Raw genomic sequence first — 56,005 nt, 5'->3', positions numbered from 1 at the left:
CCGGGTACGTCGTCTCGATCCGTTCGGCCAGCCGGGTCAGCTCGACGGCGTTCGCGGCGCCGTCGTCCCAGCCGGTGAACAGCAGGACGGTGTGGTGCGTGCCGCGGAGCACGTCGTACATGCGTCCCTCGCCCAGCGTCACCTCGCGGGCGCGCTCCCCCGGTGCGACCGCGTCACCCCAATGGCCTCCGGTCTCCGCGTTGAGTGGGCTCTCCGGGTACGAGAGGTGGAGCTCGGACAGCAGCCCGGCCAGGAAGCGACGACTCGACTTCGCTTGCAGCACACGGCTCCCGACCCCCGGCAGCACGTGCTCGCGGATGAACTTCATCGGCGACTGCTGGCCGGAGATCACCGAGAACATCCGGTCGGTGGTCTTCAGCAGCCGCCGGCCGATCGGATGCCGGTCGGCCTGGTAGCTGTCCAGCAGGCGATCGGCCGCCGCACCGGTTGCCACGCCACGCTCGATCAGGGCGAGCTTCCAGGCCAGGTTGTAAGCATCCTGGAGCCCGGTGTTCATACCTTGCGCGCCGGCCGGACTGTGCACATGTGCCGCGTCACCGGCGAGGAAGACCCGGCCGTCCCGGTAGCGCGGCACTCCACGGCGGTGGATCCGGTACCGGCTGACCCAGTACTCCTTGACCACTCGCGTCGGGTACGGGATCCGGGCGTCGATCATCGCCTGGAACTCCTCGTGGGTCGGCTCGCTGTACTCCGCGCTGGGCCCGTCCTCCTTCGCCTTGACGTTGCCGAAGATACGGAACCGATGCTCACCGGGCATGTTGAACGCGGCGAAGATCCCAGCCTTGGAGATGAAGACATAGAGCTCGTCGTCCGGCAGCTCCCAGTCGAGCTCGGCGTCGGCCATGATGAATTCTTCGTGGTACGTCGCACCCTCGAACGGGATCCCGGTTGCCTCGCGCACCTTGCTGTGGGCACCGTCGGCACCAATGACCCAACCGGCCCGGATCTGCTCGGTACCACTGTCGATCCGATGGACAGTGACCGTGACGCCGTCGTCGTCCTGGACCACATCGGTGACGGCCATCCCGCGGTCGACCTTGACACCCAGCTCCGACAGATGGTCGGTCAGGATGCGCTCGGTGTCGTGCTGGGAGATGGTGAAGCCGTACGGATACTCGCTGTGCGTCTCCGGACCGTCGAGCAAGCCCAGGAGCTCGATGCGGACGTGATTCTCCTGGCTGTAAACGGCATTCAGCGCCTTGACGATGCGACCGGTCTGCAGGACCGGCTCGGTCAGACCGATGTCGTCGTACAGCTCGAGCGTCCTGGACCAGGTGATCAGAGCGCGGGAGGTCGTCGCCGGCGCCTCGGCCCGGTCGATGATCCGCACCTGCGTCCCATGTCTGGCCAGCTCACCCGCGGCCATCAGCCCGGTCGGTCCGGCGCCGACCACTAGTACCGGTACGTCCCAGTCAGTCATTCCGACCCTCCTGAATTCATCGGTTGATGAATTCATCCTACGCTGCGTGATCCGGCCAGACAACTTCGGTGACGAGAACCACCTCGGGTGGAGGCCAGGACCTGTCCTCTACTGCTGGAAAGGTCGTGCCCATCAACCTCACTGAAGGAGACATCGTGATCAGCACACGAGAGCTCACCCGGGACTTCGTGGTGAGCCGGACCGAGACCGTGCATGCGGTCCGCGGCATCAGCCTCGACGTCGAACCAGGTGAACTGGTCGCCGTCCTCGGCCCGAACGGCGCCGGCAAGACCACGACCCTGCGGATGCTCACCACCCTGATCACCCCGACGTCGGGGACCGCGACGGTCGCCGGGTACGACGTGACCGCGCATCCCAGCCAGGTTCGTCGTCGGATCGGGTATGTCGGTCAGGGCAACGGCGCCGGTCACCAGCATCGGGTCGGGGACGAGCTCGTCGGCCAAGGCGTGATCTACGGACTCGATCGGCGAGCGGCCAAGCGTCGTACGGCCGAGCTGGTCGAGGCGCTCGAGTTGACCGACCTGGTCAACCGCAAGGTGTCGGAGCTGTCCGGCGGTCAGCGGCGGCGGCTGGATGTCGCGATGGGACTCGTGCACGCGCCGTCGCTGCTCTTCCTCGACGAGCCGTCGACCGGGCTCGACCCGCAGAACCGGGCGAACCTGTGGGACCACATCCTGCGGATGCGCGAGCAGTACGCGATGACGATCGTGCTGACCACCCACTACCTCGACGAAGCCGACTCGATGGCCGAGCGGGTGGTTGTCGTGGACAACGGTCGGGTGATCGCGGACGACACCGCCGACGCCCTGAAGGCCAAGCTGGCGGGAGATCGGATCGCGCTGACCGTTGCTCCGGCCAATCTTTCACGGCTTGCGATCTTCGCCGAGAAGTTGCCTGGGGCTCGTGAAGTGGTTGCCGTTGGCGACGAGCTCAGCGTGCGGGTCGCGGACGGCCCGGCGGCACTGCCCGAACTGATCACGATCGCCCAGCAGAACGGCGTACCGGTGGCTGCGGCGCAGGTCCACCGGCCGACGCTCGACGACGTGTTCCTCAACCTCACCGGACGCACCCTGCGCGAAGACGGAAAGGCAGCCTGATGACCACCCTCACACTTCCGACGACTCCTACCACCACTGCCCAGCAGCAGTCGTCGCGGAACCTGATCCGCGACATCCGGATCGTGATGACGCGTGAGCTGAAACCGGTGCTCCGTGACCCGTTCTCCTTGCTGTTCGGGATGATCCAGCCACTGGTGTTCCTCGGCCTCTTCGGTCCGCTGCTCTCCGGATCGATGGGTGGCGCACTGGGCGGCAACGTCTGGCAGTGGTTCGTGCCGGCGATCCTGGTCATGACCACGCTCTTCGGTACGTCGACCACCGGCTCGAACCTGCTGTTCGAGTTACAGACCGGCGCGCACGAACGGATGCTGGTCACCCCGCTGTCCAGGTCGTCGCTGCTGATCGGCCGGGCACTGAAGGAGATGGTGCCGCTGTTCGGGCAGGCGGTGATCGTGATCGCCGTGATGACGCCGTTCGCGTTCGATCTGCATCTCGGTGGTGCATTGGTCGGTCTGGCGTTGCTCGCGGTGTTCGGGATCGGCTTGGGCTCGTTCAGCTACGCGCTCGCGATCGCGGTGCGCAAGCAGGACTGGATGTTCTGGGTCGTGCAGCAGACCTTCCTGTTCCCGCTGATGATCCTGTCCGGCATGCTGCTCCCGCTCGAGAGCGGTCCGGGCTGGATGAAGGTCGCCGCCCATTTCAACCCGCTCTCGTACGTCGTCAACGCCGAGCGGACCCTGTTCTCCGGCGATGTGCTGACCAGCTCGGTGGCCTGGGGTTGGCTGGCCGCGATCGTCACCGCCATCCTCGGCCTGGCCGTCGGCATCCGAATGATGCTCCGCTCAGCCGCTTGACCCCTGCCGACAAGCAGACGAAACCCTCGCACCTTAAAGGTGGGCGCGAGGGCTTCTGTCTCTTTCCTACCGGCTACTCCGTCCAGACTCCGGTGGTGGCGGTTTCGCGGGACCAGTCGGCGAAGCTGCGGGGGGCTCGGCCGAGGACCTTCTCGACGCCGTCGGAGACGTACTCGGAGCGGTGGTTGCGGATGACGGCGAAGAGGTCGCGGACGGCCTCGGCGTCTTCCTGGGTGAGGCCTTGCTCGATCAGCTCGCGGACGTGGGCCTCCGGTTCGAGGTCGACGTACCCGATCGGTCGGCCGGTCGCGGTGGAGAGGAGTTCGGCGACCTCGGTCATCGTCAGCGGGCGTGGGCCGGACAGAGCGAGGATCTGGCCGGTGTACGCCTCGTTGAGGAGGGCCTCGGTCATCACGTCGCCGACGTCGTTGGTGTCGATCCAGGCTTCGGCGCCGGTGCCGGCCGACAGCCGGATCTCGCCCGCCAACACGTGGTACCGCAGGAAGTCCTCACTGAAGCCCTGGGCGAACCACGCCGGTTGCACGATGGTCCAGTCCGCGCCACTCGCCTGGACCGCGTGCTCCAGATCGAGCTGGCCGTCGTACACGGCGAAGTCGCGTCCCGGACTGCCGACGCCGCGGCCGGACAGCAGCACCACGCGGCGGAGCCCTTCGGCTGCGGCCTGCTTGACGAAGCGGCCGGCCTGGGCGAGTCCGGTCGGGCCGACCGGAGGCGCGAGGTACGCCGTGTCCGCGCCGGCGATCGTGGGTGACCAGGTGCTCTCGTCATACCAGTCGAAGCGCTGCGCGCTGGAGCGGGACGCGAGCCGGTACGGGATGCCGCGGGCGTCGAGCTGCGCGGCGACGCGGCGGCCGGTCTTGCCTTTACCACTGAGGATGAGGATCGGTGTCGTTGTCATGGGACTAGTTCATCGGGATTCGATGAGACAAACCATGGCTGTTCGTCCCAGTTCGATGTTCGTGACGCTCATCTGGGGTTAGGGTTGGGGCATGGACGTACTCGACGATCTCCTGGCCGGGACCCGCGCACGGGACGGGGTCTTCAACCTGACGATCATGGAGCTGCCGTGGGCGATCGAGATCCGCGACGAGGCGCCGCTCGCGCTGGCCACCCTGGTCCGCGGGTCGGGCTGGGTGACGCGCGACGGCTCCGAGCCGGTCTGGATGGGCCAAGGCGATGTCGCGATCTTCACCGGGCCTTCGCCGTACGTCGTCGGAGACAGTGTCGAGACCGCGCCACAGTTGCGGATCCATCCGGGTGGCGCGTGCGAACCGTTGCCCGGGGCACCGGCCGACTACTCGGCACGCCTTGGGGTGCGGACGTTCGGCAGTCGCGCGTCGGGTGAGGTGATGGTTGCCAGCGGCACCTATCAGCTCGCCGGTGATGTCGGCCGGCGGCTCGTCACCGCGCTCCCGTCGGTGCTCGTCGTACCGGCCGAGGATGTCGCGGGGCCGGTGATGGACATGATCATCGGCGAGATCCAGCGGGATGCGCAGGGGCAGCAGACGGTGCTGGACCGGTGGCTCGATCTTGCCCTGATCACCACGTTGCGCGCGTGGTTCGAGCGGCCCGAATCAGTGGCGCCGGGGTGGTACCAGGCGCAGACGGATCCGATCGCCGGCTCCGCCTTGCGACTGCTGCACGAGGATCCGGCGTACCCGTGGAACGTCAGCGAGCTCGCCGACCGGGTCGGGGCGTCGCGCGCATCGCTGGCTCGTCGGTTCACCGCACTCGTGGGTGAGGCGCCGATGAGCTACCTCACCGGCTGGCGGATCACCCTCGCGGCCGATCAGTTGCGCTCGACCAAGGACACCGTCGAGACCATCGCGCGGCGGGTCGGGTACGCGAACGCGTTTGCACTGAGCGTTGCCTTCAAACGCGTTCGCGGTACGACGCCGACCGCGCATCGACGGGCTGCTTAGCCAAGAGTCGCCTGCAGGAACGCGAGCGCCTGCGGCCACGCCAACCGATAGGCGGCGGCGTTCACCTCGTCCTCCTGACGAGACTTGTGGGTGAAACCGTGCGCCGCGCCGGGGAAGTAGTGGGTGAACGTCGCGCCCGTCGTCCGTGCCTGCAGGACAGTCTGCAGCGTCTCGAAGTCGGCATTCGGTACGGCGGCGTCCGCGCCCGGGTAGCTCACCAGCACCGGCGCGGTGATCCCGGCCGACTCGGCGATCGCGTCGTACGTGTGATGCGGCGGCAGGTTCGACGGAACGGTCGGGTGGAACGCGGTGACGTTCGCGACCCGCTGATCCCGCGCCGCGAGCAGGAACGCGAACCGTCCGCCGAGGCACCACCCGATCACACCGACCTTGTCGCATCCCAGCTCGCCGGTCAGGTGGTCGAGCAACTCGACCTGCTGACCCAACGCGGTGTCGTCGTTCATCTGCCCCAGCTGCGCACTGAGCTCGTCCCGCGTCGAGTTGTCCAGGCTGTTCCCGTCGAACGGATCCCACACCAGGGCTGTGATCCCCTCCCCCGCCAACTCATCGGCCCACTCCCGCAGCTGCGCGCCGATCCCGGTGATCATCGGCAACAACAACATCCCGGCCTTACCCGCTCGAGCCAGGTACGCCTTCTGCTCGCCAACCTCCACAGTCACACCCATGCGCGCATCGTAGCCCCGCCCCAACCCCCGCCTCCGTCCCCGCCCCGCGGCTCCGACGCCCCTTCCCAAGGCCGACTTTGTGCACGAGATCCGTACGCCGCGAGCCGCAGAACACGGATCTGGTGCACAAAGTCGAACCTACTTCCGGTATCTGGGTCGGGTGTGGGTGGGCGGGGGTTTGGGGTGGGCGGGGGTTGGGGTGGGGCGGGCGTTGGGTTGGGGTGGGGTGGGTGTTAGTTGGTGGGGTTTCCGAACCAGGTGCTGAGGTGGGGGGTCAGGTCGGATTGGGTGGTGCCCAGCCAGGCGACGTAGCCGTCGGGGCGGAGGAGGACGGCGGGGGTGTCGAGGTCTTCGCTGGTGTCGACGACGTGGTCGACGCGGTCGGACCAGCCTGCGTTTGAGAGCTGGCCGGTTTGGTCCAGGAGGAGGCCGCGGCCTTGGTGCATCAGGCCGTAGAGGTGTCCGCTCTTGAGCTCGATGTCGCGCAGCCGCCGGCCGAGAAGTTCCGGACCTTCGCCGAAGTCGTAGCGGATGCCGAGGCCGGTGATCATCTCGATCAGGAACTTGTGCACGTCCTCGAAGTCCATCAGCTTTGAGACCAGACGTCGTACCGACTGCGCGGACCGCTCCGGCGACATGAGCACGGACTGGGCGCGAGTGTTCTCCAGTACGTCGTTCGCGACCGGATGCCGCTCCGTGAAATAGGTGTCCAGCAGGTCGTCCGGCGCCCAGCCCGCGACCGCTCCGGCCAGCTTCCAGCCGAGGTTGAACGCGTCCTGGATGCCGAGGTTGAGCCCCTGCCCACCGAGCGGCGGGTGGACGTGCGCCGAGTCACCGGCCAGGAAGACCCGACCGACCCGGTACTGCTCGGCCAGCCGGGTCGCATCACCGAATCGCGACAACCACTGCGGCGAGTGCACACCGAAGTCGGTCCCTGCGTGGGCCTGCAACTGCTCTTTCAACTCATCCATGGTCGGCGGGATCGTGCGGTCCTCCGCGACATCCGCAGCCGGTACGACGACGCGGAACAGCACCCCGCCTCCGACGGACGGCCCGATCCCGAAGCCCAGGTTGGTCTTGCGGACCTCGGTCACGATGGCCGTCATTTCGTCCTGCGGAATCCCGATCTCCATCTCACCCAGCAGCCACTGCTTCTGCGGCGGCTCCCCTGGAAAGTCGATGCCGACCAACTTCCGCACCGTACTGCGGCCGCCGTCGCAGCCCACCAGATAGCGTCCGCGAACCTCCGTACCGTCGGCCAACTCGGCGGTCACGCCGTCGTCGTCCTGGCTGAGACCAACCACCTCGCTGCCGCGGCGGATCTCGGTGCCGACCTCGGCGGCGTGCTCGGCCAGCAGTCGCTCGGTGAAGGTCTGCGGAATCCCCAGCGTGTACGGGTGCGAGGTGTCCAGCTCGGGCCGCCGGTCCTTGGCGATGCCCGCGAAGAAGTTCCCCACCGGGTACTTCGTTCCGAGCTCGAGGAACCGCTCCAGCAGACCGCGCTGCTCCATGATCTCGACCGTGCGCGCGTGGATCCCCAGCCCACGGACCTCCTTGGCCTGTTCCGGGTTCCGCTCCAGGACGACCACGTTCACGTCGTGCAGCCGCAGCTCGGCCGCGAGCATCATGCCGGTCGGTCCGCCGCCGGCAATGATCACGTCAAACATCAAACCCCCCAGTAGACATCGCTTTCCTGCGGGGTGCGACCCGCAGGGTGTGACGTACGAGCGACGATTCTCCGGCACGACCTGGGCCTTGCGGCAAGTCCCCCAGTGCGGTATAACCTGAAAATGCAGGGAGATTCCTCTCCCTGCATTTTTGTTGCCCGCTGCAACGATCTGCTTCTGCGCAGATCTATTTCTGGGCAGATCTATTTCTGCGCAGAGCTACTTCTGGGCGGCCAGCATCCGCAGTACCGCCGCGTTGACCAGCACGAGGATCAACGCCGAGAAGATGAGCAGGGCAACATCGGCCGGCAGGAACGCCAGGCCCAGGCCGATCGCCAGGACCGGGATCGCCAGGCCCGCGTAGGCAATCAGGAACAGCGCTGCCAGGACCTCACCACGCGAGCTCGGCGCGGCGAGCGACGCGGCCGTGGCCACCGCGCCCCGGAAGACCAGACCCACCCCGGCACCAGCGACAACTCCGCCGACGATGAAGATCCACAGACTCGGCAGAAGTCCGCCGACCGCCACTCCGATCAGCCCGACCGACATCGCGACAAGTCCGAGGCGCAGCTGGTGCGGACGGGTCAGGCGAACGAAGACCACCTGGCTTCCGGCACCGGCGATGAAGACTGCGAACGTCACCACTCCGGCGAGCACCCGGGAGGTGTGGTGCAAGGTGCCGGCCAGGAACGTCGGAGCCAGCGACGTGAACAGCCCGAAGATCGCGAACGCCGCAAACGCACCGATCGCCGATGCGAAGAACAGCGGCTTGGCCGACGCCGGCAACGCCACCCGCTGCGGCCGGTACGCCGGCCGCTCCTCCTGCCGCTCCACCGTCTCCGGCACCAACGCGATCCCCACCGCGCTCAACAGCAGCAGAACAAGGAAGATCTCGTACGGGCGCTCGAGCGGCAAGTCGACGTACTGGGCCAGCAGGCCACCCACCAGCGGTCCGAACGCGAGTCCACCGAGGTTCACCATGCTCGAGATCAACGCGGACCGGCTCGGATCCTCACCAGGCCGCGCGACCTGTCGCAGCTCGGACAGGTGCGCGGTGGCGGTCGCGGTCAGGACGCCGACGCCGATCCCACAGATGAAGCGCGCGAGCAGCAGACCGGGGACGTCCTGCCACACCAGGAACACGACCGCAGACAACGCCTCGGTCAGCACTGCCAGCAGCGCAACTCGCCGCCGCCCGAGCCAGTCACTCACATGGCCGGCCAAGTAGAGCGAAGCCATCACACCGACCGCGTAGCTCGCGAAGATGATCGTGATGACGTACGTCGGGAACCCGTCGCGGTGCTGATAGATCGCGTACAGCGGTGTGGGGACCGTGGAGAACGCCATCGTGGTGAGGAAGGCGGCGGCGATCATCCAGAAGCCGGGGCCGTGGGACAAGCGCACTCGTGCAGTGGATCCGAGCGGACGCGCATCAGTCAAGGTGGACACAACTTCATGGTCGCGCGCGCGATCTATCGAGTCCAACGAAAGTTCTTGCATGCTCTTATCGATAGGTCCGATAATTGAGGCGTGGACAGTCGACAGCTCGAGTACTTCGTCGCCGTCGCGGAGGAGCTGAGCTTCACGCGGGCGGCGCGCCGGCTCTACACGGTCCAGTCCAGCGTGTCGGCCGCCGTACGAGCGCTCGAAACGGATCTGAAGACGACGCTGTTCGATCGGTCGACCCGCCGGGTCGCGCTCTCCGCGGCCGGGCAGGCGTTGCTGCCGGAGGCGAAGGCTGCGCTGGAGGCGTTGGACCGGGCTCGGGCCGCGGTCGAGGAGGCGTCGACCGGGCTGCGGGGCAACATCCGGATCGGCACGCTGGCGAGGCTGAGCTTGGTCAACCTGGCCGAGCTGCTGGGTGCGTTCCACCGGAAGTACCCGCTGGTCGACGTACAGGTGGCGACGTCGCCGACCGGATCGACTGGTCTCGCGGAGGACGTACGACACGGCCGGCTGGATGTCGCAATGGTCGGCCTGACGAAAGCGGAGCTGTCCGGACTCGAGATTCGGGACGTCGCGACCGTGCCGTTCGTCGTACTGCTGCCGTCGTCGCATCCGCTCGCCGGCGAACCAGCGGTTCGGCTGGAGGAGTTGAAGGACGAGCGGTTCGTCGACATGCCGCGCGGATTCGGCAACCGCAGCATGGTCGACCGCGCCTTCGAGAACGTCGGCCTGCCGCGACGGGTCCAGGTCGAGGTGCCGGAGCTGACCACGATCCCGGACTATGTCCGCGTCGGCCTCGGGGTCGCCGTCGTACCCGAGCTGGATCTGGACGCCGCCCCCGACGTCGCCCGGCTTCCCCTCGCGGACGCCGAGCTGAGCTGGACGTTGTCCGTGATCACGCTCAGCGGCCGGCGACCGAGTAGGGCGGTCACCGCCCTACTCGATCTCATCGCGGAAAGCACCCATCGGCCCTATTTTTAAGCGGCCCAGTTTTAAGCGGCCCAGTTTTAAGCGGCCCAGTTCTAAGCGGCCCGGATCTGCCAGTCGGACAGCTCGTTGTAGCGGCGGAGCATCGCGACTCCGGAGAGCCATCCGGTCCAGGCGCCGTACGGCGGGGTGGACTCGTCGAACCCACTCATCACGAACGTGAGCCGGGTCTTGCCGTCGGACTCGGCGAGCTCCCAGGTGCTGATGCCGGCCGGGCCCCAGTCCAGCGCCATCTTCTGGCCCTCGACCAGGTCGACGATCTCCACGCCCGGTCCGGCGTCGAAGCCGCCCATCACGAACCGGCCGCCCTTGCGGGCGTCGATGCCGACCGGGAATCCGAACCAGTCCGACATCTTCTCGGACTCGGTCAGCGCGGAGTACACCTGGTCGATCGGTGCGTCGATCAGCGCTTCGCCCTCGAAAATCGACGAGGTGAAGTCCGGCCTGGTCGTGAGTTCGCGACCTTCGAGGTGATCGACGAGGTTGGCCAGCGCGAGCGACCAGAAGGTCTGCAGCACGCCGCGGATGTTCGCGCCGCTGATCGCGTCGGCGTAGTCGAAATGGGTCTGCGACAGCTTGATCACCGTCGCGTCATCGCCGTCGGGGGTGAGGGTGATCTCGCTCGTGGTCTCCTCGCCGCCGAGTGTCCAGGCCAGCGTCAGCGTGCTCCCGTCGTACCCGAGAACTCGTTGGTGCGGCGCGTCGCCCTCGGGGATGTAGCGGCCCCAGAACTCGAAGGTGCCGGGTAGGTCGACGGTCGAGTGCTCGCCGAGCCAGCGGTTGAGGGCCTTGGGGTCGGTCAGGCCCTGGCGTGCGTCGTCGATGCCGACGCGGGCGCGGACCTGCAGGACGAGCGGTTCAGTCGGTGTGGTCATGGTCTTGGTCTCCCTTGGGGTAACACGCCACGGCCAGCTTGAAGGCATCGCCCTCGGAGCCGCCGTAGCGCTCGAAGAGGTCCTGCAGCGTGCCGCGCAGGTCCTGGAAGAACTCCTGCCGACGGTCCGGTGGAACCCGGATCTCGCCGGACACCGCGATGGACGGCAGCTCCGGAGCAGTCCGGTCCAGCGCGGCGATGTCGGTCTGGACCTCTTCCATCAGGTCCAGCAGGTAACCGAGGCTCAGCTCGTCGCGGGCCCGGCGGAGATCGCCGATCCGGCCGACGAGACGAGGCGAGAGCCAGTACGAACGGGCTGTCGCCTGGTAGATCCCCTCGTGAACGCCGCGCACCTTGCGCTCCTCCACGAGCGTCACCAGGCCGGCGTCGACGAGGCGCTTGACGTGGTAGTAGACGCGCTGCGGTGTCTGGCCGAGTTGCTCGGCCACCTCACCGCAGGTGTGCGGCTCCGCCAGCCGCCGCAATACCTCGATCCGCTGCGGCTTGAACAGGGCCTCGGCCTGCTCGAGCTGCTCCAGATGCATCACGTCTCTGATCACACAAAAAAGTTTGTACGTAAAAATTCTGCTTGTCAATGGCGTTGTCGGTTCCATCACACGGGAATGTAAGTTGGCCGCGGCACGTTTTAGGCTGTGCTTCGGTGATACGTCACCAGCCACAAGACACCCCACTCCTGGGGGCCTTTGCTACGGATCGTCCGGCACGTTCCTGCCGGCGAAGGGAAGGAAGCGCGACATGGCAACTGTCTCGTTCAAGGGAGCGACCCGGGTCTACCCGGGCACCGACGCCCCCGCTGTGGACAAGCTCGACCTCGACATCGAGGACGGCGAGTTCATGGTGCTGGTCGGGCCGTCGGGTTCTGGTAAGTCGACGGCGCTACGGATGCTCGCGGGCCTCGAAGAGGTCAACGAGGGTTCGATCTACATCGGCGACAAGGATGTGACCAACAGCCCGCCGAAGGAACGCGACATCGCGATGGTGTTCCAGAACTACGCGCTCTACCCGCACATGTCGGTCGCCGACAACATGGGCTTTGCCCTGAAGATGCAGGGCATCCACAAGGACGACCGCGCCAAGCGCGTCCAGGAAGCCGCCAAGCTGCTCGGCCTCGAGGAGTACCTCGACCGCAAGCCGAAGGCGCTGTCCGGCGGTCAGCGTCAGCGCGTCGCCATGGGCCGCGCAATCGTCCGTAACCCGCAGGTCTTCCTGATGGACGAGCCGCTGTCGAACCTCGACGCCAAGCTCCGGGTCCAGACCCGTACACAGATCGCCGAGCTGCAGCACCGGCTGGGCGTCACCACCGTCTACGTCACCCACGACCAGGTCGAGGCCATGACGATGGGCGACCGCGTCGCCGTCCTGAAGGACGGTCTGCTCCAGCAGGTCGACACCCCGCTGAACCTCTACGACCGCCCGCGGAACAAGTTCGTGGCCGGCTTCATCGGCTCGCCTGCGATGAACCTGATCGAGGCCGAGATCACCGACGGCGGCGCGAAGATCGGCGACTACGTCGTACCGATCGACCGGGCCATCCTGGCCAAGGCCGGCGACGACAAGACGCTGACGCTCGGCATCCGCCCGGAGGCGTTCCACCTCGCCGACGAGGGCCTGCCGGTGAAGGTCGCGGTGATCGAGGAGCTCGGCTCGGACGCGTTCCTCTACGGCACCGCCGAGCACACCGACGAGAAGCAGCAGATCATCGCGCGGATCGGCACCCGCCTCCACAACGACAAGGGCGCCCTGATCCACCTCGCCCCGGACGCGGACAAGCTGCACCTCTTCTCCACCTCCACCGAAGAGCGCATCAGCGCGTAATTCGTGCGTACGACGCCCTCCCCGCTAAAGCTGTTGACCGGGGAGGGCGTTGTCGCGTTGGGTCGAAGCGTGACGATCTCGCGAACGAACCCTGCCGAGCTGCACCCGACACCTGGGTACCACCACGTCACGTCGGTGCAGGCGGAACGGACGATCTACCTCGCCGGGCAGTGTCCGCTCGACCCGTCGGGCGAGCTGGTCCCCGGTGGGTTGGAGGGCCAGACCGCGCAGGTGATCGACAACATCCTGGTCGCGCTCGGATCCGTCGGCGCTGGGCCGACTGACGTCGTGCGGACCGTTATCTATGTGGCCAGCCCGGTGCGCGAGGACCTGTCGGCGGTGTGGACGTGGCTGACTGCCTCGCCGCTCGCACCGGCGTTCACGTCTGCCAGCACGCTGCTTGGCGTTGCGCAGTTGGGCTTTCCGGGTCAGCTGGTGGAGATCGACGTCACGGCGGCCCTTGGCTAGAGCGGGTGGTTCGGGGCCAGGCGGCGGTCTGCGTCGTACCTGGCTCTGAGGTTGGTCAGGCGGGTCCAGTCGGTGGGGTCGTAGGCATCGCGGACCTCGGCTGGGGTCAGTGGGCCGGCGCTGAAGTTGAGGGAGCGGCCGATGGTGACGTCGGACCATTGCTCGAAGATCTCGGGGCGCGGGTCGGCCTCGCCGGGGGAGATCACGGTGAGCGAGTAGGCCGCGTCGCGGTGGCCGATCGCGTTGTCGACGGGACGGGTGAGCGCACCTCCTAGGTGCCGGATCGCGACGACGCACATCGGGCCAGACCCGGCCAGTTTGGGGACGGTCGCGAGGGCATGCGGGTCGAGCTCGCTCAGGAGCGCGTTGCGGGAGCGGAAGCTGTCCGGCCGGTCGGGCTCGGCGAAGATCTTGCCGGAATCGATGTACGGCAGGTCGCCGACAGTGTCCATCGCCGGTTGACCGATCGATCTCAGGGGTTTGATCAGCTCCTCGCCCTGATTGCCGAGGATCGCGAGTTGGAGCTGCGCGATGTACTTGCCGCGGATCGCCTCGGGTATCGACGGCACATCCGGCAGCGGTACGAGCGCCATCGCTGAAGTCACCTCGTCGGGGACGGTCGCGGTCCACTCGCGCCAGGTGTCGAGCACGTGGGGGTGTTCGGCGAGGTCGAAGTACAGGCTTCCGCCGTACAAGGTCGGTACGTCGAAGAGGTCGATCTCGATCCCGGTGACGACGCCGAAGTTGCCGCCACCACCGCGCAGGGCCCAGAACAGATCCGGGTCGTCCTCGGCGTTCCGTCGTACCCCATCGGCTGTGATCACCTCGATCCGGCGGACATGGTCGGCGGCATAGCCGTAGCGCCGGGCCATCAGGCTGAGTCCGCCACCGAGCGTGTACGAGATCGCGCCGACGCCGGGGAAGCTGCCGGACAACGGTGCTAGCCCGTACGGCGCGGTCGCGTCGAGCACGTCCCGCCACGTCGCACCGGCTTCGATCCACGCGGTCTTCTTCGTGGCGTTCACCTTGATGCCGTTGAAGGCCCTGGTCGCGATCAGGACTCCGCCGTCGATCCCCGCGCCCAGACCATGACCGGCTGCTTGGACGGCGAGCTTCTCGTCGTGCTCGATCGCATAGCGGACCGCATCCTGGGTGTCCGCCGTACTCGTGACCGGGAAGATCACCGCGGGGCGGTGCGGGTCGCGTCGCTGGAATCCGAGCCGTGCTTCGTCGTACCCCTTGCTGTCCTTGGTCATCATCATGAGACTCACGCTAGGAGTCCTTGCGGACGTAACATGTCCGCAATGGGGACTCGTCAAGAAATGCCCGGACGCTTGCTCCGGCTGCTGTCGTTGCTGCAGAGCCGCCGCGAGTGGTCCGGCAGCGAGCTGGCCGACCGCCTCGGCGTGACTCCGCGGACGCTGCGGCGGGACGTGGACCGGCTGCGGTCCCTCGATTACCCGGTCACCGGGACGACCGGGACCGCGGGCGGCTATCGGCTCGGTCCTGGTACGACGTTGCCGCCGCTGCAACTCGATGACGACGAGGCCGTGGCTGTCGCGCTCGGGTTGGTCGGCGCGGCCGGCGGCGGCGTGCTCGGGATGGCGGAGAGCTCGATGAGCGCGCTGGCCAAGCTGGAGCAGGTGTTGCCGGCACGGCTTCGACCACAGTTGGCGGCGGTGGGCTCGGCGGCCGAGGCGATCCCGCGACCGGGCGTCCCGCAGGTCGCACCGGATGTGCTGGCAACGCTCGCGCGGTGTTGCCGGAACCACGAGATAGTTGCCTTCGACTACCACGGACGGGCTCGCTCGGTGACCCGTCGCCGAGTCGAGCCGCATCAGCTGCTGTCGCTGACGTGGCGGTGGTACCTGCTTGCCTTCGATCCGGAGCGCGACGACTGGCGGATCTTCCGGGTCGACCGGATTCACGACGTCACCTCGACCCTGCATCGCTTTTCCCCACGGGAGTTGCCGGCGCGCGATGGTGCGACGTACCTGGTCGAGTCCTTTGTGTCGGCGCAGTATCAGCACTCGCTTCACCTGACCGTGCATGCGCCGGCCGAGGCCGTGACCGCCACGTTTGAGGGTGTGGTTCGCGGCATCGTCGAGCCTATTGACTCCGAGTCCTGCCGGGTGCGGTTCAGCGCGGACACTCCGTCGCTGCTGCTGACCCAGGCCGCGGCTATCGCCGTACTCGGTCGTTTCTCGGTCGACCATGCGACCCCGGAAACCGCTGGGCTGATCGCGGCGGTCGGCGAACGGCTCAGGCAGTCCTTCGGCGGCGGGGTGGAGTCCGCGGGATCAGGGTCGGATTGACGTTGGTGTCGACGGCGTCGCGGTCGACGAGCACGCGCTCGATGTCGTCGCGGCCGGGGACGTCGTACATCACCGGGAGCAGCACCTCCTCGAGGATCGCCCGCAGCGCGCGGGCGCCGGTGCGGCGGAGGAGCGCGAGGTCGGCGATCGCCTCGATCGCGTCGGGGGTGAACTCGAGCTCGACGCCGTCGATGCGGAACAGCTTGCGGTACTGCTTGATCAGCGCGTTCCGCGGCTCGGTCAGGATGCGGACGAGGGCGGCGCCGTCGAGGGCCGGGACCGACGTGACGATCGGGAGCCTGCCGACGAACTCGGGGATCAGGCCGTACTTCATCAGATCTTCCGGCATCACCTTGGCCGGCCCGGATGCCTCGAGGAACTCGAACGGCTTGCGGCCGAAGCCGATCTCGGACGGGCGGGAGCGCCGCGCGATCAACTCGTCGAGGCCGTCGAAGGCGCCGCTCACGATGAACAGCACCTTGGTCGTGTCGAGTTGGATGAACTCCTGCTGCGGATGCTTACGCCCACCCTGCGGCGGGACACTCGCGATCGCGCCTTCGAGGATCTTCAGCAGCGCCTGCTGGACACCCTCACCGGAGACGTCGCGGGTGATCGACGGGTTCTCGCTCTTGCGCGCGATCTTGTCGATCTCGTCGACATAGACGATGCCGGTCTCGGCCTTGCGTACGTCGCCGTCGGCGGCCTGGATGAGCTTGAGCAGGATGTTCTCGACGTCCTCACCGACGTATCCGGCCTCGGTCAGCGCGGTGGCGTCGGCGATCGCGAACGGAACGTCGAGCATCCGCGCGAGGGTCTGGGCCAGATGGGTCTTGCCGGAGCCGGTCGGGCCGATCAGCAGCACGTTGGACTTGCCGAGCTCGACGTCCATGCCCTTCGTCCGGTGCCGCTTGTAATGGTTGTAGACGGCAACGGACAGCGCCTTCTTCGCCTCGTCCTGGCCGATCACGTAGCCGTCCAGGAACTCACGGATCTCGCGCGGCTTGGGCAGCTTGGGCAGCCGACCAGGCGGGTCGTCGCTGGGATCGCCGAGGTCCTCATCGGCGATCAGTTCGTTGCACAACTCGATGCAGCCGTCGCAGATGCACAAGGGGCTGGGGCCGGCGATCAGCTTGCCGACCTGCTGCTGGCTCTTGCCGCAGAACGTGCACTTCAGCATCTCGGCCGTCATCCCCGCCGCCTCCCAGATGTTGTGAACATCCAGATGGTATCAACATCTGGGTGCTATCGTGGCAGCCGTGAGCCGGTTGACCAGGGCGGACACGCAGCTGCGCACGCGGGCCAGGATCGTGGCCGCGGCGCGCGCCGAGTTCGCCGCACGCGGCTACCGAGACACGACCATCGATCGCATCGCCGCTCGCGCCGACCTCACCCGGGGTGCCGTCTACTCCAACTTCCCCGGCAAACGCGCGCTGTACTTCACTGCCCTGACGTCTCCCGCCGAGCCGCGGCCGAGCCTGCGCGGGCGAGCCGGGGGACGGCGTGCGTCCACAGCCTCGGACCTTGCCGCTTGTGCCCTGGCTTGGCTCGACCGGGAGCATCCGTCGCCGGATGCCGTCGCGGAGCTGGCCGATCTCGGCACTCAGTACGCCGGCCTGATGGAACTGAACGCCGTACTCCTCGGGCTGTCTTTAGGTGAGCACCGACTGGGCGTCTCGCGGCTCGCCCTCACGCTTCTTGCCGGTGCGACTCAGCTCTCCCCCGGGTTTGTCCAGCCGCTCGCGGTGGCCGAGGCCTGCGCGCACCTCGCGGATCTCGACCTGGCCGATGCCTGGACCCCGCCGCCCACCCGCCCGCCGGTCCGCCCTGTGGAGGAGGCATGGACCCGGCCGCCCGTTGACGACGAGGTGCTCCGTCGTACGGCGAACCTCGACGGGGTGATCGTGGTCCTCGGGCTCAACCGCCTCGCCGCTGTCGAGGACGTCGTACGCACAACGTCGGCGCCCACCATCGCTCTCGTCTCCAGCCAACCGGGCGAGCTCGGCCCTCTCGCCCGGTACACCACCGACACCGTGCTTGGTTGCCTACAGCAACCTCCCCGGATCCAGCTCGTCCACGACGAGGACGGCGTACTCGCGTCGGCGCTGGGGTGTGAGGTGATCGGCGACGACGTGGAGTACGCCGCTCTGGTCGACGGCGAGCGGATCATTTCCCGCGCGGAGGGTTTCGGCGCCGCGTACGCGATCGCCGCTCAGGCCGCTCTTGGTCAGGCCGCGATGAGCTCGATCCCCAGCGTCAGCACGCCGAGCGCTAGGGCGGCGGCGCCGACCCAGAGGACCCACAGGAACTGATTCGGCTGGTTGCGGCCCTTGCCGGCGGACGAGGCGAAGAAGCCGCCGGACATCAGGATGGCCGCAGCCGGGATCGCCAGCCGCGCGATCCACAACCAGAACCCGGTCAGGCTGGTCTGATCGACGTACAGGAGTCCGACCAGGCTGAGGATGACCAGCACGCCGGCGTGTCCGTGGCCGGCGCGGGCGAACGACTTCTGGAAGTCGGTCATCGGCACCTGCCCCCGGACGATCTTCGTCATGAAGTAGCCACCGAACTGGATGGTGACGATGGTCAGCAGCACGACCCCGGCAATGATCCGCGACGAGTCGGTCATGAGTACACGCTCTCCTTGGGTTCATACATGGATAGTTGAGGTATCCGTTTATGGATACTGATACTATCCATGCCAGTGACAAGGAGGCAAGCGAAAATGCGAATCGGGGAACTGAGCAAGGTCACCGAGGTCCCGGTGCCGACGATCAAGTACTACCTGCGCGAGGGCCTGCTCCCCGCGGGCGAACTCAGCAGCCCGAACCAGGCGTCGTACGGCGAACCCCACGTCCGCCGGCTCCGCCTGATCCGCGCCCTGGTCGAGCTGGCTCAGGTCCCGGTCGCGCAGGTCAAAGACATCCTCGAGTCCCTCGACGCCGACGACGTACCCCTGCACGAACAGATCGGCCGAGCCCACCGCGCCTTGACGCCACCCCGCAAACAAGCCGCCTCCGAAGAAGCCCGCGCTTTGGCAACCACCCAGGTCACCGACCTCATCACCCGCCGAGGCTGGTCGGTCGAACCAGACGCCCCCGCCCTAACGACCCTGATCGAAACGGTCGCCGCCCTCCGCACCCTGGGCCAAGACAACCTCGTCACGTTCCTGGACGCCTACGCCGAAGCCGTAGAACGCTTCACCCAACTAGAAGTAGAAGCAGTAACCACCAGCCCCACCCGAGACCAACTAGCCGAATCAGTAGTCATCGGCACCATCCTCGGCGAAACCCTCATCTCCTCCCTCCGCCTCCTATCCCAAGAATCAATCTCAGCCCATCGCTGGAAGAACCAATAAGACAGAGGAAAGAAAAAAGCAGGGACAGAAAAGACAGAGTGGCTGGGTGCCTGGCGGGCCCGGGGCGTAGGTGCGGCCAGTCGGTGGCCGGCGCGTGAGGAGTGCAGCGAATCACACCATGCGAGGGATTGAGGCTGCCGAGGACCAGCCACTGAGTGAGCCGGTCTCCAGGCCATCACAATCCAGGGTTCCGGCGGATGCCAGGCGTGAGTCTCCTGCTGGACGACGATTGTGATGGCCTGGCGGTCCGGATGCAGCCGCTTTGAACGCTCGCCCGACGAGCCGAGGGCGTCGATCAGCCAGCTGACCACAGTCGGGTGCGCGACCTCGGCACCATCGTCGGTTCAGCCACCACTCGCCGCCACATGATGCCGACCCCAAACAGGCACCCAGCCACTCTGTCTTTTCTTTACCCAGGCGCGCAACGCATTCGCACTCGGATCTCCAGGCCATCACAATCGCCGTCCAGCGACTGAGTCACGCCTGACCTCCAGCGAAACCATAGATTGTGATGGCCTGGAGATCCGCTCACTCAGCGGCGGGCCTTCGCCAGCCCGATCCCCCGGCCCATCGTGGGTTGTCGCACTCCCGACACGCCGACCACCGGCTGCCCGCACAGACGCACCAAACCCGCCACGCGCCCAGCCGCTCTGTCTTCTTTCTGAATATTCCTCAAAGTTGCTGCTAGCAACAACTAGCCGTCGTGCGCCATATCTACGAAGCGGGAGTAGTGGCCCTGGAAGGCTACAACGACGTCGGCGGTCGGGCCGTTGCGGTGTTTGGCGACGATGAAGTCTGCTTCGCCGGGGCGGGTGGATTCGCGTTCGTAGGCGTCTTCGCGGTGCAGGAGGATGACAACGTCGGCATCTTGTTCCAGCGAGCCTGATTCGCGGAGGTCTGAGGCCATGGGGCGTTTGTCGGAGCGTTGTTCGGAGCCTCGGTTGAGCTGGCAGATGGCTACTACGGGGAGCTCTAGTTCTTTGGCGAGGAGTTTGATGGAGCGGGAGAACTCGGAGACTTCCAGTTGGCGGGACTCGACCTTTTTGCCCGACGTCATCAGCTGGAGGTAGTCGATGACGATGAGGCGGAGGTCGTGGCGTTGCTTGAGGCGGCGGGCCTTGGCGCGGATCTCCATCATGGTGAGGTTCGGAGAGTCGTCGATGAAGAGCGGTGCCTCGGAGACCTCGCCCATCTTGCGGGCCAGGCGGGCCCAGTCCTCGTCGGTCATCTTGCCGTTGCGCATGTGGTGCAGCGGGACCTTGGCCTCGGCGGAGAGCAGCCGCATGGTGATCTCGTTGCGGCTCATCTCCAGCGAGAAGATGCACGAGGTCAGGCCGTGCCGGATCGACGCCGAGCGAGCGAGGTCAAGGCCCAGGGTGGAGTTGTGGGTCGGGATCATCGTCTTGCCGGCCAGGAACAGATGGTCGGGGTTGTCCACCTCGACGCAGCGCACCGGCACGCTCGCGACCTCGTCGATCCACTCGAGCCGGCGCTCGCCCTCACCGGCGAGCGCGGCCGGGAAGCCGTGCCCGGTGATCTGCCGGGGCGCCGATCCGGGGATCGGCGGTGTCAGTCCGGGACTCGCTGACATCGCCGTGAACAGATCGGCGCTCGTGCAGACCACCGGGCGACCGCCGTCCTCGACGCGCCACTGGTGCTCGGCGTCGGCGACGATCGTGGCGGCGTCGGAGAACGTCAGCCGGTAACACGGCCGGTCCACCATCACCTCGGTCGCCGCCACCACGGTGGTCGGCTGACCGTTGACATCGAGCAGCTGGTCGCCGACGGCGACCTCGCCCATCGTGGTCCAGCCGGTCGGCGTCGGCAGCGGGGTGTCGAGGGCGAGCGCCTTCCCCATCGCGGGACGGGCGGCGACGATGATCATCTGCCCGGGGTGCAGACCGTTGGTCAGCTCGTCCAGGTCGGTGAACCCCGTCGGCACGCCGACCATCGCGTCACCACGGGAGTCGATCGCCTCGATCTCGTCGAGGGCGCCCTCCATGATGTCCTTCAGTGGCGCGTAGTCCTCGGTCGTGCGCTTCTCGGTGACCGAGTAGATCTCGGCCTGCGCCTCGTCGACGACGTCGTCGACCTCACCCTCGCCCGCATACCCCAGCTGGACGATCTTGGTGCCGGCCTCGACCAGGCGGCGCAGGATCGCCTTCTCCCGAACGATGTGCGCGTAGTACCCCGCGTTTGCCGCGAGTGGGACCGAGGCCACCAAAGTGTGGACGTACGGCGCTCCGCCGATCCGCGCCATGTCGCCGCGCTTGTTCAGCTCGGCGGCAACGGTGATCGCGTCGGCCGGCTCGCCGCGCGCATACAGGTCGGTGATCGCGTCGAAGACCGACTCGTGCGCCGGGCGGTAGAAATCCGTCCCGCGGAGCGTCTCGATCACATCCGCGATCGCGTCCTTGCTCAGCATCATCGCGCCGAGCACGCACTGCTCCGCCGCCAGATCCTGGGGTGGGGTGCGGTCGAAGCCCATCTCCGGACGACGCTCTTCCTGCCCGCCGCCCTGCCCCCCGCGGAACTCCGCCACGCTCACTGTGCCCGACCTCCCAGTCCGCCGCTGCCCAACCACCTGCGCCACTTACAGAAGCCGGGCTCGAACACCTGATCGAACCTTAGCCTGACCCACGGACAATAAGCCGCCCGTCGAAACAGACACCTTCCGCAGGCGGACTCGCCCCCGAGACTGCGGGCGGATGGCGTCGGTACAACTCCTAGGCACGCGACCGTACGCCGGTCTCGTCACCAGGTGGTATCCGGTCGTCCACAGGGGGTGTGGATGAGTTGTGGGAAACCCCACCCGGTGGTGTGCACAGGTTGGGCACAACCCTGTGGATATCTGCGGACGACGGCCCACAACACGGCTCTGACCTGCGGTTTCTCACATCAACAACTGTGGAGAAGAAAAAGTTCAGAACTTCTTCCGCAGTCCGGGATCCGGCGCCTGTGCACAGCCCAGGTCAGGCACAATGGGGCCCATGCTCATGACACCACACCGCCTTCACGACGCGGCGTGGTGACGGCAAGGACCCGGCTCCGGCGGCTGATCGGGGACCAGGACAAAGAGATCCTCCGGCTGGCTGTCCCGGCGTTCTTCGCGCTGGTCTCCGAGCCGTTGATGCTGCTGGCGGATTCGGCCATCGTCGGACATCTCGGTACGCCGCAACTCGCGGCGCTCGGGGTCGCCGGGACGATCCTGCAGACCCTGGTCGGCGTCTGCGTCTTCCTGGCGTACGGCACCACCTCCGCGGTCGCCAGACGGATCGGCGCGGGTGATCACAAGGGCGCGCTCGCACAGGGCATCGACGGACTGTGGCTGGCGCTGCTGCTGGGCGTCGTACTGGCTGTGGCTGGGCTTGTCCTGGCACCGGCAGCCATCTCGGCGTTCAACCCCTCCACAGACGTCGCCGACTATGCGGTGACTTATCTGCGGATCTCGTGCTTCGGCATCCCGTCGATGCTGCTCCTGCTCGCGGCAACCGGCGTACTGCGCGGTCTGCAGGACACCAAGACACCGATGATCGTCGCGATCACCGCCAACCTGCTCAACATCGGCCTGAACGTCCTACTCGTCTACGGCCTGCACCTGAACATCGCCGGATCGGCACTCGGTACGGCGCTCGCCCAAACGGCCGCCGGGGTGGCGTTGGTGGTGGTCGTCGTCCGCGGGGCCAGGCGCGACGGCGCGAAGCTCCGACCGGATCGGCCGGGTATCCTCGCGTCCGCGCAGATGGGCGTGCCGTTGATCGTCCGCACCCTGACGTTGCGGGTGGCAATCATCCTGCTCACCTTCGTCGCAACGGCTCTGGGTACGACGTCCGTCGCGGCACACCAGGTCGCGTTCACGCTCTGGTCGTTCCTCGCGCTCGCCCTGGACGCGATCGCCATCGCCGCGCAGGCGCTCACCGGCCGCTCACTGGGCGCAGGCGACGTGGCCGGCACTCGCGCGATCACTCGCCGGATGATGTGGTGGGGCCTGTTCTCCGGAGTGATCGGCGGTCTCGCGCTGTGGGGGCTGCGCGATGTCTACGTCCCGTGGTTCAGCTCGGATCCGGAGGTACGGCGGACGCTCGCGGCCGTCATCGTCGTCGCGGCGCTCTGGCAGCCCGTGAACGGGATCGTGTTCGTCCTGGACGGCGTACTCATCGGAGCCGGCGACGGCCCGTATCTCGCCGTGGCCGGTGTGATCGCACTAGTTCTCTACGTACCGCTGGCGCTGAGTGTGCTGTGGCTCGACGGCGGGATCGTCGCCCTGTGGTGGGCGTTCGGCGGGTTCATGCTGCTGCGGCTGCTCACGCTGACGACCCGCGAACGACGCGACGGATGGCTGGTGACAGGAGCTACCCGCTGACCCCGGAGTGCGGCATCGTGGATCCGGAGGAAAGGAGCGGTATGGCCGACCCGGACGACGATGTGACCGCCGATCTCGCGGAAGAGGAGATCGAACGTGCGCGCGGCGAGGAGCGCGAACTGGAGGAGCGCCGCCGTCGCCAGGACACCCTCGACGCCACCGCCAGGGCGACCACCAACGCCGAACTCGACGCGGCCGAGGCCTACCGCCTCGCCCACCTCGCCGAGCTGGACAGCCGCAGGCATCGCGACCTCGCCGAGCTCGACCAACAGCACGAGCGCAGCGTCGCCGCCGAGCACGAGGCCAGGGTGGCCGACGGTCAGGCCATCGCCGCCGACGAATACGCCGCCAGAGCCCGGCACCGCCGTCGTGAGGCGGAGCTCAAGCGCAAGCGAGCGCAGCACGTGAGCGCCGAGCCCGACCTCGGCCTGGGTGATTGACCCAGGCCGACACCAAGACCGGCCCGGATCAGACGCTGCGGATGTTCGGTTGGCGTTGGTCGAAGAAGAGACCGGCGGGCGGCTCCTCCACCGGTAGTGGCGGGATCGGGTAGTCCGTATGCGCGCCACGGCACGCCGCGAACGGACCGTCCGGATCGAGCAGCGCCATCATGTGCGGGTCCGCGTGGTCGCGCCACCAGACCGACATCCCGGTCGCCGGGTCGAGCCGCAGGTGTTCCCAGGCGCGCCAGATCGAGTCCAGCCGGCTCAGGGCCTCGGCGTGCCGGTACCACTCCGGGCACCAGATGAACTGCTGCCCGATCCTCCGCGTGTACAGATAGATCAACCGGTCTTCGACGAAGGCCGCTACATGCGGGTAGAAGAGTTCCTGTTCACCATCCACCGTGCTGCTCCTGGTTCTGTTCCCAGACCGGCTTCTCCGGGCCACGCGGAATCGGCGCCGGCTGTCCACCGCCGGCCACGACCCACGGGTTCGCGCTGCCCCCCGAGGTGGCGCTCGCGCCCGGATCGTACTTCGCCAACGACGCCTTCACCGCGCCGGCGTCCGGCCGGGTGAACCACGGCACCGTCTTCACCATCGTCGCGGGGATACCGGACGGGAAGACAACAGCCCGCCCCGGCGGCATCGAGGCCAGGTCGGACACCTCCATGATGTTGTGTCGCTGCGTCTGCCGGCTGGTGCCGCGCTTGCCCTCGTTGTACGAGACGGAGCTCGAGATGATGTCGTAGTCACCGATCAGCTTGCTCAGCCGCTCGAGGAAGTTCGAGTCCGAGGCGCCGCCGCCGTACACCCGGATGTTCGCGGCGGACCAGAGCTTCTCCATGCCGTGGTCGCCCCAGCACTCCTGGCCCTGGGCCCAGGACTGCAGGATCGTCATCAGCACGATGCCGCGGGAGCCGAAGTGGCTGTACAGGTCGGGCAGGTTCTTCCACCGGCAGACGTTGGCTGCCTCGTCCAGCACGCCGACCAGCGGGTTCGGCATCCGGCCCATCGGACAACCGCGGGCGAACTGCTCGGCCGCCTCGACGACGGCGACCGTGAGCGCGGTGACCAGGGGTCCCGCCGTACCGGCGCCTTCCTTGGACAGGCTGTACAGCGTGCCGCCCTGGCGGACGAACTCGTGCGGGTTGAACTGCGGACGGGTGTCGTTCGGTCCCTGCGGGACGACCCAGCGAGTGACCTTGCGGTTGACCAGGAACTGCGCGCTCTGCTGCGCGGTGCCGTAGACACCGGCGCGCTGCTTGTCCGGCGCGTTGATGACACCGGCCAGCGCGTCCGCGGACAGGTGCAGGCCCGGGGTGTTGCGAAGAATGCGCTCGGGCTCGTCGTTGCGCTGATCGGCAAGCCACGAGTACACCTGCGTGATCGGCCGCTTCGCCACCGCGCAGGCGAGCAACAGACCGGCCAGCAGATCCTGACCGGCGGCATCGAAGAACGCGTCCGTCTGGGCGTTGAGTTGGCGCTGCGAGGCGACGAAGTGCTCGGCCATCTCGCGGGCCTTGGTCTCGTCGGTGATGTAGCTCAGCGGGTTCCACCACCAGCTCGGCGGCTCCTCGCAGACCTCCTGCGGGTCGAAGACCCAGACCGGGCCTTTCTCCGTGCGCGGTCCGCGGGTGGCGTCGACGATGTCGCGCTTGTTCGACGTGGCGACCACCGCGCCCGGCGCGTCCAGGATCGCCGGTACGGCGCGGGACGTGGTCTTACCGGTTCGGGGGCCCCAGATGTCCACGTGCATGTCTTCCCAGGACCCGAACACCTCGAGGTTGTCCCGGACGGTCCGGCCGATCATGATGCCGGGGCCGGCATGCCCGGCGCCGAGCCGGTCGGCGATCCCCTGCGCGCCCTCGCGGGTGAGCTTGAAGATCTCGGACCGCTTCGACATCAGGAACGCCGTCTTGTCCACCCGGCCGGTGGTCTCCTTGCGCCGCCGGGCGAGCATCCACCCACCGAGGCCGATACCGGCCAGCACGAGGACCTCGAGGATCAGGACGCCGGTGGCCGCACCGGACCAGAGCAGCTTGCCGGCGATCAGCTCGGCCAGCGTGGTCATCGGATTCGGGATCGGGCGGGTGTTGTTGATCGCGGCGGCGATCTTCAGCGCACCCCACACGCCCAGGACGATGATCGCGAACAGGCTGACCCCGATGAAGACCAGGATCGACTCGACCGAGAGGCCACCCGGTCCCGTGCTCTTCTTGCCCTGGGCCATTACTCGTCAACTCCCGTTCTGGCGACCACCCGGGTGGTCGGGTCGGGCGGCGGCAGCAACGCCGGATCGTCCAGGCTGTACTCCCCGACGACCTCCTCGGTCCCGTCGGCGGCGACCTCGATCTTCATCGGCTTGCCGTCGGCACCGGTCTTCCACAGCTTGTTGGTGTCGTTGATCTCGCGCTCGACCGAGGTCAGGCCGACGTGGACCGGGATCCCCGGCCGGCCACCGACCTTCACCAGGAAGTTACCGCGTCCGGGGGGCGCGGCCTCCTCTCCGGTGGCCGGGTCCCACGCGGGCGGGTCCTGCCAGCCGATGAGCATGTTCTGCTCTTCCTCCGACATCGGCACGACCTCGGTCAGGTTCTCCATCTCGGCGCGCGGCAGGCCGCCGCAGATGACCATGCCGGACCGCTCGACGAAACCCTTCGCCTTCATCCGGTCCTCGGGGTGTTCCAGTGCCAGCAGGTCGGACATGGTGTGCGAGATCATCGCCATCCCGACACCGCGCTGCCGGTTCAGGCGGGTCAGCGCGTCGACGCGGTCGACCAGACCACGACCGGCGCGCAGCACCCGCCACAGCTCGTCGAGGATGACGAAGTAGTGCCGTTGCGGCTCCAGCCCGGCCGCCGCCAGCGCCTGGGCGACCGCGACCGCGCCGAACCCGTACGACCAGCAGGCCAGCAGTACGGCGGCCTGCAGGTTCGTCTCGGAGTCGTCGATGTTGGACACGTCGAACACGACCGGACGGTCCATCTGCATCGGGTTGTCGGTCTGCTCGGAGAAGATCTCACCGAGCCGGCCACCACCGACCAGACCGATCAGCGACGCCTCGAGACCCTCGGTGATCTGCCGGTACCGGTCCAGGCTGCCGCGGTCCAGGGCCACGTTGCGGACCCGGTCCGGGGCTTCCTGGATGACCTGGAGCAGGTCGCGGAGCACCGGCGTACCGGTGTAGCGCTCGTCGAGGACCTTCAGCGCCTCGTCGATGATGGTCTCTTCGCGGTCGTTCGGCGGCGACGCGCGCATGATCGAGATCAGCGCCGACACCATCGTCTGGCGGCGGCCGTGCGCGTCGGCCTGGATCGCCTCACGCGCCTTGCCGGTCAAGCGAAGCGCTGCCTTGCGGGACTCGCCCGGGTCGAGCACGTTCAGGTGACCACGGCCACGGCCGAGCTCGATGACCTGACCACCGAGCGCCTGGATCAGGTCCTTGTAGTCCGGCTTGAGGTCGCCGAGCACGAGCGGTTGAACGCCGTACCCGGCCAGGCCGAGCGCCATCCGGCGGGTGATCGTCGACTTGCCCAGACCCGGCTTGCCGAGGACGAACATCGACGGGTTCGAGATCAGCTTGGCTCGCATGAACCAGCTGATCGGGTCGCAGCACATGGTCGCGCCGGAGAGAATGTTGCGCCCGATCGGTACGCCGACCATCGGGCTGCCGGTGCCGGCCGCGAACGGCCACAGCCCGCAGACCTGCACCGTCGTACCGCGCCACTCCGCCGGCGCCTGGAGATAGGTCGAGTAGCCGCCACCCGGCGCGGGCCAGCCTCGCGGCATCGGCCGCTTGCCCCGCTTGGACGGATCGACGGGCTTCGTCTTCTTGCTCATTGCGACTCCCCAGTTGTCATAGCGACTCGCGCAGGCCGGCCGGGACGGAGAGGTGACTTTGCAGTACGACGCCCAGCGGCAGCGCGGCCACGAACGCGGAGTCCTGCGAGCCGTACGCCGGCCGGAGCAGGATGCGCGCGGTGGCGCCGAGGTTGTCGATCGCGGCGATCATGTCCGGGATCTGCTCCGCCGTCATCACGGTGCCGGTGACGACCATGCCGAAGTTGACCAGGCCGGCGCCCCGCGCTTCCTCCTGCGCGGTCCGGTCCGCGGCGCGCGCCTCCGCCATCGTTCGTGCGGTCGGTCGGCTCGACGTCGTCGCACGGAAGGACGCGTTGCGCTTGTCGGCCTCGACCATCCGGGCCGAGGTGGCCGCGTCCAGCGGCCGGTACAGCAACGTGACCCGCTTGCGATCGATGTCGATGTGCGGCGCGACCAACTGGGACAGCACTGACGAGAACACCTCGCCTCGCGGAGCCTGGGTCATCTGCCACGTCACCGACCAGGCGGAGTCGTGCCGGTACCTGTCCCAGAACCCCTGCGCGGCGGCCGGCCCGACGTCGGTCCACTGCAGCTCCGGTGCCATCCCCTGACCGCGCGCTTCGTCGATCAGTACGGCGGACGCCGGGTCGTAGGCGATCCGGATCGTCTCGCACAGTTCTTGCGCCGTCACCGGGCGAGCCGCGCCCGCGCCCGTGGCGTTCAGACTCTGTGTCAGGGCGGGCAGCCGGGACGCGAGCTCGCGGCCCATGTCGTCTTCCTTGCGGCGCTTGCCGCTGCGGTCGGTGCCCTTGAAGGTCAGCGCGACCCGGGCCGAGAGCAACGCGGAGCCCTCCGGGTAGGTCTGCACCACCTCGGTCAGCATGGCCCGCGCGATCGCCGGCGTACCGTCCATCATGTTGTTGCCGACCTCGCGGCGCAGCCGGATTCCGGTGTCGGGCGCGCTCTCGACCGTGACCGATGCGGCGACGATGCCCGGCTCGTGGCCGAGCGACGCCAGCCACTGGCCCCAGTGCGCCACCCAGACGTCCACCTGGTCCTCGTCGACGAGGGAGGCACCGTCGGGCTCGGCGTTGATGACAACGGTGAAGTGCCGCGTGCTCGGGTAGAAGAGCAGCGCGAACGGGCGACCGTACGAGTCCCGGTACTCGCTCAACTGGGACGCGGCGGCCAGGCCGGGGATCTGGAACTTGCCCCAGGCGGTCCGTCCGAGCGGGCCGGACCGGTAGATGTTGTGCTTGGCCATCTTCGCTCGTTGCCATCCAATCCGGGTCGAGAGCCGTTGCAGGGCGGACTGCCCGTGCTTGTCCTTCGTCATCAGCATCAGCAGCGCCACCCCGACGATCACCAGGGTGATCACGGCGGCGATCATCCCGCCGGCCATCATCACGATGATGGTCAGGAGCAGACCGCCCATCATGATCGCGGTGCCGAGGGTGCCCAGGCCGGCGATACCCGCCGACGCCGGCTGCCGCCAGTTGCCGTAGGTGCGAGGGGCGCTTCGTACGTTGTCAGCCGCTGCCACGTGGTCCGTCCGGTGGTCGTTGGTCGCGTGAGTTGTCCTGCTGTGCTCGGGCCCGGTCGTCGTCGCGGCGGGTGTCGCGCCGGGTGCCGGTGCTGCCGGTCGGTCCACCGCCGCCACCGCCACCGCCGCCGCCTCCACCACCGCCGCCACCGCCACCGCCACCACCGCCACCACCGCCACCATCGCCGCCGGACTCGCCACTCGAGCCGTCGCCGATGGTCGCCTTCGTGGCCTCGTCGGTCATCTTCTTGACCGCCTTGACGCCTTCGGCGACTGCCGCCCCGACGATGACCACCGGTGCGGCTACGGCCGCGACCGGCGCTGCCGCCGCACCGAGGCCGGCTGCAGCCCCGCCGCCACCACCACCAGCTGCTGCCGCTGCGCCGGCTCCCTCGCCGCCGGCCGCCGCGCCCGCACCTTCGCCCGCGCCGGCACCCGCTCCTTCGCCGGCTCCGCTCGGCGCCTGGTTCGGGCCGACCGGTTGGGCTCCGGTCGGGCCGCCCTCGCCGCCGGTTTCACTGCCCTGGTTGTGGCTGTCGATGGACTGCTGCGCCTTACCGGCGAGCTTGTCCATGCCGACCAACTTGGCCGCGAGCATGCCCGCCCCGGCGCCGCCGGCCGTGGCGCCGACCATCGGCACGATGAATCGCATCAGCGCCGGCAGTGCGAACAGCGCGAGCACGAGCATCGTCAGGCCGGTGACCATGTTCATGATCTGGCTGCCGACGTCGGCGCCGGCGAAGTTCAGGCCCTTCCCGTTGTTCGAGGTGAGTCTTATCGCGGTCGCATAGACGATCGCGGCCACCGGTTTGTAGAGAACGAAGGCGAGGATCCAGGCGACGATCTTCTTGAACCAGCTCCGGCCCATCTCGGTGTTGGTCGCGGCCGCGGCGACCGGCAGGACGCCGAGCAGCAGGATCAGCATGGCGGAGCGGACCACCATCAGCACGATCTGGATCACTCCCGCGATCACGGTGAGGATGCCGATGGTGATCATCAGACCGAGACCGATCAGGCCTGTCGGCGCCGACAGGCCGACCATGGCCGCGATCGTCTCACCGAAACCCTTGCCGTGGGCCTTACCGATGCCGCACACCCATTGCCTGCCGGTGTCGTCGAGTGCGGTGGTCACGAGGCAGTCGGAGAACTTGTCGAAGAACTCGATCAACGCCTGCGCCACCGCGACCGAGAAGAACGCCGCACCGGCCAGCGTGATCAAGGACCGGAGCAGATCGCGCGCCGTCTCGCCGCGCTGGCTCCAGGCCATCTGGATGCAGCCGACCAGTAGTCCGATGACGGCCACGGCCCAGGCGACGTACGCCGTGTGCTGCCACATCCACAGCACCGTGTCGTTGGCCGGATCCCCGGTGTCGACGTTGCCTACCGCCGGCGTGGGAACGTAGATCCAGAACGTCCCGATGGTGCCCATCACCACGGTGATGGCCTGGGCGATGGCGTCAAGAATCGGCTGGAAGATCATGACGATGAGCCTCTCGATACCCTCACCGATCGCCTTGGTGACATAGCCGATGAGGTTGTTCAGCCAGTCCCACCCCAGTGGAATCATGTCAGGACGTCTTCGGTGAGACGAAGCGGAGAATAGCGGGCAGCGCGACGACCGCGATGAGCATCATGGTGACGCCCATGATGAGCTTGAGTGTCTCTGGCGTTCCGTCCGGCGGCTTCACGCCCTTCGGGGCAGCGGGGGCCGCGATGAGCTTGATGGCAGTGGCGTAGATCAGCGCGGCCACTGGTTTGTAGAGGATGAATCCGGCCAGCCAGCTCACCGCCTTCTTGAACCACATCATCCCCATCTCGGTGTTGGTGGCCGAGGCGGTCAAGGGCAGGACACCGACCAGCAACACCAGCATCCCGTAGCGGACGATCATCAGGCCCAGCTGGATGATCGCGGTGATCACCATCAGGATGCCGACGAGGATGATCATGACGAAGCCGAGTTGTTCGGTCGGAGACTGCAGCGGTTCGGTCATCCGCTCGGCGAGCTGGAGCGCGAAGGCGTGCTCATCCGCGCCGAGCGCCTGACCGATGATCCAGGTGGAGAACTGATCCGCGGAGTCGATCAGCACGGCCGCGAACGTCGTCGCGGCGGCCGACACCACGACCATGGTCATCAGCATCTTCAGGATCTCGCGCAGCGGCTCGCCACGGTGCGAGACGGCCATCTGGATGCACCCGACGATGACGGCGAGAGTCGCCGCCGAGACCAGGACGTAGTTGGTGTGGTACTGGATCCAGCCGGCGGGACCGTTGTCCGAGATGTCCGGGGTCTTGATGTAGATCCAGAGGAATCCGACGGCCTTCAGGACCGCTTCCACCGCGTCCACGACGACCTTGGCGATCGCGTCGAAGATCTTGCTGAAGAATCCGGGCAGAACCGCGTTCAGTGCCTGGCCGAGCCACTTCTCGAGGCAGTCGTCCCAGTCCCAGGGCGCCAGCGAACAGCCGAGTGCGATCATGCCGCCCCCGCGAATCTGACGTAGCCGTCGAGCGACGACAGCACGTCGGGAGCGACCGTGCCGTTGAACGAACCGTCGGCCTTCAGCACGGCCTTCCAGTCGCTACCGACCCATTTCATCGTCACCGGCAGCGAACCGTAGCTCTGGTGGTTGAGCTGGACAGCGATCTGGAGGATGGCCTTGGTGGGCTCGTAGTCGAGGATCTTGAAGCCGGCGAACTGGACCTGTGCCTTCGTCGTCGGCGTGGCCGGCGTGCGGAGGTCCGCGAGCGCCTGCGTCTGTCCGGGTCCGGGCAGGCACCGCGTCCGCAGCACCTCTTCGGTCAGGCTCCGATTCACGATCTGACCGAGCAGGACCATCGCCGCGAGCACAACTCCGGTCTGTGAGTGGGCGAAGCAGGAACGCACACCGGACCCGGAGGTGATCGCGGGCCCGCCGGCCGCTTGGAGCGGGATGAGCAGGTCGCCCTCGAACTGCCAGGTCACGGCCGGCGGCGCTGCCACCGGCTCCCTCTGGTCCGGGTGCCTGTTCCGGCAGCCGCCCGTTGCGCTGTTGAGCGGTGGCGGCGTGGTCGGAGTCGTGGTGCCACCAGGTATCGGCACCTCGGTCGGCGTGGCGGGCGGCACGGACGGCTCCTCGCTGGACCGTTCGGTGGGGATGACGTTGGTCGGGGTCACCGTCGGCGCGGTGGCCGGCGTGCCCGAACCATCGCGAAGGAAGAACCAGACCAGCAGGCAGACCAGCACGGCGCCGATGACGATCGTCGCGGCGACGAACCCGCGCTCCTCCCAGAAGCGCGTGCCGTCGCCTGCGTCGTCGTCATCGTCATCGGCGTCTGGATCCCGCCCGAACAGTGCCATCGCTGCTCAGCGCCCGCGGCAGATCAGCGTCACTTGGTCGTCTGCAGCAGGCCGACCAGGCCCGAGGCCGAGCCGATCACGATGCAGGCCGCCAGCACCCAGCCCAGCCGGGCCGCGTGCTCGCCACCCTCGCCGCGGCGCTGACCGACGGCCATCATCGCGCCGGCGATGATGATGCCGAGCACGCAGATGGCGAACGCGATCCAGGTGACCCAGCTGATGACCTTCTTGAGCCCGTTGGCACCGGGAGGTGCGTCACCGGTGCCGGGGTCGATGTCGATGAGCGGAAGCTGGTTCGTGGCCTCCGTGATCAGGTGTACCAACATCATCTCAGTACTGCCTTTCCGTATGGGGCGGGATAGTCCGCTGGCTATGACGCGCGAAGAGCGTAGATGGATTCAAGGACTTCGAAAACCTCGTCCGGAGTGTTGTCAGGCGTGGGACCCTCCCCTCGGCGCCACTCCTCGATCCACGGGATGTCCCAGACCCTCGGGACGCCGCCGCCGACGATGTCGGCGAAGTCGTCGAGTACGCGCGGTAACCGCCCGGGAGCGTCCGCGATCAGCACCAGACCCAGCACCGCGACTCCCTGGACGACACCTGACGCCCACTCGATCGCGGCCCGTTGGGCTGCACGCAGACCCGAGCCGTGGGTCCGGGCGACCAGAACCACCGGGGTCGGCACCGGCGGCGGCGGAATCGGCCAGCGATGGTTGGCGGCCCGGGTGCCGGGCAGCAACTGCGACATCGTGGTCTCGCCCGCGCCGCCGTGAACACCGACCCACCACAGCGTGTCGGCGGCCGGGATCGCGAACTTGGGCAGCCGCTGGTCCTCCGCGGGCGGCGCAACGCCGTGCTGCGGCGCGGACGGTCCGCGCGGACCGAAGTCCGGCTGAACCGAAGGGGCGACCGACTCCGGTGACCCCGAATCCGGCGGCTGTTGCTGCCGAGTCCATGGGTTCTGCGTCATGGCCCCTCCTCTCGCGCTGCGTCACAGGCTGTCGCCCACAGTATTCTCTCGCTTTCCGGGTGTACTTTCGTGACCCATCCACAGGCGAGGATGTTTCTACCCCCTTGTCGGGGTCAGTCGAGCCGCCCGGCCCGCGTGATTTCTGCCTGCCCGGAAACCCTGGCATGCGTCGTGCGGGAGACATGCTAGAACGAGGACGTCGAAGTCGGATGAACGAGGGGAACCTGTGGCGGGAATGAGAGGTCGTCGTGGCTGAGAAGATCCCGTCCTGGCCCAAGGTCACGATTCACCTGTACGACGACCACAACGCCGAGGTGAAGATCGCCGGCCGGAGTCACCCGGTCAACCACCACGATCCGCGACAGGCCGCGATCGCGATCGTCAGCGACCGGGCCGGCCAGCTCGGGCGGCCGGTCAAGGCGACCGCGGTGGAGTCCGACGGTGCCTCCTGGCCGCTGGTCATCCACCCGGACGGCCGGGTCGAGGCGATCGAACCCGAGGGTGGGCGTAAGGGCGGCCGTGGCGGCAAGTCGATGGTGCCGATCATCCTGGCCGCCGCCGTGGCCTTCGTGCTGATCGCGGGGACCGGCGTCTATCTCGTCGTGTCCGGGAGCGACGGGACCCCCAAGCCGACCGCCTCGCCGAAGCTGCCGCAGCTACCGGCTCCCAGCGTCGGCCCGGACCAGTTCGTCGCCCGACCGGTGCCGCCGGGGTGGTCCACCAACGCGAGCTGGACGGTCGACCTCGCACCGAACACCACTCCCGTCGTGTCACCCGACGGGAGTGAGGTCGCCGTACTGACGCCGGACAGCAAGCTGGCCGTGTTCGACGGAACCGGCAAGGTGATCTACCAGGACACACTGCCGAACCAGTTCCCGGTTCCGTCGTACACGATGATCGACGACAAGCCGGTGCTCGCGGCGGCCACCGACGACACGCTGTACTACTGGCCCGGCGACGGCGCGCTGCCGAAGGCGATCAAGCTGCCCAACAGCGCCGACGTCCAGTACTTCGGCACCTCGCCACTGATCGAGATGTCGGACGAGGCCGGCGACGGCGTGATCTCCGGTGGCCAGATCAAGGCGGTGCCGAACCAGAAGCGGGAGGCGACGATCCTGCTGGCCGAGGGCGACCGGGCGCTGATGGCCCGGTACGCCGGTCCGCTCTACTGGAGTCAACCGGATCACGACCTGCAGGAGTTGGACCCGAAGCCACCGAAGGGGTCGAAGGGTATCGACCGGGTTGTTGCCGCAAGCCCAGGTCTGGCCCTGGTGCTGTGGAAGACCGCGGACCCGGAGAAGGTGATCCCGGCCGTCCACTCGTCTGCCAACGGTGCCGTCGTCGCCACCTGCCAGACCACCGACACGGACAAGGCCGCCGGGTGGCAGTGGGTCCCGGACATCGGGCGCAAGGTCGCCGCGTGGGGTGAGTGCCTGATCAACTTCGGCAAGCACACGACATCGATCTACACCTCCTTCACCCCGCAGTCGATCACCGGTACGACGATCTACGGCACAGTCAGCGGTACGCCGGTCGCCACCACGCCGGGCGGCAAGTCGTACACGCTGGCGGCCAACACCGCGCGGCCCTGGGGCATCGTCGGCGGGCACGCGATCGTCGTGCACAACTCGGTCCTCTACGCGTTGGACAAGAAGTGAAGCCGGCGGCCCGAGCCGCAGGCGGACTTCTGGCGCTGCTGATGCTGATGGCACCGGGGCGGGCCTTGGCGGCCGACGATCCTGATCCGGTCACCTGGCCGACTGTCATTGCTCCGGGGGCGGGCAGCGGTTCGGATCCGGTGCCGGTCCAATGGACAGTCGTCACCAAGCCGGACCTCAACGGCCCCGACCCCGGCCCCACCACCTGGCCCCAACCCAAACCAGGCTGACCCCACGCGCGGCGCGGGTGCTACCGCCTGACGGGGAACAGATATGGCACAGGCCCGCGTCCCCCGAGGGGGGCGCGGGCCTGTGGTGTCGTGCTGTGCCGGGGTCAGCCGGCTGCGACCTCGAGGCGGACCGTGGCGGCCACCTCGGGGTGCAACTGGACCGAGACCTGGTGCTTGCCGGTGGTCTTGATCGGCGACGCGATCGCAATCGCGCGCTTCTCGACCAGCGGGCCGCCGGCGGACTTGATCGCCGCGGCGATGTCGGCCGGGGTGACCGAGCCGAACAGCCGGCCGGTGTCACCCGCCTTCACGCCGAGCGTGACATTGAGCTGCTCGAGCTGGTTCTTGACCTCGCTCGCGTGCTCCTTGCCCTGGATCGCCCGGGCGTCGCGCGCCCGCTTGATCGAGTGGATCTGCTTCTCGGCGCCGCGGGTCCAGCCGATGGCCAGGCCGCGCGGAACCAGGTAGTTGCGGCCGTAGCCGTCCTTCACCTCGACGATGTCGCCGGGAGCCCCGAGGCCCTCGACCTCCTGCGCCAGGATGAGCTTCATGGTCCGAACCTCCCTCAGCGAGCCGTGCTCGTGTACGGCAGCAAGGCCACCTCACGAGCGTTCTTGATTGCGGTGGCCACATCGCGCTGGTGCTGCACGCAGTTCCCGGTCACCCGGCGGGCGCGGATCTTGCCGCGGTCCGAGATGAACTTGCGCAGCAGCGCGGTGTCCTTGTAATCGACGTACGTCGCCTTGTCCTTGCAGAAGCCGCAAACCTTCTTCTTCGGCTTCCGAATGATCTTGGCCATTGTGGTGCTCTCTTCCTTCCAGAGCCCGGCACACGTGCCGGAATGGTCTGTGCTGTCAGTTCACGATCCAGGACCGGATCAGAACGGAGGCTCCTCCATCGAGCCGCCGCCCTGGCTGGCCCAGGGGTCGTTCTGCGGAGCGGCCTGGCCGCCACCGCCTTGCGGGGTTGCCCAGGGGTCACTCTGCGGGGCGCCACCGGCTTGGCCGCCGCCCTGGCCGCCGCCGAAGCCGCCGCCCTGGTTGCCGCCACCACCGAAGTTGCCACCGCCGCCTTCGCCGCCGGGGCCCGAGCGCATCGCCCGGGTCACCTTGGCGGTGGCGCTGCGCAGGCTCGGCCCGACCTCGTCCACGTCGATCTCGAAGACCGTGCGCTTGTTGCCCTCACGGTCGTCGTACGAACGGGACTTGAGCCGGCCCTGCACGATCACGCGCATGCCTCGCTGCAGCGATTCGGCCACGTTCTCCGCGGCCTGGCGCCAGACGGAGCAACTGAGGAACAGCGACTCGCCGTCCTTCCATTCACCTGACTGCCGGTCGTAGGTCCGTGGCGTCGACGCGATCCGGAAATTCGCGACGGCCGCACCGGACGGGGTGAACCGGAGCTCAGGATCGTCGACAAGGTTGCCGACCAGTGTGACGACGGTTTCGCCTGCCATTGCCGTTCCTCCTGCTATCGGGTGTGACTGTGTCAACAACTATCAGTAGCGGCCTGCGCCGACAGTACCGATGGTTGCTGACGACCCCAGGCTCAGTGCTGGTCCGGCCGGATGACCTTGGTACGGAGGATCGACTCGTTCAGCGTGAGCTGACGGTCGAGCTCCTTCACCACCGCCGGCTCGGCGGTCAGGTCGACGACGGCGTAGATGCCTTCGGACTTCTTCTTCACGTCATAGGCAAGCTTGCGGCGACCCCAGATGTCGAGCTTCTCGACCGTGCCACCTTCCTTGCGGACGATGTTCAGGTACTGGTCGATGGACGGCTCGACAGTGCGCTCATCGAGCTCCGGGTCGAGGATCACCATGACTTCATAACGACGCATGCGCGAACTCCACCTCCTTCGGACTTGGCGGCCACGGTCTCTCCGTGGCAGGAGGGCGATGCGGTGCGCTTCACGCCGACACTTGCCGTCGGCGCCAAGCAACGAGCCCGGTCGATGGACCGGGCCACATCCAAAGAATACCAGCGTCCGGACACCGACTTGACCATATCCACAGGCCAGTTCCGGTAACTCTGCGTGATACGGGCCCTGCCCGCGGCGAGGTGGGGTTGCGGGTGAGAACTGTCGGAGCGCGGTTCTAGGGTGGGGTCATGAGCTTGAAGCTGGGTGCGCATGTGGACCAGGAAGACCCGTTGGCCGAGGCGGCCGAGCGGGGTGCCGAGCTGGTGCAGTTCTTCATCGGCAATCCACAGGACTACAAGGCGCCGAAGCTCGCGTATGCCGACGGCGCGGAGGCGTTGCGGGACCGGGCGGCCGCCGCGGGCGTCGACCTCTACGTGCACGCGCCGTACCGGCTGAACGTCGCGAACACCAACAACCGGATCCGGATCCCGAGCCGCAAGCTGCTCCAGCAGACGCTCGACAAGGCCGCCGAGATCGCGGTCAAGGGCGTGATCGTGCACGGTGGGCACGTCGGTGACGAGGACGATCCGGAGGCCGGGTTCGACAACTGGCGCAAGTGCATCGAGCGCGCCGAGCTGCCCGTCCCACTGCTGATCGAGAACACGGCCGGCGGGGAGAATGCGATGGCCCGCCAGCTGGACCGGATCGCGCGACTGTGGGATGCCGTTCAGTCGTCCGGGAACGACCGTCTGGAGAACGTCGGCTTCTGCCTGGACACGTGTCACTTCCACGCCGCCGGTGAGGACCTGCCGACGGTCGTCGAGCGGGTCATGGCGATCACCGGACGGATCGACCTCGTCCATGCGAACGGCTCACGCGACGAGTTCGGCTCGGGCGCGGACCGGCACAGCAACTTCGAGGAGGGTCACATCGACCCGGCCGAGATCGTGGCGGTCGTGCAGGCGGCCGGTGCGCCGGTCGTGGTCGAGACGCCGGACGCCAATCACGGTCAGAAGGCCGACATCGACTACCTCCGCGCTCACCTCAAGTAGCCGGCGAGTCCAGCTCCGGGTTCAGGTTGTGGAGCCAGTAGGTCAGTGCCCACGGCAGCAGTAGCGCGAGCGCGGTCGTGCTGCCCGGTACGACGAAGACGCCGGCGACGATCGCCAGCAGGACCACGGCCGTGCTGACCTCGAAGAAGTCGAAGCGGCCGATCAGCTTGGTCCGCAGTGTCACGCGGCCGATGGCACACGCGATATACCCAACGATCAACACGACGAAGGCGACCAACGCGACGACTGCGCCGACCCACGCGAGTGCGTCGTACTTGTCGGCCTGGATCAGCGCGCCGGACAACTGAAAGACCGCGACCGCCCCAGTCAGCCCGGCGCACGTGAACAGGAAACCGGTCCGAGTTCGCCGAGCCTCGCCCGCATCGACCTTCGGCTCGGTCTCCTCCTCAGTCTCCTCCTCGGCCGCGCCCTCGTCCGCACCATCGGTCTCATGGTCAGGAACGGCGTCAGCAGCAGCGGGATCCGGTTCCGGGGGTGCCATGGGCCTGACGGTAGCGCAGCAGCAGAGTCAGGCCGGCTCTGGTACGGCGGCGGGCTTGGCGGCGCGCCAGGGGAGGACGGCGGCGCTGAGGAAGCAGCATGCTCCCGCTACCCAGAAGGCGCCTCGGAGGGTCAGGACGCTGGCGAGGATGCCGCCGAGGGCAATGAACGCCGGTTGGACGGAGCGGGAGCTGATCGACCACGCCGCAATCACACGGGACATGAAGCCGTCCTCGGTAACTTCCATCCGGTACGTCGCGAAGGACGGGTTGAAGACGCCGGCGGCCACCAACAGGAAGAACTCGGCCACGGTGAGCAGGGCAAACCCGCCGAAACCGTGTGGCGCCAAGGGAAAGAGCAACAACCACGGAGCCCGCAGTACGCCGAACACGACGAGCATTCGATGCAGTCCGTACCGCCGGGTGAGCGCCGGCGCGACCTGCGCACCCAGCACGCCGCCGAGACATGACGCGCCGAGAAACACTCCATAACTCCACGGCGCCAGACCGAGGTCACGCAGCATGAACACCGCCAGCAGTGGTGGCGTCATCATCACCGAACCGCCGAACAGTTGCGAGTTCCAGAACAGGACCGCGAGCCCGCGATGGCGCATGATGTACCGCCATCCGGCGGTGAGGTCGGGCTTGCCATCTCGCCGTACCGGCTCTGGCTCGGGCTGCTGGATCCGCCGGATGCCCAGCGCAGACAGCAAAAACGACACTCCATCGACTGCGAGCGTCGCTGTGGCGCCGACCAGGCTGACCAGCCCGCCACCGACCGCCGGACCGACGCTCAGCGCGATCCAGTTGGTCTGCTCGAACTTGCTGTTGGCCTCGGCCCGGCCGGCGGACGGGACCAGCGCCTTCAGGTGCGCGCCACTCGCCGCCTGGAACGCGATCATCCCGGCGGCGTTGACGACACCCACAACACAGAGCTGCGCGTAGGTCAGCACGTCGAAGGCTGCGGCAATCGGCACCGACAGCAGGACTCCGAACCGGACCAGATCCGCTGCGATCATCACCGGCCGTTTGTGCCGTTGCTCGATGAAATCACCCATCGGCAGCCCGAGCGCGGCACCAGCGACCGCGGACAACGCCGCCAGCATCGAGACCTGGAACGTATTCGAACCGAGCACAAGCACGGCGATCAGCGGCAACGCACCGAGGCTGACGGCCGATCCGAACGCACTAACAGCAAACGCGCCCCACAACCGACCGAAGTCCCGACCCAAAGACATCCCAGAATCGTAGAAGCCGCCGCCGACATTTAGCGCAGGTTCAGGCCACCATCGAGTATGACGACCTCGCCGGTCAGATATGTGTTCTGGACAAGGGCGGAGATCAGGTCCGCGACGTCGGCCGGCTGAGCGGCACGACGCATCGGGCTCGAGGTTTTCCACAGCTCCTGGGCGTCGGTCCACGACGCGGTGAGGGGCGTGTCGACCAGACCCGGCGCAACCGCGTTGACGCGGACCGACGGCCCGAGCGCCGCGGCCAGGAGCTTCGTGACGTGATTCAGTGCCGCCTTGGAAGCGGCGTACGCGACCGAGCTTCCCTTCGGCCGCACACCCGCGTGGCTGGTCACGTTGACGATGCAGCCGCCGGATTCGCGGAGCGCGGGAAGAGCCGCCGTACACAACAGCCACGGCGCGATCAGGTTCACGTCGAGCACCCGCCGCCAGTCGGCAGCACTCAAACCATCGAGCTCCGCATGTGGCACGGGCCAGCTGATCCCGGCGTTGTTCACCAGTACGTCGAGCCGTCCGTGCTCGGCCACGACCTCCGGGACCAACGCCGAAGCCGCGGCATCGTCCGCGAGATCAGCCTGGTGATACGACCCACCAAGCTCCGCAGCCAACGCCATCCCAGCGTCGCGACTCGAGCGCGAGTGCACTGCGACGGTCATCCCGTCCGCCGCCAGCCGCCGGGCCGTCGCCGCCCCGATCCCCGACGCCGACCCCGTCACCAACGCCACTCTCCGCATCGAGCAAGCCTAGAAGCCCGCCCGCTCACGCGCGGTAGCGGAGGCCGTCCATGAGGAGGTCCAGGGCGCGGTCAGCTTGGGCTCGGTCTTTGCCGGTGGCGAGGGCGATGCCGCTGACGTTGGTCAGCAGGTCCTCGGCGGTGACGTCGGTGCGCAACTCACCGGAGGCGGCGCCGGCCGCGAGAAGGGGATTGATCGCGCCTTTCAGCAGCTCGAGGCTTTGCGCGTACGGATTGGCGCCCGACGCGATCACGGCGCGGAGTGCGTCGGCCATCCCCAGCTTGCGGGTCATGTAGTCGACGAAACGACCCAGCCAGGCACGCATCGCGTCGGCGGGAGGCATCGAGTCGAGCAGCTCGGGCGCGGCGTCACACACCTGCGCCAGCTCGTTGCGGTACGCCGCCTCGATCAGCAGCTCGCGGGTGGGGAAGTGGCGGTACAGCGTGCCGATACCGACACCGGCGTTCTTCGCGATCCCCTCCAGCGTCGTCTCGAGGCCGCAGGTCGAGAAGGCATACGCCGCCGCGACCAGGATCTGCTCGCGATTGCGCTGGGCGTCCGCGCGCAGCGGACGCTCACTCGTACTGGACATGTCCGCTCCCTCCCGAGCCCACAATTTAGCGGACTTGATAATCGGAGGTGCCTCCGTTTAACTGGGCGGTACCGGAGGATCCTCCGGTTAAGCGTAGCTCGCAGAACAGGAAGTGCCCTGATGAGCAGGATCACCACCCCCTTCACCCGGGAATCCACCGCTGCCGAGGTCATCGACGGCGTCGACCTCACCGGCCGGCGCGCGGTCGTGACCGGCGGCGCTTCGGGCATCGGCGTCGAGACCGTCCGTGCGCTGGCCGCGGCCGGCGCCGAGGTCACCCTCGCCGCCCGCAACACCGCCGCCGGCGAGCGCGTCGCGGCGGACATCATCGAAACCACCGGCAACAGCCACGTGTTCGTCGCGCCGCTCGAGCTCGCGGACCGCGCGTCGGTCCGGGCGTTCGCCGCCGGCTGGGACGGCCCGCTGCACATCCTGGTGAACAACGCCGGCGTGATGGCCGAGCCACTCACCCGTACGCCGGAGGGTTGGGAGCACCAGTTCGCCACCAACCACCTCGGGCACTTCGGCCTGGCAATCGGTCTGTACGACGCTCTCGCTGCCGCCGGTGATGCCCGGATCGTCTCGGTCAGCTCGAGCGCGCACCTGCGTTCGGACGTGCACTTCGACGACATCCAGTTCGATCACCGGCCGTACGACCCGTGGTCGGCGTACGGGCAGTCGAAGACCGCCAACGTGCTGTTCGCGGTCGAGGGCGCCAAGCGCTGGGCGAGCGAGGGCATCGTGATCAATGCACTGATGCCCGGTGGCATCAGAACCGCCCTGCAGCGCCATCTGTCGCCGGAAGTGCAGGCGGATTGGGACAAGTACCCGTGGAAGACAACCGAGCAAGGCGCCTCCACTTCGGTGCTGCTGGCCGCGTCGCCACTGGTCAGCGGTGTGACCGGAAAATACTTCGAGGACAACAACGAAGCGCTCCCTGCCACGGGCGACGAGTCCAGGGGCGTTGCGTCGTACGCACTCGACCCGGAGGCGGCCACGCGGCTGTGGGACGTGTCACTCGAACTTCTTGGCCACTGAGAACGTCGTGCCCCCGGAGGTTTGATCAGGTCACCGGCTCGGCTACGCCTGAGGGCTTCGGGCCGGTAACCTGACCGACCGTGAGTGACTTGAGCATCCGGACCATCTCCGCCGACGAGCACGCGGCGTTCATCGCCGCGCAACCGTCGGCCAGCTTCCTGCAGACCCCGGGGTGGGCAGGCGTCAAGAAAGAGTGGAAGGCGGAGTCACTCGGTTGGTACGACCCGGCGGTCTCGTCGGAGCTGATCGGCGCCGGCCTGGTCCTCTACCGCCAGATGCCCAAGGTGAAGCGGTATCTGGCGTACCTCCCCCAGGGCCCGGTGATCGACTGGGACGCGATCGACCTCGGCCGGTACCTGCGCCCGCTCTCGGCGCTGATGCAGGAGCGCGGCGCCTTCGGTATCCGGATGGGTCCGCCGGTCGCGGCCCGGCGCTGGGGCCCGAAGGCGATCAAGGACGCGATCGCCGGCGGTCAGCAGCCGAAGCTCGGCGACGTCCGGCCGGATGTGATCGAGCCGTCCGGTGAGATCGTGACGTCGCAGCTGCGCAAGCTCGGCTGGAAGCCGCCACGGGTCGGCGAGGGATTCGCCGCCGGGCAACCGCAGTACGTCTTCCAGCTCCCGTTGGCCGGCCGCAGCCTGGACGACCTGCTGAAGGGTATGAACCAGCAGTGGCGTCGCAACATCAAGAAGGCGGAGAAGGCCGGCGTCGAGGTGACGCTGGGCGGGCCGGAGGACCTCAAGGCGTTCCACCAGCTGTACGTCGAGACCGCGCAGCGGGACCACTTCACGCCGCGCGGGCTGCCGTACTTCGAGCAGATGTACGCGGCGATGACGAACCAGCCGGCCGATTGCTGCGACTTCCGGCTCTACAACGCCTACCACGAAGGCGATCTGGTCGCGTCGACGATCTGGATCCAGGTCGGCGAACACTCCTGGTACTCCTACGGGGCCAGTTCGACCGCGAAGCGTGACGTCCGTGGATCGAACGCGGTCCAGTGGAGGATGATGTCGGACGCACTCGCCGCGGGCGCGTCCGTGTACGACCTACGGGGCATCACCGACACCTTGGACCCGAACGACCCGCATGTCGGGTTGATCCAGTTCAAGGTCGGCACCGGCGGCGAGGCCGTCGAATACGTCGGTGAGTGGGATCTGCCGTTGAACAAGGCGCTCTACACCGCATTCGACCTCTACATGAGACGGCGTTGACACCATGCCCCTAGTCCTGCACGTCGATTCCGATCGATGGCGTGATCACCTGCGGTCCACCTGGACCCCCGATATCGTCCCGGTCGCGAAGGGCAACGGGTACGGGTTCGGCAACCAACGGCTGTTGGCCGAGTCGCGCGCGCTCGGCGCGCGTACCGTTGCTGTCGGCACCTATTTCGAGGTGCCACCGGATCCGCGTGAGGACGTCGTCGTACTGTCGCCGTGGCGGCCGTTCCTGGAGATCCCGTCGAGCAAGAACGTGATCCACACGGTCAGCCGGCTCGCCGACCTGGTCTCGATCCCGGCCGGGAGCAGGGTGCTGATCGAGGTGATGACCTCGATGCGGCGGCACGGGATCGGCGCCCGCGAGCTGCGGCACACGATGCTGCTGAACGCGCTCGACCGGATCAGGTTCGAGGGCTGGTCGCTGCACTTCCCGATGGGCGCCGGCGGTACGTCGGCCAACCTCCGCGAGGCGCAGCAGTTGGCGAAAGCGGCGATCGACGTACGCAAGGGTGCGTTGTGGGTGTCGCACGTACCGGCGCAGAAGCTGGGCGACATCGGCGAGAACGTGCGGCTCCGGATGGGCACCGGGCTCTGGCTCGGCGACCGTGGCGCGTTGACGGTCCGGGCGACCGTGCTCGATGTGCACTCGGTGCGCCGCGGTGAGCGCGTCGGCTACCGGCAGCGCCGGGTCAACGGCGACGGCCACATCCTCGTCGTCTCCGGCGGCACGGCCCACGGCGTCGGCCTGGAGGCGCCGACCGCCGCCGCGACCGTCCGTCAGCGCGCGATCGCGATGGCCAAGGGCAGCCTGGACGCGGCCGGCATGGCGCTGTCGCCCTTCACCATCGAGACCAAGCAGCGCTGGTTCGCCGAGCCGCCGCACATGCAGGCCAGCATGCTGTTCCTGCCGTCGTCCGTGGCACCCCCCGCAGTCGGCGACACCGTCGGCGTCGACGTCCGCTTCACCACGACCCTCTTCGACAAGGTGTCCATGGACTAGTGCCTTGACCTCAGGTGGACCTGAGGTTGCAGCGTGTAGGTATGGGCTTTCTGGAGCGGCCCGGGGCTGCGGAGCTTCGGGCGGAGTCGTACCGGTTGCTGGCGCTGAAGCGGGGCGCCAGCTGCGTGGATGTGGGTTGCGGTGCCGGACGTGCGGTCGCCGAGTTGGCGGCCAAGGGCCTGAAGGTGACTGGCGTGGACGCGGACGTGGACGCCATCACCGCCGCCCGTGAGCGCGCGCCGGGGGCGATGTTTCACGTGGCACGCTCCGATGACCTGCCGCTGGAGGACGAGTCGATGGACGGCTACCGAGCGGTCCGCCTCTTCCACCTGCTCGAGGACCCGCTCCCGACCGTCGCGGAGGCATGGCGCGTGCTCCGGCCCGGTGGTCGGGTCGTGCTCGGCGGCCAGGACTACGGCTTCCTGCTCGTGGACAGCACCGACCAGGACCTGACCGACGTAGTCCTGCTCGGCCTCGAATCACGGTCGGTCTCTCCCCGCGCGGCGCGCAGTCTCCGCGACAACCTCCTGGATACGGGCTTCCACGAGGTCGAGGTCGTCGTACGCACGGAAGTCGTGACCGACCACGCGGTCATGGCCCAGCAGCTGAAGACCGCCGCCGCGGCCGCGGTCGACAAGGCCTTGATCACGCAGGACGACGCCGACAGCTGGCTGCACGACCAAGCCACCCGAGGCCGCCAGAACCGCTTCCTCGCCGTCCTCCCCACCCTTCTCGTCGGTGGGCGCCGCTAGCGCTTCAGCTGGCCTTGCCAGCGGACGGTGGGGAGTAGGGCGGCTGGGTCGACACGATCCTTGTTGGCGGCAACGATGTCGAACATCGTGTCGATCAGGGTGTCCGACAACAGGTGCGGCTGGAGGCCGAGGCCGACCAGGCCGGTGTGCTTGACGTTGTAGTAGTGCTCGGCCTGCTCGACGCGCGGGTTCTCCAGGTGCTCGACCTGGACCGGGCCGGGGAAGCACTCCGCGACCTTCTCCGCGATCTGCGCGACCGAGTAGCTCTCGGTCATCTGGTTGAAGACGCGGAACTCGCCGGCGTCGGCCGGGTTCTCGACCGCGAGCCGGATGCACTCGACGGTGTCCCGGATGTCCAGCAGGCCACGGGTTTGACGGCCGGTCCCGTAGACCGTCAGCGGCTCGCCGAGCACGGCCTGGATGACGAACCGGTTGAGCACGGTGCCGAAGACGGCGTCGTAGTCGAACCGTGTCGCCAGCCGCTCGTCGCGCACGGTCTGGTCGGTCTGCTGCCCGTAAACCACGCCCTGGTTGAGATCCGTGACGCGCAGACCCCAGATCCGGCACCCGAACTCGAGGTTGTGCGAGTCGTGCACCTTGCTCAGGTGATAGAACGACCCCGGCTTCTTCGGGTAGAGCATCCGGTCCTTGCGACCGTTGTGCTCGATCTCCAGCCAGCCTTCCTCGATGTCGATGTTCGGCGTGCCGTACTCGCCCATCGTGCCCAGCTTGACCAGGTGGATGTCCGGGTTCGTCTCGGCGACGGCGTACATCAGGTTCAGCGTGCCGACCACGTTGTTGTGCTGGGTGTAGACCGCATGCTTGCGGTCGATCATCGAGTACGGCGCCGCCCGCTGCTCGGCGAAGTGCACGATCGCGTCGGGCTCGAACTCAGTGAGCACGTGGTAGACGAAGTCGGCGTCCAGCAGGTCCCCGACGTACGACGCGATCCGCCGGCCGGAGACCTCCTCCCAGGCCGCGACCCGGCTGCCGAGCTCCTGGATCGGCACCAGGCTCTGCACTCCCAACTCGGTGTCGTAGCCACGACGGGCGAAGTTGTCGAGCACCGCGATGTCATGTCCGCAGTCGGACAGGTGGAGTGCGGTCGGCCACCCAAGGTAACCATCACCACCGAGGACCAGTACACGCACGAGGGGTTCCGCCTTCGGAGTCGAGGAAAGTTGCCGTTGTACCTGTTCCTATCCCCTCGCGAACCAAACCTAACGTGATCAGCTCCACTTGGACGGCTAAGAATTTGCTGGCAATCCGTCCCACCAGTCACGCCTCGGTGCTTAGAGGGCAGAATGACCAGAGTGCAGGAACATTCCGGAGCCTTCAGCGACGCGACCGGGCGCGACCTCGAGTCGGGTGGTGCCAATCAGCCCAGGTACCGCCGCTACCAGCACGACCTGATCGCGCCGCACTGCGGCCGTACGGTGCTGGAGGTCGGCGCGGGCCTGGGCGAATTCGCTGCAGGGTTCACCGGTATGGACCGGTTGGTGCTCACCGACGCGGATCCGGACGCGGTCGAGTTGCTGGCCGAGCGTTTCGCCGATCGTCCCGAGGTGGAAGCCCGCCAACTCGCGCTCGGTGGTGAGTTGAGCCTGGACAAACCGGTCGATTCGGTGATCGCGATCAACGTTCTCGAGCACATCGAGGACGACGCGGCAGCGCTGAAATCGCTGGCTGGATTGGTGATCCCGGGCGGCACGATCGTGCTGTGGGTGCCCGGCTACCAACAGTTGTACGGCGAGTTCGACCGGCGCGTCGGGCACTTCCGGCGCTATACCCCGGCCACTCTCCGCGACGCGTTCGACCGGGCCGGCCTGCGGGTCGAGGTGGCCAAGCCGGTGAACCTGCTGGGCGGAATCGCTTGGTGGGCAGCGGTTCGGCGCGGTGGCAGCACCAAGCCGAACCCTCGGCTCGTCGCGATCTACGACCGCTTCGTGGTCCCGGTGACTCGCGCGATGGAGTCGATCGTGCCGGTGCCCTTCGGACAAACAGTTCTCGGCGTGGCTCGGGTACCGGGATGAAGCTTCCGCGGATCCGCTTGTTGCTCTGGGCAAAGTATTCGGCGTCGTCGGTGATCGCCGGGGTGATCAGCGAGCTGGCGTTCGTGCTCTGCTACTGGATCGGCACCCGGCCGGTCTGGGCCAGCGTGATCGCGTTCCTCGCCGGTGCCCTGCCGAACTACGTGCTGAACCGGCGCTGGGCCTGGGGCCGCACCGGTCGCGCCGACCGCACCCGCGAGCTGTTGCCGTACGCAATCATCGTGGTAGTCACCGCACTCGCGGCGGCGCTGGTGACGAGCGCGACCGACCACTGGTTGCGGGGTTGGACCGATTCGCACTTCTGGCAGACAGTCCTCGTCAGCATGGCGTTCCTCGGGACCTACGGCGTGATGTTCATCCTGAAGTTCGTGCTGTTCGACCGCTTCGTGTTCGCCAAGCCGGCCGCCGCAGTACGTACTCCCGCCACCACGTCCCAGTCATGACCCTGGCGTAGTTCGCGCCGTACACGAGGCCTGGGCCCTTCTTGCTGCTCCCGTCGCCGCGGCGGCGCATCGTCATCGGCAGCTCGACCACTCGGGCTCCGCTGGCCAGGACACCGAGCAACAACTCCGACGACTGGTACTGCGGCTCCCGGAGGGTGACCGAAGACGCCAACGCGGCTCGCATCGCCCGGAACCCGAACGACGTGTCGGTCAGCTTCCGCCGGGTCAGAATCGACGCCAGTACAGCGAAAACCCGGACACCGACCCACCGCAGGCGACTGTCCGCGTCCTCCTGGCCGAGCCGGCGCGAGCCGGTCACGAAGTCGGCCCGGCCCTCCAGGATCGGTGCGAGCAGGACCGGCAGCTCGTCGTTGTCGTACTGCCCGTCCGCGTCCGTGGTTGCGACGTACTGCGCTCCGCCCTGTCCGGCGATCTGGTAGCCGAGCCGTAGCGCGGCACCCTGGCCACGGTTGACCGGGGCAACACACACATAGGCGCCGTGCTCGGCTGCGACCTCGGCGGTGTTGTCCTCGGCGCCGTCGACCACGACCAGCACGTCGACCGGGAGGCCGGCGCAGGTCTTCGGCATGTTCTCCAGAACCGCGCCGATGCCGCCGGCTTCGTTGTAGGCGGCAATGACCACGACCAGCGGCGCGAACGCCGGATCGCCGTGACGCGCACGCAGATCGTCCAGAGCGGCCGAGTCGGCCTTGTCCGGGTACGCCCCCAGCGGTGGCCGCTGCTGGCTCCGCCCGAGCAGAGCGGTCAGGCCGAGCGCGCCTGCGAACGGGAACAAGACCAGACCGGGCAACTGATACCGCCACGAGAACTCGAACGCCGCGGACCCCAGCAGCAGGATCACCGCCGACGCTGCCGGCAACAGCGCGGCCGAGCGGAGACGTGACGTCTTAGCGCGGCCGAGCCCAAAGGCTGCGGCAAAGGCGATCAGTCCGGCGAGACCGAGTAGCAGACCGGACGTGTAACCGCCGTGCAGTTGGTACGCCCTCAGGATCTTGGCAGGTCCAGTGTTCACGTGCGGCTCGGTGCCACCCCACTCCACCGCGGCCGGGGCGGTGTTGGGATCGCTCAGGTTCGGATAGGTGAGCTGGAACTGCCAGCGGTCCAGCGGCACGTCATCCGGGGACGTGGTCCGGGTGGGCGCGAAGCCTTTGAAGAAGTCCTTGAGTGCGGCCCAGGTGACGTCGAGTGGCTGGTGCCGGATGACGAGCATGCTGAACTCGGTGGCCAGCTGCTGCTTCGTCGTACCGGGTGGAAGCGGTCCGGGCCAGTTCGGATCGCCGTAGTGGTCGTGGGCGTACTTGTCGACGCCTAGTCGCTGTCCAAGCGGCTCCTTGGGGCAGAAGAGCCGGGTCCCGGCGTTCAGCGGAAGTTTGGCGCAGTTGGCGACCACCGCGGTCCGGCCGTAGAGCACCTGGTTCTCGGCGCCGGAAAAGCCCCACCGGCCGGTCGAGTGATGGAAGTACGTCGCATAGCCACCCAACGCGACAGCGAACACCGCCACGACCGCTGCGCAGCGTCCGACCAGCAGGCGCCAGTTGGTGCGCCACGCCGAGCCGACCACGATCAGATAGATGACGACACCCAGGACCAGCGTGATGCCGATCGTGCGCAGGATGAACGCGGCACCGAGGATCAGACCGGCGCCGGCCGCGCGCTTCCAGCCCGGTGCGCCCCAGCCGAGGAGCAACCAGAGCAGCCCGACCAGCAGTACGTCGAAGAGGGTTTCGGCCATGATGTTCTGCTCGATCTGCACCTGGTACGCATCCAGAAGCAGCGGTGCGGCCGCCAAAGCGGACAGCCAGCGGTATGCGCCGAGCCGGCGGGCCAGTGCGTAGATCGCTACGCCCAGGGCCAGGCCGAAGAGGTGCTGCAGGATGACGACGAACGTCACGCCGCCGAGTGCGACCAGGGGCCTCAGGAACAGCGAGTAGCCGATCGGGTTGAGCTGGTCGGGCTTCAGCTCGTGCATGTTCTCGAGGTAGTGGACCGAGTCGACGTAGAGGATCGCCGGTTGGTACGCGACGGTCGCGAGGATCCGTAGCGCGGCGCCCAGCACGAGCAGGGCGACGAGCAGCCAGTGCTTCCGCAGGTACGCGATCACTGGTCTTTGAAGTACTGCCAGGTGCGAGCCAACCCGTCCGCCAGCGACACCGTCGGCGCGTAGCCGAGGTCGTTGGTGATGTCGACGACGACCGCCGGCATTTCACCGGCCGGTGCCTCGATGTGCTCGGCCGGCAGCGGAGCACCCGTGACCGCGCGCACGGTGTCGATCATCTCCAGCACCGAGACCGACGTACCCGATCCGATGATCGTGCGACCGTCGTACCGCTTGTCGAGCGCCAGCAGGATCCCGGCGACCACGTCGTCGATGAAGACCAGGTCGCGGCGCTGCTTGCCGTCGCCGTGGACCCGGACACCCTCGCCCGTCAGGGCCGCTCGCATCATCCGCGGCACGAAGCTGTCCTTGTGCGACATCCCCGGCCCGTAGACGTTGGTGAACCGTAGCGCGGCGGTGGCCATGCCGTAGCTGCCGGAGTACGCCGAGAGCAGCATCTCGCAGGCCGCCTTGGTCGCGCCGTACGGCGTCAACGGCCGCAGCGGCAGCTCCGTGGTGATGGTCGACGTACCGACGTCACCGACTACCGCGTTGGTCGAGGCGAGCACGAACCGGTCGACACCGCTGCCTCGCGACAACTCCAGCAGCACCTGAGTGATCGTTACATTCTGTGCGAACGTCTGCATCGGAGCGTGCACGGACTTGAGCACCGACGTCAGTGCGGCCAGATGCACCACCGCAGTCGGTCGCGTCTCGAATGCGGCCACGCAGGTCTCCTGCTCGGCCAGATCACCGGTCACCACGTGGACACCCTCGTCCCAGGCGACCCTCGGCGGCTCCCGATCCACTGCCGTTACAGCAACCCCACGCCGCCGCAACGCAGCCACCACCGCCCGCCCGATAAACCCGGCCGCCCCCGTGACCAGCACCCTTTCGTCCATGATCGAAACCTACCTGCGATCACCAGACCCTGAACCACCCCGGTGCTGTAATCGGAGCCCAGCACGGAAGGAGCCGCCATGGAGACGTCGCCCGAGGGAAACAACGACCTGCGGGGTGCCGGCCTGGACCACTGGGCGGGTACGGCGAACCGGCAGGCCCATCCGCGCAGCGACTTCGCGAAGCCCGCGCCGTGGCTCGACGACCTGGTCGCGCTCGCCGCGAGTGGGCCGGATGGAAGAGCCGACGCGATCGCCGGCATGGTGGAGAAGCTGAGGCTCGAGAACGATCCCGACTCGCTCGCCGTCGACAGCGGGCAGGCCGAGCCGTACCTCGCCGAGACGCGGGAGGCGGGCATCGGCCGCTGGCTGGACCAGCAGGTCGAGGACGCCGGTCTGGGCAACCGTCCACCGGAGGATGCGCTCAAGTGGCTCGCGCCGGGGACCGGGACCCAGGTGACCTCGGACGGTGCCCGGACGGCTCCGGCGGTGACACAGCACGGTGCCGCCAGAGACCGTGGTGGGATGCGTTCGCAGTAAGCCGTTGGGCGATTGGTTCGGACACACGGGCGGACGGTGTGTGGCGAAGTCTTGACCGCGGGTGATGATGATGGGCAGGATCGCCCCGGGCGCGGGCTGACAACCTTGTCATCGGGGCCGCGCAAACCCTGCCGGTGGACAGCTCGCGCTGTCGCGCCGGTCCGGCCGTGCAAGGAGCGTGGATGAAACTCCGCCGCCCACTGGGGCTCGTCGCGTCTCTAGGTTTAGTTGTGACAATGTCGCCTGTTATGACGTCAGCGCATGCCGTCCCTTCGTCCTCCGACGCCCCTGCACAACCGGTGGTGTCCGGGGCCCCGTACTACACCTCGTTCGAGCCGGGGCAGCCGCAGCCCGGCTACACCGATGCCGTCGAGACCGGCCCGGACGGGAAGCCGCGCACCGACGGGGTGCAGGGACCGACGCCGACCGGTGTCGGCGGCAGTGAGATGGACAAGGTCACCAAGGTGACCGCGAACGGCGAGAACACCGGTGGCGGCGAGATTGCCACCAACGCGGCCGACGGTGACAAGTTCACCAAGTGGCTCGTGTTCCAGCCGACCGGCTGGCTCGTCTACGAGACCTCGGCGCCGGTCGTGATTCGCAAGTACGCGTTGACCTCGGCGAACGACGCCGACGGCCGCGACCCGAAGAACTGGACCTTCTCCGGTTCGAACGACGGCAGCACCTGGACCGCCCTGGACACCCAGACCGGCCAGGACTTCCCGAATCGGTTCCAGACCAAGGAGTACAGCTTCACCAACGAGACGGCGTACAAGTTCTTCAAGCTGGACGTCACGCTGAACCACGGCGACGGCATCGTCCAACTCGCCGACCTGTACCTCTCGAACGGCGCACCGCTGCCGCCACCCGGCCCGGTCGCCGAATCGCGACTGGACTCCGGCCCGACCAGCGCCTACAACGCCCGTGCGCGCGTCGGCTTCACCGGCGTCAAGTCGTTCCGGTACGCCGGTCACCAGACCACCGAGGGCCGCGGGTACTCCTGGAACAAGATCGCCGACGTGGATCTGAAGGTCGGCAAGGACACCCGGCTGTCGTACAAGATCTTCCCCGAGTTCATCGAGGGCGATCTCAGCTACCCGAGCACGTACGCGGCGATCGACCTGGCCTTCTCCGACGGGACGTACCTGAGCGACCTGAAGGCGAAGGACAACCACGGCTTCCGGCTCAGCCCGCGCGGTCAAGGCGATGCCAAGGGCCTGTCGACGAACCAGTGGAACAACATCGAGGCCGACCTCGGCGCGGTGGCCAAGGGCAAGACGGTCACGCGGATCCTGATCGGGTACGACAAGCCGTCCGGTCCGGCCGAGTTCCGCGGCTGGGTCGACGACGTACGGATCGCGGCCGCCATCAACCCTGACCGCGTGGCCCAGAAGACCGCGGCCAAGCACCCGTCGGACCTCGCCCTCACCACCCGGGGCACGAACGCGACCGGCGGCTTCTCACGAGGGAACAACTTCCCGGCAACCGCCGTACCGCACGGCTTCAACTTCTGGACTCCGGTCACCAACGCCGGCTCCACGTCCTGGCTGTACGACTACGCCAAGGGCAACAACGAGGCCAACAAGCCGACCATGCAGGCGCTGTCGATCAGTCACGAGCCCAGCCCGTGGATGGGTGACCGGCAGACCTTCCAGGTGATGCCGTCGACAGCGGCGACCCCGACCGCGGACCGCACCGCGCGAGCCTGGTCGTTCAGTCACGACAACGAGGTCGCTCGGCCGTACTACTACGGCGTCACGTTCGACAACGGCAACGCTGCCGAGATCGCGCCGACCGACCACGCGGCGATGCTGCGGTTCAGCTTCCCGGCCGGCAACCCGTCGCTGATCTTCGACAACGTCAGCAACAGCGGCGGTCTGACGCTCGACCCGGCGACCGGCGTGGTCACCGGCTTCAGCGACATCAAGAGCGGCCTGTCCACCGGCGCCGGACGCTTGTTCGTGTACGGCGTCGTCGACCAGAAGGTGATTGCCTCCGGCAAGCTCTCGAACGGCGGCGGCGCGAACGTCGGTGGCTATTTCAGCTTCGACGCCAAGGACACCCAGGTCCAGCTGCGGATGGCGACCTCGCTGATCAGCACCGCGCAGGCGCAGAAGAACCTGGAACTCGAACTGCCGGCCGGCTCGAAGTTCGGTCAGGTGAAGGACGCCGCGCAGGCTCAGTGGGACGCCAAGCTGCGCACCATCGAGGTCGAGGGTGCGACGGCCGACCAGCTGACCACGATGTACTCGAACCTCTACCGCCTGTTCCTCTACCCGAACAACGGCTCCGAGAACACCGGCACCAAGGCCAAGCCGGTGATCCAGTACGCATCGCCGACCTCGCCGAAGGTGGGTACCGACACCCCGACCACGACCGGTTCGAAGATCGTGGCCGGCCAGACGTACGTGAACAACGGCTTCTGGGACACGTACCGGACGGTGTGGCCGGCGTACTCGCTGTTCTCCCAGGACGACGCGGCGGCGCTGGTCAACGGATTCGTCCAGCAGTACAAGGACGGCGGCTGGATCTCCCGCTGGTCCTCACCCGGTTACGCGAACCTGATGGTCGGTACGTCGTCGGACGTGGCCTTCGCGGACGCGTACCTCAAGGGAATCAAGGGTTTCTCAGACGCAGACGTCCAGGCGATTTATGCTGCGGCCGTCAAGAACGCGACCGTGGTGCCGCCGTCGGAGAACGTCGGCCGTAAGGGCATGGACCTGGCCACGTTCAACGGCTACACGGCCAACACCACCGGTGAAGGCTTCAGCTGGTCGATGGACGGCTACATCAACGACTTCGGCATCGCGAACCTGTCGAAGGCCCTGTACGACAAGGCGAAGAAGAGCGACCCGCGCAAGCAGGAGTACCTGGACAACTACAAGTACTTCATCAACCGGGCCCGCAACTACGTCACGCTGTTCGACCCGGCGATCAACTTCTTCCAGGGCAAGGGCCCGGACGGGGTCTGGGGCAACTCCCCCAGCACGTTCGACCCGCGCGACTGGGGTCACGACTACACCGAGACCAACGCGTGGAACATGGCGTTCTCGGCACCGCAGGACGGCGCCGGACTGGCCGCGATCTACGGTGGTCGCGACGGCCTGGCGAAGAAGCTCGACGAGTTCTTCAGTACGCCGGAAGACGCCCTCCACACCGGCGGGTACGGCGGCACGATCCACGAGATGCTCGAGGCACGCGACGTACGGATGGGTCAGTACGGGCACAGCAACCAGCCGTCGCACCATCTGACCTACATGTACGACTTCGCCGGGCAGCCGTGGAAGACGCAGGCGCTGGTCCGCGAGGCCGTGTCCCGGTTGTACCTGGGCTCCGAGATCGGGCAGGGCTACCCCGGTGACGAGGACAACGGCGAGATGTCGTCGTGGTACCTGTTCAGCATGCTCGGGATCTACCCGTTGCAGGTCGGGTCCCCGACGTACGCGATCGGTTCGCCGCTGTTCACCAAGGCGACGATCCGGCTGGCCGGCGGCAAGAAGCTGGTGATCAGTGCCCCGGGCAACAGTGCGAAGAACATCTATGTGAAGAGCGTTCGGGTGAACGGGAAGAAGTGGACATCGACCGCGCTTCCCCATGAGTTGATCGCCAACGGCGGCAAGATCGAGTTCGAGATGACCGACAAGCCGTCCACGTGGGGTACCGGCCGGAACGACGCCCCGCCGTCGATCACCAAGCCCGGCGAGGACCCGATGACGTGGCGGGACTCGACCTCCGACACCGGTGCGGTGACCAGCGCGGGCGGTGCGGACGTGACCGCGCTGACCGACAACGATGCCAAGACGCAGGTCACGCTCAGCGGCGCGGCCCCGACGGTCACGGTCGCCCTTCCGCAGGGCCGGCCGGTCGGCATGTACACGCTGACCAGCGGAGCCACCGGGGTCGCTCCCTCTGCATGGACGTTGGAGGGATCGAACGACGGTACGACCTGGTCCACGGTGGATCGCCGGACGGGTGAGAGTTGGGCGTGGGCGTCGTACACCCGCGCCTTCAGTGTTGCCGCACCCAAGGCGTACACGCAGTACCGCCTGGTGTTGACGCCGGCCGCAGGATCCACCGGAGTCACCCTCGCCGAGCTCGAACTCCTCGGCACCCTGAAGGGCGTCGAGCCGGGCACCCACCCGAGCGACAAGCGCGTCGCCGAGACGAAGCCGAGCCCGACACCGTCCCAGTCGATCGACCGCAACTACGGCTGATCCCCGTCGCCGGTTCCTGTCACTTGTAGTGGCAGGAACCGGCGAACTTCAGCAGCGTCGGCTCGTCCCAGGCCAGGTTGTAGGCGTTGTTGGCGACCGCGATGAGCTTCGTGGTCTGCCCTTGCCGGACGTGCACCTCGCGGCGACCGTCCTGCTTGCTGCCGCCTGAGATGATCGCCTCCTTGTTTCCGGCCCGGACCTTCGGCAGCTTGGTCCAGGGCTCGGTGTACTTGTCAGCCGTCAGGCCCTCGCCGTTGTCGCTCATTGCGGTCTGCCGGACCACGATGCTGTAGCTCACGTCGTGGTACTGCTTCGGATTCCGGAGCGCCGGGTCGTAGACCTCCTGCTGCTCCCAGTCGCCCGGGGACGTGACCTTCGCTGTCCAGCCCTTCGGGACCAGGTCGCAGGTGATCACACCGGGGAACGGCTTGG

The 56,005-nt window shown here is 67.6% G+C and carries 54 protein-coding genes (2 of these 54 cut by a window edge); 22 read left to right on the top strand and 32 right to left on the bottom strand.

The genetic code is table 11. The features are described 5' to 3' along the window. Positions 1-1,441, bottom strand: the 5' portion of a protein-coding gene (locus ACWF4Z_RS23555) for an FAD-dependent monooxygenase (protein WP_452245271.1). It extends 206 nt beyond the left edge of the window; the window shows 1,441 of its 1,647 coding nt (coding positions 1-1,441); its start codon is at positions 1,439-1,441; the stop codon falls past the left edge of the window. Between the two features lie 155 nt (positions 1,442-1,596). Between ACWF4Z_RS23555 and ACWF4Z_RS23550 the strand changes: the two genes are divergently transcribed. Both ACWF4Z_RS23550 and ACWF4Z_RS23545 read left to right on the top strand, forming a co-directional pair. Beyond that, positions 1,597-2,559, top strand: a complete 963-nt coding sequence (locus tag ACWF4Z_RS23550) for an ATP-binding cassette domain-containing protein (protein WP_452245270.1) — start codon at positions 1,597-1,599, stop codon at positions 2,557-2,559. Further along, positions 2,559-3,374, top strand: a complete 816-nt coding sequence (locus tag ACWF4Z_RS23545; protein ID WP_452245269.1) for an ABC transporter permease — start codon at positions 2,559-2,561, stop codon at positions 3,372-3,374. Before ACWF4Z_RS23550 ends, ACWF4Z_RS23545 begins: the two co-directional genes overlap by 1 nt. Positions 3,375-3,447: 73 nt before the next feature. Here ACWF4Z_RS23545 and ACWF4Z_RS23540 read toward each other — a convergent pair whose 3' ends face one another. Further along, positions 3,448-4,293: an NAD(P)H-binding protein gene (locus ACWF4Z_RS23540; RefSeq protein ID WP_452245268.1), complete on the bottom strand. Its 846-nt coding sequence runs from the start codon at positions 4,291-4,293 to the stop codon at positions 3,448-3,450. Positions 4,294-4,384: 91 nt separating this feature from the next. Between ACWF4Z_RS23540 and ACWF4Z_RS23535 the strand changes: the two genes are divergently transcribed. After that, positions 4,385-5,317 (top strand): AraC family transcriptional regulator, encoded by a 933-nt coding sequence (locus ACWF4Z_RS23535; RefSeq protein WP_452245267.1) that lies wholly within the window; start codon positions 4,385-4,387, stop codon positions 5,315-5,317. Here ACWF4Z_RS23535 and ACWF4Z_RS23530 read toward each other — a convergent pair. The 3 genes from ACWF4Z_RS23530 to ACWF4Z_RS23520 all read right to left on the bottom strand — a co-directional run bounded on the left by ACWF4Z_RS23530 (position 5,314) and on the right by ACWF4Z_RS23520 (position 9,119). Further along, positions 5,314-6,003 carry a dienelactone hydrolase family protein gene (locus tag ACWF4Z_RS23530; RefSeq protein WP_452245266.1) on the bottom strand — a complete coding sequence of 230 codons (690 nt, stop codon included), beginning with the start codon at positions 6,001-6,003 and terminating at the stop codon, positions 5,314-5,316. The genes ACWF4Z_RS23535 and ACWF4Z_RS23530 overlap by 4 nt on opposite strands. 233 nt (positions 6,004-6,236) lie before the next feature. Next, positions 6,237-7,670, bottom strand: a complete 1,434-nt coding sequence (gene rox, locus ACWF4Z_RS23525) for a rifampin monooxygenase (RefSeq protein ID WP_452245265.1) — start codon at positions 7,668-7,670, stop codon at positions 6,237-6,239. Positions 7,671-7,889: 219 nt separating this feature from the next. Further along, positions 7,890-9,119 carry an MFS transporter gene (locus tag ACWF4Z_RS23520; RefSeq protein WP_452245264.1) on the bottom strand — a complete coding sequence of 410 codons (1,230 nt, stop codon included), beginning with the start codon at positions 9,117-9,119 and terminating at the stop codon, positions 7,890-7,892. Positions 9,120-9,200: 81 nt separating this feature from the next. On the opposite strand from ACWF4Z_RS23520, the gene ACWF4Z_RS23515 reads away from it, so the two are divergent. Then, positions 9,201-10,097: a LysR family transcriptional regulator gene (locus ACWF4Z_RS23515; protein ID WP_452245263.1), complete on the top strand. Its 897-nt coding sequence runs from the start codon at positions 9,201-9,203 to the stop codon at positions 10,095-10,097. 41 nt (positions 10,098-10,138) lie between these two features. Here the strand turns inward: ACWF4Z_RS23515 and ACWF4Z_RS23510 are convergent, their stop codons facing one another. Beyond that, on the bottom strand, positions 10,139-10,978 hold the full coding sequence (locus tag ACWF4Z_RS23510) for an SRPBCC domain-containing protein (protein ID WP_452245262.1): 840 nt from the start codon (positions 10,976-10,978) through the stop codon (positions 10,139-10,141). Continuing rightward, complete coding sequence (locus ACWF4Z_RS23505) at positions 10,962-11,537, bottom strand: helix-turn-helix domain-containing protein (protein ID WP_452245261.1); 576 nt, start codon at positions 11,535-11,537, stop codon at positions 10,962-10,964. Before ACWF4Z_RS23505 ends, ACWF4Z_RS23510 begins: the two co-directional genes overlap by 17 nt. 196 nt (positions 11,538-11,733) lie before the next feature. On the opposite strand from ACWF4Z_RS23505, the gene ACWF4Z_RS23500 reads away from it, so the two are divergent. Continuing rightward, the gene (locus ACWF4Z_RS23500) at positions 11,734-12,813 is read left to right on the top strand and encodes an ABC transporter ATP-binding protein (RefSeq protein WP_452245260.1); all 1,080 of its coding nucleotides are present in this window, start codon (positions 11,734-11,736) and stop codon (positions 12,811-12,813) included. A 69-nt stretch (positions 12,814-12,882) separates the two neighbouring features. Beyond that, positions 12,883-13,281, top strand: coding sequence for a RidA family protein (locus tag ACWF4Z_RS23495; RefSeq protein ID WP_452245259.1), 399 nt, complete (start codon positions 12,883-12,885; stop codon positions 13,279-13,281). Here the strand turns inward: ACWF4Z_RS23495 and ACWF4Z_RS23490 are convergent. Continuing rightward, complete coding sequence (locus tag ACWF4Z_RS23490) at positions 13,278-14,543, bottom strand: FAD-binding oxidoreductase (RefSeq protein ID WP_452245361.1); 1,266 nt, start codon at positions 14,541-14,543, stop codon at positions 13,278-13,280. The two genes, ACWF4Z_RS23495 and ACWF4Z_RS23490, sit on opposite strands and share 4 nt — an antisense overlap. A 42-nt stretch (positions 14,544-14,585) precedes the next feature. Here ACWF4Z_RS23490 and ACWF4Z_RS23485 point away from each other — a divergent pair, with 42 nt between their 5' ends. Continuing rightward, on the top strand, positions 14,586-15,596 hold the full coding sequence (locus tag ACWF4Z_RS23485) for a helix-turn-helix transcriptional regulator (protein ID WP_452245258.1): 1,011 nt from the start codon (positions 14,586-14,588) through the stop codon (positions 15,594-15,596). On the opposite strand, the gene clpX is transcribed toward ACWF4Z_RS23485, so the two are convergent. Next, positions 15,544-16,785, bottom strand: a complete 1,242-nt coding sequence (gene clpX / locus ACWF4Z_RS23480) for an ATP-dependent Clp protease ATP-binding subunit ClpX (RefSeq protein WP_452245257.1) — start codon at positions 16,783-16,785, stop codon at positions 15,544-15,546. The two genes, ACWF4Z_RS23485 and clpX, sit on opposite strands and share 53 nt — an antisense overlap. 67 nt (positions 16,786-16,852) lie before the next feature. On the opposite strand from clpX, the gene ACWF4Z_RS23475 reads away from it, so the two are divergent. Continuing rightward, positions 16,853-17,905, top strand: coding sequence for a TetR/AcrR family transcriptional regulator (locus tag ACWF4Z_RS23475; protein WP_452245256.1), 1,053 nt, complete (start codon positions 16,853-16,855; stop codon positions 17,903-17,905). On the opposite strand, the gene ACWF4Z_RS23470 is transcribed toward ACWF4Z_RS23475, so the two are convergent. Continuing rightward, on the bottom strand, positions 17,821-18,222 hold the full coding sequence (locus ACWF4Z_RS23470; RefSeq protein ID WP_452245255.1) for a hypothetical protein: 402 nt from the start codon (positions 18,220-18,222) through the stop codon (positions 17,821-17,823). The genes ACWF4Z_RS23475 and ACWF4Z_RS23470 overlap by 85 nt on opposite strands. A 96-nt stretch (positions 18,223-18,318) precedes the next feature. Between ACWF4Z_RS23470 and ACWF4Z_RS23465 the strand changes: the two genes are divergently transcribed. Continuing rightward, on the top strand, positions 18,319-18,951 hold the full coding sequence (locus ACWF4Z_RS23465; protein WP_452245254.1) for a MerR family transcriptional regulator: 633 nt from the start codon (positions 18,319-18,321) through the stop codon (positions 18,949-18,951). Positions 18,952-19,645: 694 nt separating this feature from the next. Here the strand turns inward: ACWF4Z_RS23465 and dnaB are convergent. Further along, on the bottom strand, positions 19,646-21,439 hold the full coding sequence (gene dnaB, locus ACWF4Z_RS23460; protein ID WP_452245360.1) for a replicative DNA helicase: 1,794 nt from the start codon (positions 21,437-21,439) through the stop codon (positions 19,646-19,648). 540 nt (positions 21,440-21,979) lie between these two features. Here dnaB and ACWF4Z_RS23455 point away from each other — a divergent pair. Both ACWF4Z_RS23455 and ACWF4Z_RS23450 read left to right on the top strand, forming a co-directional pair. Further along, positions 21,980-23,314 (top strand): MATE family efflux transporter, encoded by a 1,335-nt coding sequence (locus tag ACWF4Z_RS23455; RefSeq protein ID WP_452245359.1) that lies wholly within the window; start codon positions 21,980-21,982, stop codon positions 23,312-23,314. Then, on the top strand, positions 23,287-23,754 hold the full coding sequence (locus ACWF4Z_RS23450; RefSeq protein WP_452245253.1) for a hypothetical protein: 468 nt from the start codon (positions 23,287-23,289) through the stop codon (positions 23,752-23,754). The genes ACWF4Z_RS23455 and ACWF4Z_RS23450 overlap by 28 nt, the downstream gene beginning before the upstream one ends. 28 nt (positions 23,755-23,782) lie before the next feature. Here ACWF4Z_RS23450 and ACWF4Z_RS23445 read toward each other — a convergent pair whose 3' ends face one another. Genes ACWF4Z_RS23445 through ACWF4Z_RS23405 form a run of 9 tightly spaced genes read right to left on the bottom strand, consistent with a single transcriptional unit; the run spans position 23,783 to position 33,427 of the window. Beyond that, complete coding sequence (locus ACWF4Z_RS23445; RefSeq protein ID WP_452245252.1) at positions 23,783-24,157, bottom strand: DUF4913 domain-containing protein; 375 nt, start codon at positions 24,155-24,157, stop codon at positions 23,783-23,785. Continuing rightward, complete coding sequence (locus ACWF4Z_RS23440) at positions 24,147-25,985, bottom strand: type IV secretory system conjugative DNA transfer family protein (RefSeq protein ID WP_452245251.1); 1,839 nt, start codon at positions 25,983-25,985, stop codon at positions 24,147-24,149. The genes ACWF4Z_RS23445 and ACWF4Z_RS23440 overlap by 11 nt, the downstream gene beginning before the upstream one ends. Further along, positions 25,985-27,595 carry an ATP/GTP-binding protein gene (locus ACWF4Z_RS23435; RefSeq protein ID WP_452245250.1) on the bottom strand — a complete coding sequence of 537 codons (1,611 nt, stop codon included), beginning with the start codon at positions 27,593-27,595 and terminating at the stop codon, positions 25,985-25,987. The genes ACWF4Z_RS23440 and ACWF4Z_RS23435 overlap by 1 nt, the downstream gene beginning before the upstream one ends. Positions 27,596-27,611: 16 nt before the next feature. Next, positions 27,612-29,120 (bottom strand): SCO6880 family protein, encoded by a 1,509-nt coding sequence (locus tag ACWF4Z_RS23430; RefSeq protein ID WP_452245249.1) that lies wholly within the window; start codon positions 29,118-29,120, stop codon positions 27,612-27,614. Then, a complete protein-coding gene (locus ACWF4Z_RS23425) occupies positions 29,107-30,687 on the bottom strand; it encodes a hypothetical protein (RefSeq protein ID WP_452245248.1) in 1,581 nt (526 codons plus the stop codon). The genes ACWF4Z_RS23430 and ACWF4Z_RS23425 overlap by 14 nt, the downstream gene beginning before the upstream one ends. Position 30,688: 1 nt before the next feature. Continuing rightward, entirely contained in the window at positions 30,689-31,597 is a 909-nt protein-coding gene (locus ACWF4Z_RS23420) for a type IV secretion system protein (protein ID WP_452245247.1), read from the bottom strand. Beyond that, positions 31,594-32,457: a hypothetical protein gene (locus ACWF4Z_RS23415; protein ID WP_452245246.1), complete on the bottom strand. Its 864-nt coding sequence runs from the start codon at positions 32,455-32,457 to the stop codon at positions 31,594-31,596. Before ACWF4Z_RS23415 ends, ACWF4Z_RS23420 begins: the two co-directional genes overlap by 4 nt. Before the next feature lie 29 nt (positions 32,458-32,486). After that, a complete protein-coding gene (locus ACWF4Z_RS23410) occupies positions 32,487-32,786 on the bottom strand; it encodes a TrbC/VirB2 family protein (protein WP_452245245.1) in 300 nt (99 codons plus the stop codon). Positions 32,787-32,827: 41 nt separating this feature from the next. Then, the gene (locus ACWF4Z_RS23405; RefSeq protein WP_452245244.1) at positions 32,828-33,427 is read right to left on the bottom strand and encodes a DUF6668 family protein; all 600 of its coding nucleotides are present in this window, start codon (positions 33,425-33,427) and stop codon (positions 32,828-32,830) included. 248 nt (positions 33,428-33,675) lie between these two features. Between ACWF4Z_RS23405 and ACWF4Z_RS23400 the strand changes: the two genes are divergently transcribed. Both ACWF4Z_RS23400 and ACWF4Z_RS23395 read left to right on the top strand, forming a co-directional pair. Further along, positions 33,676-35,085 (top strand): hypothetical protein, encoded by a 1,410-nt coding sequence (locus ACWF4Z_RS23400; RefSeq protein WP_452245243.1) that lies wholly within the window; start codon positions 33,676-33,678, stop codon positions 35,083-35,085. After that, positions 35,082-35,315 carry a hypothetical protein gene (locus ACWF4Z_RS23395; protein WP_452245242.1) on the top strand — a complete coding sequence of 78 codons (234 nt, stop codon included), beginning with the start codon at positions 35,082-35,084 and terminating at the stop codon, positions 35,313-35,315. The genes ACWF4Z_RS23400 and ACWF4Z_RS23395 overlap by 4 nt, the downstream gene beginning before the upstream one ends. Before the next feature lie 104 nt (positions 35,316-35,419). Here ACWF4Z_RS23395 and rplI read toward each other — a convergent pair whose 3' ends face one another. From rplI to rpsF, 4 genes are all read right to left on the bottom strand, one after another. Then, the gene (gene rplI / locus ACWF4Z_RS23390; RefSeq protein WP_452245241.1) at positions 35,420-35,866 is read right to left on the bottom strand and encodes a 50S ribosomal protein L9; all 447 of its coding nucleotides are present in this window, start codon (positions 35,864-35,866) and stop codon (positions 35,420-35,422) included. Between the two features lie 14 nt (positions 35,867-35,880). Continuing rightward, the gene (gene rpsR, locus ACWF4Z_RS23385) at positions 35,881-36,114 is read right to left on the bottom strand and encodes a 30S ribosomal protein S18 (RefSeq protein WP_012924539.1); all 234 of its coding nucleotides are present in this window, start codon (positions 36,112-36,114) and stop codon (positions 35,881-35,883) included. A 78-nt stretch (positions 36,115-36,192) separates the two neighbouring features. Further along, a complete protein-coding gene (locus ACWF4Z_RS23380; RefSeq protein ID WP_452245240.1) occupies positions 36,193-36,771 on the bottom strand; it encodes a single-stranded DNA-binding protein in 579 nt (192 codons plus the stop codon). A 92-nt stretch (positions 36,772-36,863) separates the two neighbouring features. Further along, positions 36,864-37,154: a 30S ribosomal protein S6 gene (gene rpsF / locus ACWF4Z_RS23375; RefSeq protein ID WP_130386399.1), complete on the bottom strand. Its 291-nt coding sequence runs from the start codon at positions 37,152-37,154 to the stop codon at positions 36,864-36,866. A 269-nt stretch (positions 37,155-37,423) separates the two neighbouring features. Between rpsF and ACWF4Z_RS23370 the strand changes: the two genes are divergently transcribed. Next, the gene (locus ACWF4Z_RS23370) at positions 37,424-38,227 is read left to right on the top strand and encodes a deoxyribonuclease IV (protein WP_452245239.1); all 804 of its coding nucleotides are present in this window, start codon (positions 37,424-37,426) and stop codon (positions 38,225-38,227) included. On the opposite strand, the gene ACWF4Z_RS23365 is transcribed toward ACWF4Z_RS23370, so the two are convergent. Genes ACWF4Z_RS23365 through ACWF4Z_RS23350 form a run of 4 tightly spaced genes read right to left on the bottom strand, consistent with a single transcriptional unit; the run spans position 38,220 to position 41,303 of the window. Beyond that, positions 38,220-38,729: a hypothetical protein gene (locus ACWF4Z_RS23365; protein WP_452245238.1), complete on the bottom strand. Its 510-nt coding sequence runs from the start codon at positions 38,727-38,729 to the stop codon at positions 38,220-38,222. The genes ACWF4Z_RS23370 and ACWF4Z_RS23365 overlap by 8 nt on opposite strands. Before the next feature lie 27 nt (positions 38,730-38,756). Beyond that, complete coding sequence (locus tag ACWF4Z_RS23360) at positions 38,757-39,965, bottom strand: MFS transporter (protein WP_452245237.1); 1,209 nt, start codon at positions 39,963-39,965, stop codon at positions 38,757-38,759. Positions 39,966-39,994: 29 nt separating this feature from the next. Further along, on the bottom strand, positions 39,995-40,711 hold the full coding sequence (locus ACWF4Z_RS23355; RefSeq protein WP_452245236.1) for an SDR family NAD(P)-dependent oxidoreductase: 717 nt from the start codon (positions 40,709-40,711) through the stop codon (positions 39,995-39,997). Between the two features lie 25 nt (positions 40,712-40,736). Then, positions 40,737-41,303 carry a TetR/AcrR family transcriptional regulator gene (locus ACWF4Z_RS23350; RefSeq protein ID WP_452245235.1) on the bottom strand — a complete coding sequence of 189 codons (567 nt, stop codon included), beginning with the start codon at positions 41,301-41,303 and terminating at the stop codon, positions 40,737-40,739. A 120-nt stretch (positions 41,304-41,423) separates the two neighbouring features. On the opposite strand from ACWF4Z_RS23350, the gene ACWF4Z_RS23345 reads away from it, so the two are divergent. The 4 genes from ACWF4Z_RS23345 (at position 41,424) to ACWF4Z_RS23330 (ending at position 45,310) form a co-directional block, all read left to right on the top strand. Beyond that, positions 41,424-42,341, top strand: coding sequence for an SDR family NAD(P)-dependent oxidoreductase (locus ACWF4Z_RS23345; protein ID WP_452245234.1), 918 nt, complete (start codon positions 41,424-41,426; stop codon positions 42,339-42,341). Between the two features lie 80 nt (positions 42,342-42,421). Continuing rightward, positions 42,422-43,552 (top strand): lipid II:glycine glycyltransferase FemX, encoded by a 1,131-nt coding sequence (locus ACWF4Z_RS23340; RefSeq protein ID WP_452245233.1) that lies wholly within the window; start codon positions 42,422-42,424, stop codon positions 43,550-43,552. Between the two features lie 4 nt (positions 43,553-43,556). Beyond that, entirely contained in the window at positions 43,557-44,558 is a 1,002-nt protein-coding gene (locus ACWF4Z_RS23335; RefSeq protein WP_452245232.1) for an alanine racemase, read from the top strand. A gap of 41 nt (positions 44,559-44,599) precedes the next feature. Continuing rightward, a complete protein-coding gene (locus tag ACWF4Z_RS23330; RefSeq protein ID WP_452245231.1) occupies positions 44,600-45,310 on the top strand; it encodes a methyltransferase domain-containing protein in 711 nt (236 codons plus the stop codon). Here ACWF4Z_RS23330 and ACWF4Z_RS23325 read toward each other — a convergent pair. Next, entirely contained in the window at positions 45,307-46,461 is a 1,155-nt protein-coding gene (locus ACWF4Z_RS23325) for an NAD-dependent epimerase/dehydratase family protein (RefSeq protein ID WP_452245230.1), read from the bottom strand. The two genes, ACWF4Z_RS23330 and ACWF4Z_RS23325, sit on opposite strands and share 4 nt — an antisense overlap. A 153-nt stretch (positions 46,462-46,614) precedes the next feature. Here ACWF4Z_RS23325 and ACWF4Z_RS23320 point away from each other — a divergent pair, with 153 nt between their 5' ends. Both ACWF4Z_RS23320 and ACWF4Z_RS23315 read left to right on the top strand, forming a co-directional pair. Next, positions 46,615-47,343, top strand: coding sequence for a class I SAM-dependent methyltransferase (locus tag ACWF4Z_RS23320; protein WP_452245229.1), 729 nt, complete (start codon positions 46,615-46,617; stop codon positions 47,341-47,343). Beyond that, positions 47,340-47,804 carry a GtrA family protein gene (locus tag ACWF4Z_RS23315; protein WP_452245228.1) on the top strand — a complete coding sequence of 155 codons (465 nt, stop codon included), beginning with the start codon at positions 47,340-47,342 and terminating at the stop codon, positions 47,802-47,804. The genes ACWF4Z_RS23320 and ACWF4Z_RS23315 overlap by 4 nt, the downstream gene beginning before the upstream one ends. Here the strand turns inward: ACWF4Z_RS23315 and ACWF4Z_RS23310 are convergent. Both ACWF4Z_RS23310 and ACWF4Z_RS23305 read right to left on the bottom strand, forming a co-directional pair. Next, entirely contained in the window at positions 47,716-49,926 is a 2,211-nt protein-coding gene (locus tag ACWF4Z_RS23310) for a glycosyltransferase family 2 protein (protein ID WP_452245227.1), read from the bottom strand. The genes ACWF4Z_RS23315 and ACWF4Z_RS23310 overlap by 89 nt on opposite strands. Further along, positions 49,923-50,822, bottom strand: coding sequence for an NAD-dependent epimerase/dehydratase family protein (locus ACWF4Z_RS23305; RefSeq protein ID WP_452245226.1), 900 nt, complete (start codon positions 50,820-50,822; stop codon positions 49,923-49,925). The genes ACWF4Z_RS23310 and ACWF4Z_RS23305 overlap by 4 nt, the downstream gene beginning before the upstream one ends. 78 nt (positions 50,823-50,900) lie before the next feature. Between ACWF4Z_RS23305 and ACWF4Z_RS23300 the strand changes: the two genes are divergently transcribed. Next, the gene (locus ACWF4Z_RS23300; protein ID WP_452245225.1) at positions 50,901-51,359 is read left to right on the top strand and encodes a hypothetical protein; all 459 of its coding nucleotides are present in this window, start codon (positions 50,901-50,903) and stop codon (positions 51,357-51,359) included. A gap of 248 nt (positions 51,360-51,607) precedes the next feature. Further along, entirely contained in the window at positions 51,608-55,573 is a 3,966-nt protein-coding gene (locus tag ACWF4Z_RS23295; protein ID WP_452245224.1) for a GH92 family glycosyl hydrolase, read from the top strand. A 19-nt stretch (positions 55,574-55,592) separates the two neighbouring features. Here ACWF4Z_RS23295 and ACWF4Z_RS23290 read toward each other — a convergent pair whose 3' ends face one another. Then, positions 55,593-56,005 carry the 3' portion of a hypothetical protein gene (locus tag ACWF4Z_RS23290; protein ID WP_452245223.1) on the bottom strand. It continues 364 nt past the right edge of the window, so only the last 413 of its 777 coding nucleotides appear in the window; its start codon lies off the right edge, out of view; the stop codon is at positions 55,593-55,595.

It is taken from the genome of Kribbella sp. NPDC055071, from assembly GCF_053608045.1.
The sequence above is the reverse complement of the archived record's forward strand: the minus strand, read 5'-3'. Positions and strand labels throughout refer to the sequence as shown.

Bases quoted from the DNA above. Each gene is read 5' to 3' on its own strand.
- ACWF4Z_RS23305 (WP_452245226.1), bottom strand. From the start codon at position 50,822: ATGGACGAAAGGGTGCTGGTCACGGGGGCGGCCGGGTTTATCGGGCGG.
- ACWF4Z_RS23490 (WP_452245361.1), bottom strand. From the start codon at position 14,543: ATGATGATGACCAAGGACAGCAAGGGGTACGACGAAGCACGGCTCGGA.
- ACWF4Z_RS23540 (WP_452245268.1), bottom strand. From the start codon at position 4,293: ATGACAACGACACCGATCCTCATCCTCAGTGGTAAAGGCAAGACCGGC.
- ACWF4Z_RS23435 (WP_452245250.1), bottom strand. From the start codon at position 27,595: ATGAGCAAGAAGACGAAGCCCGTCGATCCGTCCAAGCGGGGCAAGCGG.
- ACWF4Z_RS23370 (WP_452245239.1), top strand. From the start codon at position 37,424: ATGAGCTTGAAGCTGGGTGCGCATGTGGACCAGGAAGACCCGTTGGCC.
- ACWF4Z_RS23485 (WP_452245258.1), top strand. From the start codon at position 14,586: ATGGGGACTCGTCAAGAAATGCCCGGACGCTTGCTCCGGCTGCTGTCG.
- ACWF4Z_RS23470 (WP_452245255.1), bottom strand. From the start codon at position 18,222: ATGACCGACTCGTCGCGGATCATTGCCGGGGTCGTGCTGCTGACCATC.
- ACWF4Z_RS23335 (WP_452245232.1), top strand. From the start codon at position 43,557: ATGCCCCTAGTCCTGCACGTCGATTCCGATCGATGGCGTGATCACCTG.
- ACWF4Z_RS23405 (WP_452245244.1), bottom strand. From the start codon at position 33,427: ATGACGCAGAACCCATGGACTCGGCAGCAACAGCCGCCGGATTCGGGG.
- ACWF4Z_RS23465 (WP_452245254.1), top strand. From the start codon at position 18,319: ATGCGAATCGGGGAACTGAGCAAGGTCACCGAGGTCCCGGTGCCGACG.
- ACWF4Z_RS23300 (WP_452245225.1), top strand. From the start codon at position 50,901: ATGGAGACGTCGCCCGAGGGAAACAACGACCTGCGGGGTGCCGGCCTG.
- ACWF4Z_RS23420 (WP_452245247.1), bottom strand. From the start codon at position 31,597: ATGATCGCACTCGGCTGTTCGCTGGCGCCCTGGGACTGGGACGACTGC.
- ACWF4Z_RS23545 (WP_452245269.1), top strand. From the start codon at position 2,559: ATGACCACCCTCACACTTCCGACGACTCCTACCACCACTGCCCAGCAG.
- ACWF4Z_RS23295 (WP_452245224.1), top strand. From the start codon at position 51,608: ATGACGTCAGCGCATGCCGTCCCTTCGTCCTCCGACGCCCCTGCACAA.
- ACWF4Z_RS23330 (WP_452245231.1), top strand. From the start codon at position 44,600: ATGGGCTTTCTGGAGCGGCCCGGGGCTGCGGAGCTTCGGGCGGAGTCG.
- ACWF4Z_RS23415 (WP_452245246.1), bottom strand. From the start codon at position 32,457: ATGGCACTGTTCGGGCGGGATCCAGACGCCGATGACGATGACGACGAC.
- ACWF4Z_RS23355 (WP_452245236.1), bottom strand. From the start codon at position 40,711: ATGCGGAGAGTGGCGTTGGTGACGGGGTCGGCGTCGGGGATCGGGGCG.
- ACWF4Z_RS23450 (WP_452245253.1), top strand. From the start codon at position 23,287: ATGGCTGGTGACAGGAGCTACCCGCTGACCCCGGAGTGCGGCATCGTG.
- ACWF4Z_RS23410 (WP_452245245.1), bottom strand. From the start codon at position 32,786: ATGATGTTGGTACACCTGATCACGGAGGCCACGAACCAGCTTCCGCTC.
- ACWF4Z_RS23500 (WP_452245260.1), top strand. From the start codon at position 11,734: ATGGCAACTGTCTCGTTCAAGGGAGCGACCCGGGTCTACCCGGGCACC.
- ACWF4Z_RS23440 (WP_452245251.1), bottom strand. From the start codon at position 25,985: ATGGCCCAGGGCAAGAAGAGCACGGGACCGGGTGGCCTCTCGGTCGAG.
- ACWF4Z_RS23535 (WP_452245267.1), top strand. From the start codon at position 4,385: ATGGACGTACTCGACGATCTCCTGGCCGGGACCCGCGCACGGGACGGG.
- ACWF4Z_RS23320 (WP_452245229.1), top strand. From the start codon at position 46,615: ATGACCAGAGTGCAGGAACATTCCGGAGCCTTCAGCGACGCGACCGGG.
- clpX (WP_452245257.1), bottom strand. From the start codon at position 16,785: ATGACGGCCGAGATGCTGAAGTGCACGTTCTGCGGCAAGAGCCAGCAG.
- ACWF4Z_RS23350 (WP_452245235.1), bottom strand. From the start codon at position 41,303: ATGTCCAGTACGAGTGAGCGTCCGCTGCGCGCGGACGCCCAGCGCAAT.
- ACWF4Z_RS23360 (WP_452245237.1), bottom strand. From the start codon at position 39,965: ATGTCTTTGGGTCGGGACTTCGGTCGGTTGTGGGGCGCGTTTGCTGTT.
- rox (WP_452245265.1), bottom strand. From the start codon at position 7,670: ATGTTTGACGTGATCATTGCCGGCGGCGGACCGACCGGCATGATGCTC.
- rpsR (WP_012924539.1), bottom strand. From the start codon at position 36,114: ATGGCCAAGATCATTCGGAAGCCGAAGAAGAAGGTTTGCGGCTTCTGC.
- ACWF4Z_RS23380 (WP_452245240.1), bottom strand. From the start codon at position 36,771: ATGGCAGGCGAAACCGTCGTCACACTGGTCGGCAACCTTGTCGACGAT.
- ACWF4Z_RS23425 (WP_452245248.1), bottom strand. From the start codon at position 30,687: ATGATTCCACTGGGGTGGGACTGGCTGAACAACCTCATCGGCTATGTC.
- ACWF4Z_RS23530 (WP_452245266.1), bottom strand. From the start codon at position 6,003: ATGGGTGTGACTGTGGAGGTTGGCGAGCAGAAGGCGTACCTGGCTCGA.
- ACWF4Z_RS23365 (WP_452245238.1), bottom strand. From the start codon at position 38,729: ATGGCACCCCCGGAACCGGATCCCGCTGCTGCTGACGCCGTTCCTGAC.
- rplI (WP_452245241.1), bottom strand. From the start codon at position 35,866: ATGAAGCTCATCCTGGCGCAGGAGGTCGAGGGCCTCGGGGCTCCCGGC.
- ACWF4Z_RS23510 (WP_452245262.1), bottom strand. From the start codon at position 10,978: ATGACCACACCGACTGAACCGCTCGTCCTGCAGGTCCGCGCCCGCGTC.
- dnaB (WP_452245360.1), bottom strand. From the start codon at position 21,439: ATGGGCTTCGACCGCACCCCACCCCAGGATCTGGCGGCGGAGCAGTGC.
- ACWF4Z_RS23345 (WP_452245234.1), top strand. From the start codon at position 41,424: ATGAGCAGGATCACCACCCCCTTCACCCGGGAATCCACCGCTGCCGAG.
- ACWF4Z_RS23315 (WP_452245228.1), top strand. From the start codon at position 47,340: ATGAAGCTTCCGCGGATCCGCTTGTTGCTCTGGGCAAAGTATTCGGCG.
- rpsF (WP_130386399.1), bottom strand. From the start codon at position 37,154: ATGCGTCGTTATGAAGTCATGGTGATCCTCGACCCGGAGCTCGATGAG.